Source organism: Cedecea sp. FDAARGOS_727, assembly GCF_012273235.1.
Lineage (GTDB): Bacteria > Pseudomonadota > Gammaproteobacteria > Enterobacterales > Enterobacteriaceae > Cedecea > Cedecea davisae.
Genome location: NZ_CP050966.1, coordinates 3,105,060 through 3,161,285, shown reverse-complemented (window position 1 = coordinate 3,161,285; position 56,226 = coordinate 3,105,060). Strand labels below are relative to the sequence as shown.

The window sequence follows — 56,226 nt, the reverse complement described above, 5'->3', positions numbered from 1 at the left end:
GAGCAATAGCGCATATACAACGTTTTACCGTCGGACGGCTGAGAAAACACGGCGGCATTAACCGGAGCAGCCTCTGCTTTTTGCGGTTTGAAGTTAGCGATATAGAGCGCAATAGCTTCCAGGTCAGCGTCGGTCAGATACTGTGTGCTCTGGGTAACAACTTCGCCCATCGGCCCGGCAATAGCATGGTGCTGGCTTCTGCCCTTGCCCAGCAGGTCTTTCACCTCCTGAGTGGACATATTCATGCCGCGCAGAGAAGGGGCATACCAGCCGTCGATCATCGCCCCGCTCAGGAATTCCGGGCTGGAATCATCGTAACCTTTTTCCTGCATGGCTAAGCCGCGCGGCGTGTGGCAGGCGCCGCAGTGGCCTGGCCCCTGTACCAGATAGGCTCCACGTTTGATTTTCTCCGCGTTATCGCCGCTTGCCTCAACGACTACTCCGCCGGACTTTACGTCATCCACAAAAAGGCCATTCCACACGCGCAGCGGCCAGCGGGCGGAAAGCAGCAGCGGAATGTCGTTCTGTTTATTGGCGGTCGCCGCCGGGGTGACTTCTTTCATAAAGTAGTCGTACAGCGCCTTTATATCCTCGTCGGTCATTTTTGCGTAGGAAGGATAAGGCATCGCCGGGTAGAGCGCGTGGCCGTCTTTGGCTATGCCCTGGCGAACCGCTTTTTCAAAATCTTTGTAGCTGTAGTTGCCGATACCGTTGGTTTTATCCGGCGTGATGTTAGTGGAATAAATATCCCCCACCGGCGTGGAGAACTTTTTGCCTCCGGCCATTGCCGTCCCGCCGTCTACCGTATGGCAGGCTACGCAGTCCGAAGCGCGCGCCACGTATTCACCGTGCGAGACAGCGGCAAAACCGCTGGCGGAAAAAATCAGTGAGATAGCCGCTAAAATCTGTTTCATGTCTGGTTACCCCATCGCCACAAGTTCATTAACCGCGCGCCACGCCTGGTCAATTGCCGCGTGGGCGTAAGCGCTCCAGTCCGAGTCGGAGTTCGCTATCGTGATTCGGCCAATCGGCTGGCGGGCGCGGCTGATAATCTCGGGCATTTTCTCCATATCATCGCTTAATGAGTTAGCGTAATAGGCGTAACCGTGCGCCCAGCGGTTCACCGTAATAGCCGCGATATCACGCTGACTATCAAACCCGGTATGGCCCAACATTTCCTGTAGCTGGGAACGAATCATCTCTTCGTGGGCTTCAAAAGTAGATCCTAACAGGAAGGCGCGGCCCCGGCGGAACTGCTCGCGCGGCGTCATATTGCTGCCCGGATAGGTCGGGACATACACCATATGAATGCACATCGGGTCGTCCGGCGTTTTCGGATGATGGTAGTCGCCCATGCTCACCGGGTAATCGAGTTTTACGCGGCTGTACGGAGCGGCCGGGGAATAGAATTCATGCACCCCGGTATTTTTAAACGCACGCCAGTTATTGACCACCACGTTGGTATAAACCAGCGGCGCTTTCACGTTAAGGCGCAGATCTTCTTTCTGCTGCTCCGGCATCTCCGGCACGAGGTACGGGATCATCATGTTGTAGCCCGCCATAACGGCGTTGCGGCTCTTCACCCGGTGCAGCTTCCCGCTTTGGTTATTGATGTAGCTCACCATCACGCCGCTATCGGTATTGGCCGCGTTGATAACGCTGCTGTTCAGGCGGATCCGGGTGTCGTTTTCCGGGGTATCCAGCAGCTCGTAGTGCAGCCTTGCGGTGACGGAGTCTTCCATCGTGCTACCCGGCAATGCTTGCGGAATAAGCTTTCTCACCATCAGGCGAGTCAGCCCGGCATTACCGTCCGGGAAGTGATATGTGTACGGCTCTTCGAGATCGGCCAACGCTTCGCCGTCCAGCGGCGGGAGGCCCATCGCCTCCATACCCGGCAGCGCGCAGGCGCGGGCATCGCTACAGCTCACGCCTTCAATCCCGATGGCGAAGAAGTCGTTGGTACGCTGCTGGAAGTACATCAGCGCCATTTTGCTTAAGCCGACTTTCTTCTCGAGGAATTCGTGGTAGCTGTGGGCGTCCAGCCACTCGGTTTTCTGCTCTACGCTCATCCCTGCGAGGTAATCAGATGGGTTAACGTGCAGGTCCAGCAACGCCTTGCGGTCTACCTGGCTGAGCGGGAAGTCATTGATAAAGGCTTCGATGCTGCGGCCATTTAGCCTGTCCGGCGGAATATCGTCGGAAACCGCGCGGCCAGGATCGCCGCTGACGATTTTGGTTTCGCCGAAGTTCTTTTTATCAAAAAACACGCCACGGCTCAGGTTGTTATCCGGGTAAAAGTTAGCATCAAAACTGCTTTTAATGCGCGTGATGCTGACGCCGAGGGAATCCATCAGGCCGTGAACCACCGGGCTGAAGTTACTGTTCGGCGACTGGAAAGACTCGCTGCCGCCGTAACCGAGCAGGGTTTTGCCGCCGACGTTGAATTCGTTACGTTTGGCATGCCCACCGAAGTCGTCGTGGTTATCGAGCACAAGAATTTTTGCATCCTTGCCCATTTTCTCGCGCCAGAAGCAGGCGGCCGCCAGGCCACTGATACCGCCGCCGACAATCACCAGGTCATACTCTTCTTCTGGCGGCAGTTTGCTGAAGTCGAATTTTTCGTGCTCGCGGCCAAGCGCGTGCGCCATTTCGAACGAGCCGGGGTGGTTGCCGCGTAGCCCGGTTAATAGCGGAGGATAGTAATCTGCATTAAGGGCGGCGCTGCCCGGCACTTTGCCGGTAGCCCTCACCAGTTCCAGAGGCGTTAAGCCAGAGACAATTGCAATTGCCATCCCGTTAAGAAAATCACGTCGGGTAATAGACATAGAGAGCCTTTTTTATCAGTCTTATAGATATATCTTTACGAAATGATAACAAATGATTTCCGCCGCTGCGATAGCACCCGCGGCCAATCCCCCGCCTGAACCAGGGGTTGGCGCTTTATTAAGCTCTTTAGCCCAGCGCTAACTTCCCCAAACCTTATTCGGTGATGTCGCACATGATGTGTTTGATGCGGGTGTATTCGTCGAGCGAGTAGGAAGAGAGATCTTTGCCGTAGCCGGATTTTTTAAATCCTCCGTGAGGCATTTCGGCGCACAGCGGAATATGGTTGTTGATCCACACCGTACCGAAGTCGAGACGGGTGCTGAACCGCTGCGCTCGGCTGTGGCTGCTGGTCCAGACGCTGGCAGCCAGGCCATATTCCACATCATTGGCCTGGCTAAGGGCTTCTTCCTCACCGGAAAACGACTGGATGGTCATCACCGGGCCAAAGACCTCATGCTGAATGGCCTCGTCATGCTGCTTAAGCCCGGAGATGATTGTTGGCTCAAAATAGAAGCCCGGCCCCGCGCCCTTTTTGCCGCCGGTTTCTATTTTTGCGTGCGCCGGCAGCCGCTCGATAAATCCCGTGACCTGCTTCAGCTGGTTGCTGCTGTTCAGCGCTCCGTACAGCGCATCGCGGTCGTTGGGCTGACCAAATGTTATCGTTTTGGTTTTCTCAATGAGCTTCTCAAGGAAGGCGTCATACGCTGACTCTTCAACGATTATGCGCGTAGCCGCCGTGCAGTCCTGCCCCGAGTTGGAGAATCCTGCGGCGGTAATAACCTCCACGGCTTTGCTCATGTCCGCATCGGCAAAAACCACCACCGGCGCTTTGCCGCCCAGCTCTAAGTGCGCTTTGGTCAGGTTAGCCGCCGCTGAGGCAGCAACCTGTAACCCGGCGCGCACCGAACCGGTTATAGACACCAGCGAGGCCTCGGGATTTGAAACGACCAGAGACCCGGTTCCGGCTTTGCCCAGCACCACGTTGAACGCGCCCTGCGGGAAAATCGGTGCGGCGATTTCGGCCAACATCAGGGTACTGATTGGCGTGGTGTCGCTGGGCTTGAGCACCACGGTATTACCGGCCGCAAGCGCCGGGGCGATTTTCCATACCGCCATCATAAACGGGTAGTTCCACGGCGTAACCTGGCCGACAATACCCAGCGGTTCACGGCGAAGGGTGGAGGTAAACCCGGCGGTATATTCCCCGGAAGCTTTGCCTTCAAGGCAGCGTGCCGCTCCGGCAAAGAAGCGGATGGCATCGCAGGAGGCGGCGATTTCATCCCTCTCGATAAAGTGTTTTAGCTGCCCCGTCTCCTGGCTTTGCACGTCCACCAGCCGCTCAACGTTGCGCTCAATCTCGTCTGCCAGTTTCAGCAAAGCGCGCTGCCTTTCAGACGGCAAAGAGTGTTTCCACACCGCGAAAGCTGCTTTCGCCGCCGCGTAGGCCTGGTCCACTTCCGCCGCCCCGCCGTCGGGCGACTGAGCATAAACCTCGCCGTTAACCGGGCTGACCAGGTCGAATAACGCATTCTGCTCGCCCGCCACGTAGCGCCCGTTGATGAAATGCTTCAGGATTTGCATCGCCTTCTCCTTAGATTAAACATAAACAATATTATGTAATATCTTTTGATGAGCAATCTTTCAATCCGCTTGTTTTAGCAACATGATTGGCATCTCAATTTAACAATATTTTCACACAAACATCCGCAGCTTCCGCCGTTCAAACCCGGCTTACCCGCGTATGAAAGCGTAAAGCTCCTGGTTCTGGCAGAGCGGCCAGCGCCTTTCTTAAAAGGCCGTCCTGTGCTATCAATAACCGTTGATTCAGGGACTTTAAATCAGAGATTAATATGATTACTCATGCAGTAATATTCGCACCTATAGGACAGGCAAGTCGCTCCGATCAGATTGTGCAGCGACTTTCAAATGCAATTATTACTGGTTTGCTTGAGGCCAATGAGCAGCTTCCGAATGAGGCCGATCTTGCCAAAATGATGGGCGTTTCACACATTACTATCCGTGAAGCCTTAAATACCCTGCGGGCAAATAATTTAATCCATACTATTCGTGGCCGTAACGGCGGCAGCTTTGTTTGCGAAAACAGCGGTGAATTTAATACCACCCTGCACCCTTTTAAGGCCATCAGCTCCGACTATATTTCCGACCTCGGTGAAATGCATTGCGCCATAATAAGCCATAGCGCCAAACTGGCTTCCCGCAGAATGACGCCCGCCGATATTAACCGGCTGCGTGACTTTATAGAGGAGCTAAAAACGGCCGCCACGCCGGAGATGAAGACCCAGGCCGATATGCGCTGCCTGCTGGCGCTTGCCGCCAGTTCCCAGTCCGCCAGGCTCGCCAACCAGGAGTTGCTGCTACAGGCCGAGTGGGCTTCGCTGGTCGCCATTCTTTACCATTCTGAGGCTATTCATCGCGAAGTTATCGATCTTTATACCGAGCTGATTAACGCTCTGGAAAACCATAATGAGCACGAAGCCGTGAGATTAGCCACGCAGCTAATCGACACCTTCACCCTTTATCTTATTGAAAACAAATTAAAATATAAATTCAGCTGACAACAACAAACGCGGGCATAAATATGATCTTACCCTCATCGCTGCTACCCTTTACCCGTAAAATTGACGACATCATTAACTCCACCATCGAAGCCACCGTTAGCCTTGCGCACGACATAGAGTCCGCCCTCGGCGAGTTTCGCGGCCACGACCTGAAGCTGCTGCTTGACCCGGCGGTTAAAAAGATGATTCAGGAGCACATCAAAGAGACGCTGAATAATACCGTTTACTGTTCCGGCTCCGGGTTTGCCAGCCATATTGAAGCCAGCCCGGATAATAAAGAATTCTGGCTTCTGGAGTGGTGGTATAAAAAAGCCGACGGGGTTAACAAGGTCAATCTCGACCTGGATCAGGCTACCCAGCAGCGGCTGGATTTCAGAACCTTTGAATGGTTTAAACGCGCGCCGGAGCACGGTAAAGCCTATATTCACGGCCCCTATGTTGATTACGTCTGTAATACCTCGTACACGCTAACTTCAGCGATGCCGGTTTATTTTAATCAGCGCTTTGTTGGCGTTGCTGCGATTGATCTTTTAGTTAGCCAGGTGGAAGAAGAATTACTCCCGCTATTCAATAACCATAAAGTTGTCCTGTCTAATATTGATAAGCGAATTATTTTCTCTTCCTGGCCGAAATACCGGGTGGGCGATCTGTTCAACACCGGCGATGTACAACCGGTGTATCAAAGCGATTATTGCACGCTGTACGAGGTGTAAAAAAAGGGCCATCAGGCCCTTTTCCTAATACTCCCGCGAAAGTTTTAGCTTATCCGCATATTCAATCGCATCATTTTCCGGGGCATCTGAATGACCGAACGGCCTGGCCAGCGCCATATACGCCAGCCCGGAGCCAACAATCAGCGCCAGCCCGACCAGTACCGTCCAGCGGTCGATAAAGTTTGTGCTGTCCGCAGGCTGAGCCAGCAGCCAGATACCGCCTATGCCGTAGGCCAGCGCCAGCACGTTCACCGGCATTCCCCACGAGCCCAGCGTCCATTCCCCGGCCGGTTTCCAGCCCTTCAGGCGCTGGCGCAGCGCGGCCAGAATCACCATCTGGAAGGAAATGTAGATCCCGATAACCGCGAAGGCGGTAATGCGGGAAAGATTATCCGGCTGGAAGTAGACCCAGACGCAAATCACCATCGGCAGCAGGCAGCTCACCAACATCGCATTATCCGGCACGCTATGCTTCGAGATCTTCGCCAGCCATTCGCTACCCGGCAGCATTTTGTCGCGAGAGAAGGAGAAGATCAGGCGGCTTAGCGCGGCCTGAAGCGACAAAATACAGGACAGCATCGCCACGACGGCAATCACGATGAAGAGAGTTGCGCCCTTCTCGCCCAGGGCGTCATTAAGAATCGCCGGGATCGGATCGGCTATTTTGCCGTTTACGATGTTCATCAAGTCCGGGGAAGACAGCAGATAGCCGAGGATCGATATCACCGCCGAAATAGCCCCGAACACGATGCTGAGGATCATCGCAACCGGGATTTTGCGCCCTGGGTTTTGCACCTCTTCAGCCACATTGCCGCAGGCCTCAAAGCCAAAAAACATAAACAGGCCCATCAGCGAAGCGGACATAAAAGCGGTGCCGTAGCTGCCGTCTTTCGCCAGCGCACCCATTGCGTCAAACACCACCGAAAACGGCTGGCTGCGGTGGAAAATAAGCAGGTAAATACCCAGCGCAATCACGCTGATGATTTCGCACCAGAAGCCGAAGCGGGCCACTCTTGCGAGGTTTTTAGTCCCGGACATATTCACGCCCATCATGATTGCCAGCAGCACGACCGAAGTAAGCAACATGGCAATGGGCGTATCGCCGTAGTGGAACAGCGAAGCCACGAAGGTGGAGGTGTATTCGACGATTGAGGTAATCGTCACCACCAGCGCCCAAAGGTAAATCCACGCCGCAATCCAGGCGTATTTCTTGCCCCAGAGCCTTCTGGCCCACGGATATAATCCGCCGGTTATCGGGTACTGCGAAGCGACTTCGCCGAACACCAGCGCCACCAGCAGCTGGCCGCAGGCGGCAATCAGTATCCACCAGATGGCGGGTGGCCCGGCGAGGGTGATCGCCAGCGCAAACAGGGAATAAACGGCGGTCAGCGGCGAGAGATAGGTAAACCCTAGCGCAAAGTTGGAGACCAGCCCGATGGAGCGGTTGAACTGCTGGCCCTTCTCCGGCGGCGGTACGGTACTTTTTGTAGCAGATGTCTGTTCCATATCTCTTTCTCTTTAGGGGGCATAGTTGCAGGCAATGGCTACATTTTATAAAACATAATAAGTTATATGTATATTGCACCTTGTCACAAAGTTGTTAGATATAATGTTATTTGATTGTTAACAGGAAAAAACAAAAGAAAATGGAATGGATAGCATGGAGGGAGAATAAGGGGCTATTTCAGCTGCCAGAATCCGCTGCGGGCCGCGCCAATCCGCGAAAGGCGGCCTTTGTACTGGAGCGTTTTTAAATTACGTTCGACGGTGCGGGTAGTTAACCCGGTAAGCACCGCCAGCCGGGCAATGGTTATAGCCGGTTGTTGCCCAATCAGCGCCAGAATGCGCTCCTCCGTGGGGCGGATCCTTTCGGCATAATAAGCCGCTGGCTCCTCTTCCAGCCGGCTATGCGCCACGCCTTCCCGCAGCGCCAGCACTATTTTATCCAGCATAAACTCGATAAAAGCCGTGCAGTCACCGCGGCTGTCGCATTCTCTCAACACGCGGTAATACGCATCTTGCTGGCCGTGGATCAGAGTTTCTACCGGGAGCCACGCCAGCTCGGGCCGCCATTCACTGAGAATAAGCGTTTGCCACAGCCGCCCCATACGCCCGTTGCCATCGGCAAAAGGATGAATAAATTCGAATTCATAATGAAAAACAGAGCTGGAAATCAGCGGATGAAGATCGGTATCTCTTAGCCATTCACAAAGCTGGCTCACCAGATGCCCGACCCGGCCAGCCGGTGGCGCCATATGAATAAGTCTACTTTCGCGGTAAATCCCGACATCGCCAGAGCGTAGTTTCCCCGACGCATCCACCAGCCCGAACATGAGTAGCCGATGGGCAGCGAGCAGGCTATCAACGCTATGGCTTTGCCAGCCGGGGAGCTTTTCGTAAGCCAGAATGGCGTTGCGCACTTCCTGGATATCTTTTGCCGGAGCAAGTACACGCTTCCCTTCCATAACGGCGGTAACCTGCTGTGCAGACAGGCTGTTATGTTCTATAGCAAGCGAAGCATGGATGGTGCGAATGCGATTTTCTTTGCGCAGCAGAGGGGAAGAACGTTGCGCCCCCGCAGACCAGCGCCCAAGCAGCTCCCCGGCCTCAACCGTCTTGTTCAGAAGCGCAGGAGTCAAAGAAAATGGCGGCTGGTAGCGGTTCATCGTTTACTCTCCGGGAAAGTTTCTCCGACATTTATACCGACATTTTCTCCGACATTCCACGGTCGTTATCAGGCGAAAGGCTGAATAGCTATGCCCCGGGACTCAAACACTCTGCGGATTTCGCCCGCCATAGCGATGGCTCCGGCGCTGTCTCCGTGGACGCAGATAGACTCGGCTTCAATGGGCGTAAATTGCCCTTCGATTGACTCGATGCCGCCTTCGGTAATCAGCCGGAGCATACGCGCTGCAACCTGCGCGGCATCGTGTAAAACGGCTCCCGGCTCGCGCCTTGAAACCAGTGAACCATTGGAGTGATAAGCCCTGTCGGCAAAGGCCTCGGCGATGGTTTTCACCCCTTTTTGCTGCGCCCATTCCAGCAGCGGCGAGCCTGCCAGCACCACCAGCGGAAGAGCCGGGTCAACAGCCAGCATGGCATCAAGCACCGCATCGGCCTGGCGTTTGTTGTCGGCAATAGTGTTATACAGCGCGCCGTGCGGCTTCACATAACGCACGCTTGTTCCCCCCGCACGCGCCAGCCCCTGCAACGCCCCAATTTGGTAAATAACATCTGCCGTCAGTTCATCACTGGCAATGTCCATATTGCGCCGCCCAAATCCAACGAGATCCGGATAAGCCACATGAGCACCCACGGTTACGCCCCGCTCTTTTGCCGCACGGAGCGTTTCCAGAATGCCCGCAGGCGACCCGGCATGAAACCCGCAGGCCACGTTCGCGCTGCTGACAATTTGTAAAATGGCGGCATCATCACCCATCGCCCACTGGCCGAAGCTTTCTCCTAAATCACTGTTTAAATCGATTCTTTTTTTCATCGTTATCCCTTACGCAGTGGTTCATTTTTCATAAATAGCGCCAGCACGAACCCCAGCACTATCACGCTCGCCGCAATAATAAACACCGAGTGAATAGCCGACCCGAAGGCCTGAAGATAATCGTTACGGATGGCCTCCGGCAAGTGGTGCACCGCTTCTGCTCCCAGCTGGCGAGGAAGCTGAGTACCTTCGGGGATCAGGGTTTCAAGATTGCTGCGCAGAACCGAGGTAAACACCGCGCCGAATGCAGCGACGCCGATAGAACCGCCGATAGAGCGGAACAGCGTCGCGCTTGAGGTCGCCACGCCGATAAGCTTCAGCTCCACGCTGTTTTGCACCGCCAGCACCAGCACCTGCATCACCATGCCGAGGCCAAGCCCCAGCAGCGCAACATACAGATAAAGCGTGTGCAGCGGCGTATCCAGTTTCAGCGTGCCCAGCAGCGCCATCGCGATAAAGCTCAATAGCGTGCCGAGTATCGGGAAAATACGGTAGCGGCCAATTTTGCTGATGATACGCCCGCTGATAATCGAAGTGAGGATCAGGCCGCCCATCAGCGGCAGCATCTGCATCCCGGCCTGAGAAGGCGTGGAAAATTTCACCACCTGCAAATAGAGCGGCAAAAAGGTCATCGAACCGAACAACGACATGCCGATGATAAAGCCCACCAGGCAGCTGATTAAAAAGGTGCGATTGCGAAACAGATGCAGCGGGATAATCGGCTCCACCGCCAGCCGTTCTTCATAGATAAAGCCGCCAAGCGTGACCGCAAAAAAGGCGAAAATACACCAAAGCTGCGGGTCCGACCAGGCCAGTACCGTTCCGCCTTCGCTGGTAAAGAGGATCAGGCTGGTCAGAGAAAGCGTGAGGTAGCCCGCGCCAAGGAAGTCTATCTGGTGACGAATGCGCGCGGTCTGGGACCTCAGCACCGTGCCGATGACCAGCAAGGCAAAAATCCCCAGCGGCAGGTTAATGTAAAAAATCCAGCGCCAGGAGAAATGCTCCACCAGAAAACCGCCGATCAGCGGGCCAATTACCGTTGCCAGGCCAAATACGCCGCCAAACAGCCCCTGATATTTACCGCGCTCCGAAGGCGGAATAACGTCGCCCACCGCCGCCATTGTGACCACCAGCAGCCCGCCGCCGCCCAGTCCCTGCAGAGCACGCATCAGAATAAGCTGCGTCATATTCTGGGCGAGGCCGCACAGCGCGGAGCCAAGAAGAAACAGCGCGATAGCCGTTTGCAGCACCACCTTGCGCCCCAGCAGATCGCCAAATTTTCCGTACAAAGGCACAACAATTGTTGAAGCCAGCAGGTAGGACGTGACGACCCAGGAAAGGCGGTCCAGCCCACCCAGCTCGCTGACGATCGTCGGCAGCGCCGTGGAAACAATAGTCTGGTCAAGCGCGGCTAAAAGCATCACCAGCATAAGCGTGCCAAAAAGCAGGCGAACAGAAGTGGTCTGCGGCGAGCCGGTTGATGCGGTTTCGGAGGTTGTCATTGCCTGCTCACTAAAAGGGGAAGCTGATTCACCCGGAATATTTTATGGAATAACTGAGCATACGCTCAGGCTTAGCGCCCGGACTGTATCAAAACTCTGAAACACCGCTTTAAACGTTGGCGACCTGCCCAAATGCCCGCCAGCATGTGTGTTCCTCTTATTCAGAAAAAATACCCGATTTTTCTTATCTTCGTGAAAAATTCACAAAATATATTGTCAGTAAAAATACTTATTTCACGTCAAAAATAATCATTAATTATTCAGATTAACACAATGATTTTTATCGCTTTTAAACCCTTTCATAGCCACACCACCAAAGTTCAAAAAATAGACAACTGTCACAATTTTGAGACACTTGTTTTCAATTTAGATTTGAGAGTACATTACCGCCGTCCGGGTAAGGTTTTACCCCCGAATGCCAGGCGGAGCGGCCATAAAAATCTGCGGCTTCACCTTATTATGTACCTGTTGAGATGCGCGTCAGCGCGGAGCTATGTGAAGTGAAATATTTTCTGATGGGTATTTCCGTGATTGTTGTGTTGTGGGCTGGCACCTTCTTCCTGATGGTTGAGTAACCGGCAGCGGGCAACAAGTCAAAAGAACAGGAGCCAGATGGCTCCTGTTTTCGTTTTATTATTCAGCACTCTCAGCGGCGTTTTTCGGCACCGGCGGCAGCAGGCCGTCGGCACGGAACATCGATTTAATGCCGCGCACGGCCTGGCGAATGCGATCCCGGTTTTCAATCAGCGCGAAGCGAACGTGAGTATCGCCGTAGTCACCGAAGCCAATCCCCGGCGAAACGCAGACTTTCGCTTCCTGAAGCAGTTTTTTAGCAAACTCCAGGGAGCCCATTGCCGCGTATTGTTCGGGAATTTTTGCCCACACGTACATTGATGCTTTCGGGCATTCAACCATCCAGCCCGCTTCATGCAGCCCTTTCACCAGCACGTCACGGCGGCGTTTGTACTGCTCGGCGATATCACGAACGCACTGCTGGTCCCCTTCCAGGGCAGCGATTGCCGCCACCTGTAGCGGCGTAAAGGTGCCGTAGTCGTGGTAGCTCTTGATTCGTGCCAGGGCGCTAACCAGCTCCTGGTTGCCGACCATAAAGCCAATACGCCAGCCCGCCATGTTATAGCTCTTGGAGAGCGTAAAGAATTCTACCGCCACGTCACGCGCGCCGGGAACTTCCATAATGGACGGTGCTTTCCAGCCATCATAAACAATGTCTGCGTAGGCCAGATCGTGGATAACCAGCACGTCGTACTGCTTCGCCAGGGCAACAACTTTTTCGAAAAACTCCAGCTCCACGCACTGCGCGGTTGGATTAGACGGGAAGCCGAGGATCATCATTTTCGGTTTCGGATAGCTTTCACGAATCGCACGCTCCAGCTCGGCAAAGAAGTCCACGCCTTCCACCAGCGGTACCGAGCGAACCTGCGCCCCGGCAATGACCGCCCCGTAAATATGAATGGGGTAGCTCGGGTTTGGCACCAGCACGGTATCGCCGTGATCCAACGTTGCCAGCATCAGGTGCGCCAGCCCCTCTTTGGAGCCGATGGTCACGATGGCTTCGCTTTCCGGGTCGATATCCACGTCGTAGCGGTCTTTGTACCAGCGCGAAATAGCACGACGCAGGCGGGGAATACCGCGTGAGGTTGAGTAGCCATGCGTATCTTCACGCTGCGCAACGGTGCAAAGTTTCTCGACAATGTGCGGCGGCGTGGCCCCGTCAGGGTTGCCCATGCTGAAGTCAATAATGTCTTCGCCGCGCCGACGCGCAGCCATCTTCAGTTCAGCGGTGATGTTAAAAACATACGGGGGAAGGCGATCGATACGCGAAAAACGACGTTTTGGACTGGAGTCAGCCATAAATTCCTCAGAGTCACGTTAGCGCCCGGACCGTCCGAGCGACGCTGCCACGTATGTGGCCTTTTTTGAAAATGGCCCGAATAAAAATCCCCTGTCGAGGGGGTAACGAAAAAATATTTCTTTTCCCCTAAAACGGGAAGCTTCATTCGAAAGTCATCTCTATTTCATTTAATAAATTAAGCTTAGATTAACCAGGTAGCAACAACCCAGCAACTTACTCTCTGATGAGATGGAGTCCCCTATGCACCTGGAAATTAACGATCTGCCAAAAGCTATCCGCGAGATAAAACAAAAGCTTCGCCAGGACTTGCCAAACTATCAGGCGGTATTCGCCGAACTTGAAGCCAACATTAGCCAGCAGATCGAAGAGATCCGCGGCGAGATGGCGCGCAGTGAGAATCCTGTTCCACAAATCAATGCCGATGACATTATTCATAATCGCGTCAGCGAGCAGCAAAAAGCGCTCATTCGCCAGCGCGGCTGCTGCACCATCAAAGGCGTATTCCCGCAGGCCACGGCTAATGGCTGGAACCAGGAGATAGGAAATTATCTTGAGCGTAATAATTTTGTAGAAAAGCTGAAAAACGCCGCAGAGGATAACTATTTCGGCACACTTGCCGACAGTAAGCCGCAAATTTACGGCATCTACTGGTCCAGGCCGCAGGTCGAGGCTCGCCAGCACGAACGTATGAAAGCGGTGCAGGTTTTCCTGAATAATCTCTGGGAAACGCAGAGCAACGGCAGGCAGCATTTTGATCCCGATCGCGTTGTCTCTTATGCCGACCGCACCCGCCGCCGCCCGCCACGCTCAAGTTCTCTTGGCCTTTCGCCGCATGTGGACGGCGGTTCGGTAGAGCGCTGGCTGGACGAAAACTTCCGTCACGTTTACCGTCACGTCTTCTCCGGCCAGTGGCGGGAGTACAGTCCGTTTGCCGCCGAAGGCAGGACGGAAGTGCGCGAATTCCCATCGCCCGCGGTGTGCTCAATGTTCCGCACCTTCCAGGGCTGGACGGCCCTGACGCCGCAGCGCAAGCACGGTGGCACGCTGAATCTGCTGCCGGTGGCCAATGCAATGGCCTATATTTTACTGCGAGCTTTGCAGGATGACGTACCGGAAGACTCTCTGTGCGAGGCGAAGCCTGGCAGAGCGTTATCCATTAACAAAGAGTGGCATCCCCTTTTATTGACTGGGATTTCCTCAATTCCAGATATGGAGCCGGGCGACACCGTATTCTGGCACTGCGACGTTATCCACTCGGTGGAGAACGAGCACCTCGGCGAGTTCGACAGCAACGTGATGTATATTGCCGCCGCGCCGTGGTGCGAGAAGAACGCCGAATACCTGCCGCGCCAGTGGGCTGCGTTTGTGGAGGGGAAATCTCCCCCTGACTTTGCCGCCGATGATTTCGAAGTTGATTTTGAAGGCCGGGCGACAGAGCAGGATTTAACGGCTGCCGGGCGTGAACAGCTGGGCGGGAAGTAACTGACCCTCACGCTGCCAGAGTTGTCACTTAGTCATAAACATCGACGATTATGCAGGCCTGGCTAAGGTTCCGTTCACTTCCAGTCCTGTTTTATATGCGGCCACCGCACCGGTGAACGTCTCGGGAGAATCACCGTCATTCCCCCGAGTCCCCGGACTCCCGGCCAAATAAATCGACCGCTGAAGCGGCAGACCTCCGTTTTATCTCCCAGTCCTGGGTCGGTTGAGATGCGTTCCCGACGCTCTCAACCTCCGGCCGTTCCCGACAGCCGGACCCTGGCCAGTCGGAGAGAAAACGTAGGCGATTTAAGCCGGGAGCCGCGAAAGAGAGCGATCGTCGGGAACGAATCGCGAACGACCCCGAATGTTTGGGTGATAACCGGTGGGTTTACCGCTTTAGCGGCGATGAGCTTGCCGGGCGCCGGGGCGGTCCGGGGGATGGCGTTATCCCCCGGACACGTTCACCGTATCTGAACGTACAGGGAAAATAGATTTACGGGTGAACGGAACCTCAGCCGCCCCTGCATAAGGGTGGATGTTACTGAACGGTATAGGCGACGGCTCAAGCTGAGGGGCAGCCCTTAACTGGAAACCCCCTGCAAATTTCCTTATCATTACCCCTTCCCCTCTGAGCGACGCGAGTATCCCGTGCACGAAATCCTTAATATGCTGCTGGCGGTGTTCGATCGCGCGGCGCTGATGCTTATTTGCCTGTTCTTCCTGATCCGCATCAGGCTGTTCCGCGAGCTGCTGCACAAAAACGCCCATACGCCAAAAGAGCTGCTGGCCGTTACCGCCATCTTTTCCATGTTCGCGCTGTTCAGCACCTGGTCCGGCGTGCCGGTAGAAGGCTCGCTGGTGAATGTGCGAATTATTGCCGTGATGTCGGGGGGGATTTTGTTCGGGCCGTGGGTCGGGATCATTACCGGGCTTATCGCCGGAACCCACCGCTACCTGATAGACATCGGCGGTATCACCGCCATTCCCTGTTTTATTACCAGCATTCTGGCCGGTATTATCGCCGGTTGGATCAACCGCAAAGTGCCCAAAGACCGGCACTGGCGCGTGGGGATAATCGGCGGCATGTTATGCGAAACCATGACCATGATTCTGGTCGTGGCCTGGGCACCTTCGACCGCGCTGGGCCTCGATATCGTGTCAAAAATCGGCGTGCCGATGATTCTCGGCTCGGTATCGATTGGATTTATTATTCTGCTGGTGCGCAGCGTGGAGGGCGAAAAAGAAGCCAGCGCCGCTCGCCAGGCCAAGCTGGCGCTGGATATTGCCAATAAAACGCTGCCGCTGTTCCGCAAGGTCAACAGCGAGTCGCTGCGCCAGGTCTGTAAGATTATCCGCGAAGATATTGATGCTGACGCGGTGGCGATAACCGATACCGAAAAGGTGCTGGCCTACGTCGGGCTGGGGGAAAGTAATTACCATGAGAACGACCAGGCATTCAGCCCGCGCACCCGTAAAGCGCTGAAAGAGGGCCGTATTATCATCCGCAACGATGACGAAGCCTGGCGCACGCCGGAGATTCACTCGCTGATTATTATTCCGCTGTGGGAAAAGGGCGTCGTAACCGGCACGCTGAAAATTTATTATCGCCATGCCCACCAGATAACCTCGACGCTACAGGAAATGGCCGTTGGCCTGTCGCAGATTATCTCCACTCAGTTGGAGGTTTCGCGGGCAGAGCAATTAAGAGAGATGGCGAACAAAGCCGAACTGCGGGCGCTGCAAAGTAAGATAAACCCGCACTTCCTGTTTAACGCGCTCAATGCTATCTCCTCCTCCATTCGCCTGAATCCGGACACCGCGCGGCAGCTTATCGTCAATCTGTCACGCTATCTGCGCTATAACATCGAGCTGAATGACGACGAGCTTATCGACATCCGCAAAGAGCTTTACCAGATAAAGGATTATATCGCCATTGAGCAGGCGCGCTTCGGCGACAAGCTGACGGTGATTTATAACATCGATGAAGAGGTAAATTGCCGCATTCCGAGCCTGCTTATCCAACCGCTGGTTGAAAACGCCATCGTGCACGGCATTCAGCCCTGCAAAGGTAAAGGCGTGGTGACGATAAGTATTGAAGAAAGCGGCAACCGGGTGCGCATTGCGGTTCGGGATACCGGCAACGGTATCGATCCGAAGGTGATTGAGCGCGTGGAGAATAACGAAATGCCGGGCAATAAAATCGGCCTGCTGAACGTGCATCACCGCGTTCAGCTGCTGTACGGCGAAGGGCTGATCATTCGTCGCCTGGAGCCGGGAACCGAGATTGCGTTTTATGTACCGCGCGCCGTCCCAGCCGCCGCCGTTCGCCCACAGGAAGGGAAAGAAGCATGAAGGTCATCATTGTAGAAGACGAATTCCTCGCCCAGCAGGAGCTTAGCTGGCTGATTAAAAATCACAGCGAGATGGAGATTGTCGCCTCTTTTGACGACGGGATGGACGTGCTCAAATATTTACAGCATCACGAAGTGGACGCCATCTTTCTCGACATCAATATTCCGTCGCTGGACGGCGTGCTGCTGGCTCAAAACATCAGCAAGTTCGCCCATAAGCCGTTTATCGTGTTTATTACCGCCTGGAAAGAGCACGCGGTTGAGGCTTTCGAGCTGGAGGCTTTTGACTACATTCTGAAGCCCTACCAGGAGTCGCGCATCATCGGCATGCTGCAAAAGCTGGAGGCCGCTTATCAGCAGGTGTCCCAGCCAGCGGCCAGCCATGAAAACCGCGAAGCCACCACGATAAATCTGATGAAGGACGAGCGGATTATCGTTACCGACATCAACGATATTTACTACGCCGAAGCCCACGAAAAAATGACCTTCGTGTATACACGCCGCGAGTCTTACGTGATGCCGATGAACATTACTGAATTTTGCAGCCGCCTGCCGGAGAGTCATTTCTTCCGCTGCCACCGTTCTTACGTGGTTAACCTGAGCAAAATTCGCGAGATAGAGCCGTGGTTCAATAACACCTACATATTGCGCCTGCGCGACCTGGATTTTCAGGTGCCGGTGAGCCGCAGCAAGGTGAAAGAGTTCAGGCAACTGATGCGCCTTTAGAGGGAGAGATGGCGGGCGCAGTAGCTACGCCCGCGCAATATTACAGAACCTGCCCCAGCGTCTGGCGAAGATGCGCCCCGGCGCCCACCAGCCCCGGCTGGTCGTGAACAATCAGGTAAACAGGGATGTCTTTCACGTACTCTTTAAAGCGGCCTTTGTCTTCAAAACCGCCGCGGAAGCCGGAAGCTTTAAAGAATTCGAGGAAACGAGGCACAATCCCGCCCGCAATATAAACCCCGCCAAAGGTGCTCATATTCAGCGCCAGGTTACCGCCAAAGCGCCCCAGAATAACGCAGAACAGAGACAATGCGCGGCGGCAGTCGGTGCAGCTGTCATCTACCGCACGCTCGGTAATATCCTTCGGCTGGTAGTTTTCCGGCTCGCGGCCGTCGGCTTTAACGATAGCGCGGTACAAATTCACCAGGCCCGGGCCTGAGAGTATACGCTCGTTAGAGACGTGGCCTATCTCCTGGCGCAGCTGGTGAAGAATAATCCCCTCTTCTTCGCTGTTCGGCGCAAAGTCCGAGTGGCCACCCTCGCCCGGCAGGCTTATCCAGCGCTTATCGACATGCACCAGATGCGACACGCCCAGCCCGGTTCCGGCCCCGTAAACCACGACCGGTTTACCCTCGACCGGCTTGTCTCCGCCAAACTGGATCAGGTGTTCCGGTTTCATCATCGGAATGGCCATTGAAACAGCGGTAAAGTCGTTAATAATTTCCAGATGGCTGAAGCCAAGATTTTTCTTCATTTCGGACGTGGAAAACGCCCATGTGTGGTTGGTCATTGCCACCCAGTCACCGGTTACCGGGCAGGCGATAGCCACGCAGCCGGACTGCACGCTGATGTCATGCTCTTTGAGATAATGCTGGATAACTGCTTCGAGGCTCGGAAAGTCCAGCCCGGAGTAAGTCTTCGCTTGTGAAATATCACCATTACTCAAATCGCATAGAGCCAGACGTGCATTGGTGCCGCCGACATCTCCCACCAAAGCATATTTTGTCATTCTCAAAGAGCTCCGCTAAAGTCAGAATAAGTTCTGGCAACACTGTAAAAGTAGCCAGCCGAAACAACAACGACCATCATCCTGCTGCGGCTTGATTGTTGAACCAGGTCACATTCTGGCTTTACCGTTTCAGCCCTGTTTGCAATGCGGCTTCTGGCTTTCGGGCTCGGAGCCGTTCGGCCCCCCTATTTTAAGGACTGACTATGCTCCATCCGCGAGCCAGAACCATGCTGGTTCTTTCCATTCCGGCTCTGATTATCGGCGTCTTTTCCAGCCTGGTGTTGATAGTCGTGATGAAGGTTGCCGCTGCGCTCCAGGGCTTTTTGTGGGTCACGCTGCCCGCCGGGCAGGGTTACAGTCCGCATTCGCCGTTCTGGATAATCACGATCCTGACATTAACCGGCATAGCCGTTGGGCTGGTGCTGCGTTTTTTGCCGGGGCACGGCGGCCCCGACCCGGCAACCGAGCCGCTGATTGGGGCTCCGGTTCCGGCGATGGCCGTCCCCGGGCTGATTCTGGCGCTGGTGATTGGGCTGGCCGGGGGCGTTAGCCTTGGCCCGGAGCACCCGATTATGGCGGTGAATATTGCGCTCGCGGTAGCCCTTGGCGCTCGTGTGCTGCCGAAGGTTAGCCCGCTGGACTGGACTATCCTTGCTGCGGCAGGCACCATCGGCGCGCTATTTGGAACCCCGGTTGCCGCCGCGCTTATCTTTTCTCAAACGCTCGGTGGCAATAACGAAGTCCCGCTGTGGGACAGGCTGTTTGCCCCGCTGATGGCCGCCTCCGCCGGAGCGCTAACTACCAGCATCTTTTACCACCCGCACTTCGCGCTGCCGGTTGCCAGCTACCCGGAAATGCATATTGAAGACATCTTTAGCGGCGCGGTGGTCACGGCCATCGCCGTTGCGATGGGCATGGTTGGCGTCTGGTGCCTGCCGCGCCTGCACCGCCTGATGCATCAGCTAAAACACCCGGTGCTTATCCTTGGCATTGGCGGCTTTATGCTTGGCCTGCTGGGAGTTATCGGCGGGGAGATTACGATGTTTAAAGGGCTGGATGAAATGCGCCAGCTGGCGATTTCCGACTTTTCAGTCTCTTCGCTGCTGCTGTTTGCGGTGGTGAAACTGGCGGCTCTGGTTATTGCCGCCGCCAGCGGGTTCAGGGGCGGGCGTATTTTCCCGGCGGTGTTTGTCGGCGTGGCGCTGGGCATGATGCTGCACCAGCACGTAGACGCTGTTCCGGCGGCCATTACGCTTTCCTGCGCGGTGCTGGGCCTGGTGCTGGTTGTCACGCGTGACGGCTGGCTCAGCCTGTTTATGGCGATGGCCGTCGTACCCGACGTCAAACTGCTGCCGCTGTTGTGCATCGTGATGTTACCCGCCTGGCTGCTGCTGGCGGGTAAACCCCTGATGATGGCCGGACGACCGAACCGCTAGTGTTCCATTTCCGAGTTGCGCTTGCCGAGCGAGCTGGTTACCGCCCGCAGCAGCTCTGGAATGTCCTGCTTCGGCAGCATAATCTCTATCAGCGCCAGCCTTTCCGGGCTGGCCAGTTTTTCCATCACCGCCGCAAGCTGCGCCGTTTCTGTCACTCGCCAGCACTCCGCTTGCCCGTCCACGCTCAGCGCCTGCGGCAGCCGCGTCCAGTCCCAGGCGGCTATATCGTTGTAGCGCTGTTCAGGGCCGTGAATGGCGCGTTCAACCGTATAACCGTCGTTGTTCAACAGCAGCACGACAGGTTTCTGCCCGTCCCGCAGCATGCTTCCCAGCTCCTGAATAGTGAGCTGCGCGGAGCCGTCGCCAATTAGCAGCAATACGCGCCTGTTCGGGTGAGCGGTTTGCGCCCCAAATGCGGCGGGCAGCGTATAGCCGATAGATCCCCAAAGCGGCTGAGCAATAAAAGTGACTCCAGCAGGAAGCGTCAGCGCCGCGGCACCGAAAGCAGCCGTCCCCTGGTCAGCCAGCACGATATCTCCTGGCTGAAGCGCATTTTGCAGAGTGTGCCAGAGCGCATGCTGGTCGAGCTTGTCGCCATTGCCGGGCTGTAGCTCCGATGGCCTTTGCGTCGCCGCTGGCCACGCGGAGGCCTGCCGTTTGCAGAGCTGATGCAGAACGTCTACCGCCTGCGCCATAGAGATGCCGCTAAACCAGCGCTCACCCACGCGAACCGCATTGGGCTGAACGTCTATCGTCTGCTGCTGGCTTAGCTTCTGGCTGAAGCCTGCGGTTATGGTGTCGGTAAATCTTACGCCCACGCAAATGACCACCCCGGCGCTTTCAATGCCTTGCCGTACCTGCGGCTCGCTGGCGGCCCCGCTGTAGGTGCCGAGAAAGCCCGGTTTACTCTCATCAAACAGGCCTTTGCCCATCAGCAATGAGGCGTGAGGCATTGGCGTGCCGTCCATCCATTGCTGGAGCACCTCCTGCAGCCCATAACGCAAGGCAAGGAAGTCCGCCAGCAGAGAAGCGCTGCGGCTTTCGGCAATTTTTGCCTGGGCGCAGTGGCGGAACGCTTCCAGCGTGGCGGGCTCAGCAGCGGCAGCGACAACATCCAGCCGTTTTGCCGGCCTGGTTGCAGGGGCTTCTGCCACGTCGCTCGGCAGCAGCAGGTAGCCGGGGCGCTGCTGTTTTAACGCTTCCAGGATAACGCGGTCTATTTCAGTACAGGCGTTGGCGGGGGTAAGCGTGGCCTGCGCGACAGAAACCTCTTCGGCAATACGCAGAAAATGCCGGAAGTCGCCGTCGCCCAGCGTGTGGTGCAGCAATTCGCCGCGCTGCTGGGCATGGCTATTTGGCGCGCCCACGATGTGAATAACCGGGAGGTGTTCGGCGTAGCTACCGGCCACGCCGTTAAGCGCGCTTAACTCACCCACGCCAAAAGTAGTTAACAACGCCGCCGCACCTTTGCAGCGGGCGTAACCATCGGCGGCGTAGGCCGCATTAAGCTCGTTGGCACAGCCCACCCAGGCGAGTTCAGGGTGGGCAATAACATGGTCGAGAAAAACCAGGTTGTAGTCCCCCGGCACGCCAAAAAGATGGCGGATCCCACATTCATTTAGCCGGTCGACCAGATAGTCTGCCACACAGTAGCGCATAGGGTTTTCCTTCTATGGGTGCTTGCTGTGAGTATTGGAGAATCGGGATCGGTGTCGAGAATATATCCTATTTAGCAGGTGGAAACCGACGTTTACAGAGGAATGAGCGTGATTCTGATAGCCACCGCCCTTGTGAAAACGTATACACTAAATCCTCTGTTCCCGATAAGGATAACGATAATGACCTGGCAGCCCAATCCCGACCGCTACGCTTCTATGGAGTACCGTCGCTGCGGCCGCAGCGGCCTGAAATTGCCCGCTATCTCACTTGGCCTCTGGCACAATTTTGGCGACGAAACGCTGCTGGAAACCAGCCGCCAGCTGCTGAGAAAGGCTTTTGATTCAGGGATCACCCATTTCGATCTCGCCAATAATTACGGGCCGCCGCCGGGGTCGGCTGAGGCCAATTTTGGCCGCATCCTGCGGGAAGATTTCCCCGCCCTGCGCGACGAGCTGATTATCTCTACCAAAGCGGGCTACACCATGTGGGACGGGCCTTACGGCGACTGGGGTTCGCGTAAATATCTACTCGCCAGTCTGGACCAAAGCCTGCGCCGGATGGACCTGGAATACGTGGATATTTTCTATCACCACCGCCCGGACCCGGAAACGCCGCTCGAGGAGACGATGCGCGCCCTCGACCATGTCGTACGCCAGGGCAAGGCGCTGTACGTCGGGCTCTCGAATTACCCGGCGGAGCTGGCGGAAAAGGCAATTGAGATCCTCAACCAGCTTGGCACACCGTGCCTAATCCATCAGCCGCGCTATTCAATGTTTGAACGCTGGGTTGAAGGCGGCCTGCTGGATCTACTCCAGGCTAAAGGCGTCGGCAGTATTGCGTTTTCACCCCTCGCGGGCGGCCAATTGACCGACCGTTATCTGGCAGGCATTCCGGCGGACTCGCGCGCTGCCAGCGGCAGCCGCTTCCTCAATCCGGAGCAAATCACTCCCGAAAAGCTCGATAAAGTACGCAGGCTTAACGACATTGCGCTCGGGCGCGGGCAGAAGCTTTCCCAGATGGCGCTGGCCTGGGTGCTGCGAGATGATAAAGTCACTTCGGTGTTAATTGGCGCCAGTAAAATCAGCCAGATTGAGGATGCCGTCAGCATGCTCGCCCGACGCCAGTTTAGCCAGCAGGAGCGTGAGGCCATCGAAGCCATTCTGGTGTAACCGCTTACCCTTCTGCCCAGAGAAGACAATTATCTTTAACAAAAAGTGCTGCCGCCGCTGATTTAGGAGTTGTGTAGTTCATCGTCCCGCTAGCCGGTTTGTAATATTGTGTTAACAGGCCGCCGGTGCGGCTACGGGAACCAAGGAGAGAAAGTATGTTCAGGTCACTGATGCTTGCCATTGCCTTACTGGTAGCGGCACCGCTGGTTGCCAATGCGGGGGAAATTACCTTGCTGCCATCGGTAAAATTGCAGATTGGCGATAGGGATTATCGCGGTAATTACTGGGACGGCGGCAAATGGCGCGACAGGGACTACTGGCACCGTAACTATGAATGGCGCGATCGCGGCTGGCACCACCACCGTGGCTGGGATCGCAACTGGAAACGGGGCCCAAGCAGCTACGAGCGCGGCTACCGCGAAGGCTGGAATGACCGCGATGACCATCGTGGGCGTGGCCGGGGTCACGGGCATCATCACTAAGAGAGATAAAGGGCCGGTTTAACCGGTCCTTTTTACTTTACCCGGCAAACTTAGTTGCCAAACAGCGTACCGAAAATAAGCCACAGGTTGAGCGTCACCACCAGGGCCACAATCGCCCAGCCCACCAGCTTCACCCAGCGGACGTTAACCAGGTCGCCCATCAGTTTTTTATCGCTGGTAAAGATAAGCAGCGGCACCAGCGCCAGCGCGATACCAAAGCTCAGCAACACCTGGCTCATCACCAGAATTCTGGTGGGATCTAATCCCATCAGAATCACGACAAAAGACGGCGCCATGGTAATAGCCCGGCGCACCCAAAGCGGAATGTAGAAGCGTACGAAGCCCTGCATCACCACCTGCCCGGCCAGCGTGCCGACAACCGTTGAAGAGAGGCCGGCCGCCACCAGGCTAAGACCAAAAATGGTCGCCGCGCCGTGGCTCAGCAGCGGTTCCAGCGTTTTGTACGCATCTTCCAGTTCGGCAATGCCGGTATGCCCGGTAAAGTGGAATGCCGCCGCCGCGGTCGCCATCATCGCCAGGTTCACAAAGCCCGCGATAGTCATCGCGATGCCCACGTCCCATTTTGTCGCGGAATAACGCTCCGCCCGGTTACCGGCATGCAGATGCTGGGTCAGCGAAGAGTGCAGGTAAATAACGTGCGGCATAATGGTTGCACCCAGTACGCCAGCGGCAAGGAATACCGCCTCCGAGGTTGGCAGACTCGGGATTAGCATCCCCTTCCCTAACTCGGCAAATTTTGGCTGAGAGAAGATAAGCTCGACAATATATGCCGCAGCAACGAACAGCAGCAGCCCGCCGATGACTTTTTCCAGCGGCTTTTGCCCCCGGCTTTGCAGCATCAGGATCAGGAAAGTGGCAATTCCGGTCAGCACCGCGCCCTGTAACAGCGAGACGCCGAGAATAAGCTTAAAGCCGATGGCCGCGCCGATAAACTCAGCCAGATCCGTCGCCATGGCAATAATCTCTGCCTGCACCCAGTAGATCCAAACCAGCGGGCGCGGGTAATGGTCACGAATTTGCTCGGCAAGGTTTTTGCCAGTGGCTATCCCAAGCTTGGCCGAAAGTACCTGAATCATGGCGGCCATCAAGTTAGCCCAAACCACCACCCACAGCAGCTGGTAGCCGTAGCTGGCCCCGGCCTGAATATTGGTCGCGAAATTACCGGGGTCGATGTAGCCGATAGCGGCGATAAACGCAGGCCCCATTAACGCCAGGCGTAGTTTGCGCGCGGTTCGCCCGGTGCTGCTGTCAATGCGACTGTTTGTCATCTTCTGCCTCTGAGATATAGCCTTTGCTATGTTTTATGCTATCAAAGTGAGAATGATTATCAAGTTCATTTAGTGCCGGGAAATTGATTTCTCTGATAGCTGAAAACGATGAGCAGGAGGCGTGAGATGGCGATTCTGGATGCCGGTTAACGGATTAACATTTGAACAACATGTAAACTGTTTACCGCAAGTCCTAACGTAACTTTTAGCTTCTTTACTTAACATAGCAGAAATGTATGGTGGATCACTATTTTTGCGTTCCGTCACAGCTCATCACTATAGTGTGGAATTGATCTCGTTTTCTTATTGCTTGTTACATAGAATGTGCAACGAAATTAAACCTGCCTCATATTTGGAGCAAATATGTCCCGCGTTTTGCACTTTGTTTTAGCGCTTGCTGTGGTCGCGCTGCTGGCTCTGCTGGTTAGCCCTAACCGCAAGCAAATTCGTATTCGCTTTGTCATTCAACTGTTGGTTATCGAAGTTTTACTGGCCTGGTTCTTCCTGACCTCTGATGTCGGCCTGGGCTTTGTAAGAGGCTTCTCCGAGATGTTCGAGAAGTTGCTTGGCTTCGCCAACGAAGGGACAAACTTTGTGTTCGGCAAAATGAACGACGAAGGTCTGGCATTCTTCTTCCTGAAAGTGCTGTGTCCTATCGTGTTTATTTCTGCGCTGATCGGTATTTTGCAGCACATTCGCATTCTGCCGATTGTTATCCGCGCTATCGGTACCGTGCTTTCTAAAGTCAACGGTATGGGTAAGCTGGAATCCTTTAACGCCGTAAGCTCGCTGATTCTGGGACAGTCAGAAAACTTTATTGCCTATAAGGATATTCTCGGCAAGATGTCGCGCAACCGCATGTACACCATGGCGGCAACCGCTATGTCTACCGTGTCGATGTCGATTGTGGGTGCCTACATGACCATGTTGCAGCCAAAATACGTGGTTGCCGCGCTGGTGCTGAACATGTTCAGTACCTTTATCGTGCTGTCGCTTATCAACCCGTACCGCGTGGACGAGAAAGAAGAAGACCTGCAGATGTCTAACCTGCACGAAGGACAAAGCTTCTTCGAAATGCTCGGCGAGTACATTCTGGCAGGTTTCAAAGTTGCGATTATCGTTGCCGCGATGCTGATTGGCTTCATCGCCCTGATCTCCGGCCTGAACGCGCTGTTCGCCGCCGTGCTGGGTATCTCCTTCCAGGGCATTCTGGGCTACATCTTCTACCCGGTTGCATGGGTGATGGGCGTACCGTCCGGCGAAGCATTACAGGTGGGCAGTATCATGGCGACCAAACTGGTTTCCAACGAATTCGTTGCCATGATGGACCTGCAGAAGATTGCCAGCAGCCTGTCTCCGCGTGCGGAAGGCATCCTGTCCGTGTTCCTGGTCTCCTTCGCTAACTTCTCTTCTATCGGGATTATCGCCGGCGCGATTAAAGGCCTGAACGAAGAACAGGGTAACGTGGTTTCCCGCTTCGGCCTGAAGCTGGTCTACGGCTCCACTCTGGTCAGTATCCTCTCCGCTTCCATCGCGGCGCTGGTTATCTGATTTAGCTTGATGAAGAAGCCGGGGCATCTCCCCGGCTTTTTTATGCCTGCAATTCGCCTTCTTCACGCCAGCATACCCGGTTTCTCCCCTGCTGCTTGGCGTAATATAGCCGGATGTCCGCCAGGCTCTGTATCTGCTCCAGCGTGCCCTCCGGCTCCTCTTCGTGGAAGCAACACCCAGTGAAGCGCTCACCAGCAGACTCTCGCCATCGGCAAGCTTCAGCGGCTATTGACCAGCATTTTGCGCACCCGCTGCGCCACGGCAACCGCCGCGTGCAGGTCGGTATTGGGCAGATAGATACAGAACTCCTCTCCGCCGATGCGCCCAACAATATCCTGGCTGCGGATCGCCTGCTGAATACAGCGCGAGGCGTGGCTTAGCACTTGGTCACCTACCTGATGACCAAAGCGGTCATTAACCCTCTTAAAGTAATCGAGATCCTACTGAATGAGCGAGTAGTCAACGTAGTGCGGGCTAATCCTGGCGGTCGTTTCAAAGAACCCGCGGCGGTTAAGCACCTCGGTTAAATGGTCGTGGAGCGCATGCCGGTGCATCTCTTGTTGCAAAGAGCCCATATTGCGAACCAGGCGGCAAATCATGCGGTGCGACCCCAGCAAGATGAACATGACAATCAGCCACATCACCACCAGCAGCACGCTAAAACGGCCAAAGTCTTCATGCAGGCCCTGGCCGATAGTCTGAATGCTGACGAGGATGGCTCCGGTGCCCATCACTTTCCCGAAGGTGACATAGGCGTGGCTAAAGCGCAGGGTTCCCCGCGAGGCATGAGACAAACTTTCGAGAATGGCCTGGCGCTGAGGTTCGCTGAGCCGGTAGCCATTTTGCGAGCCAACCGCCTGGGTCAGCGGGTTGAGCTGCTCGTCAAATAACAGATAGGCGCTTTGCGTGCCTTCCGGCAGCGAGCTGGAGAGAAACATTTGCAGCGTTTCGGCGGTTACCGCGATGCCGAATAACCCGATCCACTGGTTGTCAAAATCCACCGGCAGCGAGCCGTTAATCAGCGTTTGATTGGTGCCGGGGATGTTCTGCCTCGTCCAGAATGAGCCGCGCAAGGGATTTAGCAGCGGCGAAACCAGCACAAAAGACCCTACTGGTGCAGAGAGTTAGCGCTCTCGATAAGCAGCTGATTCACCTCCTGCGAGAGCGAAGCGATAAACGCCCCGGAGCGGGACATATAGTAGATATTGGAAGAAAGATGGTTCCCACCGCCCGCCAGGGGGAAGAGATCCTGAATCTCACGCAGCGCCTGGTACTCTCTGCGCGTCAGCAGTTCTTTTTGATCATTTTTTCCGGCTCAGCGACGCTGTCAGGAATAGGCAGGTTGCGGATCCAAAGATGCGCCATCCCTTTTTTGTCACCAGCCAGCATAGAAAGCCGGGACAGCGGCGTGAACAGAGGCTCGTCCAGGGTCTCAATAAACATGCGCCGTAGGTAGCGCAGGTTGTCGATTTGATACTGAGATTTGGTTTCCAGCCGGGCTATCACGCTTTCAAGGTGGCTAAGCTGGCTGGTGCGATAGCCGTGATTAAACAGCTCGCCCTGCTGCCAGAACAGGAAAGTAATCAGCAAGAAAAGCGACAGAAAGCAGACATGGGTAATGCGCAATGTCTTTTCCATCGGCTGGTGAATGTGGCTCATCAACGAGGTGCTCACGGTGATTCCTTTTTACGGCGCAAAGGATAGCGATCGACTTTCCAGCAGGTGCAGCGGTTCAGGCCGCCCCACCAGATAACCTTGCAGGAACTGGACACCAAGCTGCAGCAGAATTTCTCGCTGCTCTTCCGTTTCGACATACTCGGCCACCACGGTCAGCGGTTTGGCTGCCGCCAGCTCGCAGATGGATTTCACAATCAGCTTATCCATAACGTCGCTGGTGATATCGCGGACAAAGCAACCGTCTATTTTGATGATATCGGCCTGCAGGTTTTTAAGGCGCTCATAGTTAGCGTAGCCTGTTCCGAAATCATCGATAGCAATCCTGAAGCCATTCTCGCGCAGCAGGGCAATATTATGGTTTGACGTTTCGGAGTGGGAAAATGCCTGCTCTTCCGTAACCTCAATCACCACCGCGCTGGTCGGTACGTTGAATGAGCTAAACAGCGCCATAACCTGCCGGGCAATATCCTTCTGCATCAGCGTCAGGGGCATCAGATTGACCGAAAAACGCGGCTGCCGTGAGTCACCGGGATGCTTTACCAGCCACGCCAGCAGCTTTTTAAGAACCATCAGGTCAAAGCGGGTGCTGAGGTTAAATTCGGCAATAATCGGGATAAACTTATCCGGGCCGATGGTCTGGCCGTCCACTATCAGGCGGCTGAGGATTTCGTGATAGCCCTGCCCCTGATGGTTAACAATCGGCTGGGCGTAAAGCTCAAATGCTTCTTCATCCAGCGCGCGTTTTACCTTCTGCAACAGCAGCACGCGCTCGGTGGTCTGCCCCGAAACAGCCGCCTGCCTGGAGTCCAGCCCCAAAACGCGGTGTGCGCCGCTGGCCTTCTCTGCCAGATAACTCAGTTGCCCAAGCGTGCGTTGCAGCTCTGCTGGCGTATCGACAACGCCCCAGGCGGCACCATATTCAATTTCCAGCGCGGCGTTATGCCACTGGATTTTCTTATTATTTAGCTGCTCAACAAAATAGGTTAAACGCGCTTCAGATCCATCGCCTCGCAAAAAAATCAGCAGTTCGCTTCCCGGCAGCTGAAATATTTCCTCACCTTCCAGCAGCCACGGCTGTAATTCTCTGGCGATGGTTTTCTTGCAAGATATACGCATCATCATGCCGTAATGGCGGCTGAGAAATTCAAAATTGGCCATTCTCAGGCAGCATAATGCCCCTAAAGGATAACGCCTGATATGCTGTTCGAGTGCTCGCAGGTTAGGCAATTGTGTTAAAGGGTCAGTCAGCGCCTGCTGGTGATAAATACGCTTCATCAGCTCGTTTTTATGATACGAAATAGCCATATAGAGCAGACAAACGGTAAAGGAGATAAATACCGAAAGGATAAACGACAGAGCATATTGCGTATTTACGCCCTGTAAAAAACTGGTGTTGTAGGTCAGCAACACCCAGGCAGAAATCCCCCACAGCAGGGAAACCAGCCTCGAGCCAAGGCGGCGGATGCCGAGCGTGAATAACACAAAGACCAGCGGCACCAGGTAACCGGAAATCAGTTCGCTGTGCCACGGAGAACACATCATCAGCAGGTAAATCACCCATGCCGCCAGCCAGCATGGCGTAAAGAGGCGGTGCTTATCCTGCCGATAGTGCCGGACGCAGCGCCGCCAGAACCCCACCGCAAAACGCGGGTTAAGCAGCATGCGCAGCGGGAAATAGAACAGCGGAGTGAAGATAAGCGACGCCACCACCAGGTTGAGCACGTCGACAATCATATAGATTGCCGAACCACTGCCGAAGAAAGGCGCAAGTTCAGGCGGGTACGCTATCACCCTCCCCATCATGTACATCAGCAGTTTAATGGTAAAAGGTGCGATAAACCCCAGCCAAAAAAAGCGCGCACCGGTGTTCTTATTGGGCAAACCAAAGCGCCAGCGCGAGCCGATATAACGCCAGCTAATCAGGCTGGTTAACAACAGCGGGAATAACAGACAAAAAACAAAGGCGGCCAGCGGGACAAAGGGTAAATCAAGCAGCAATGAATAAATTATCAACGTTCCAACGGCTAAAGGGAAAATCACCGCCCGGCCATAAATAATAATCATTGCGGTGATGAAACTTAACGGGAGATAGGCCAGATAGGTTTTATGTCCGTCCACCAGGGTAGTGGGAGAAATATAGCGCGAGAAAGGAATAAACAGGAAACACAGAGCCAGAGCAATCGCTATTTTTCTTATCATCTTGTGAATAACCATAGGCCGCAGTGTTAAGTTTATGTAATCGCTGAATTATTAATTTTGGGCGGAAAGAATACGTTTATTTATTAAGCGAATCAAGTTCACAAAATGCCATAAGCGAAATCTAATAGTCCCGCATAAATAATAGAACAATCGGGTGTAAAGGGAGGAGTTTTTACCCGGAGCGGGTCTGGCGGGGCGAAAAACAGATTGAACCGAAGCTTAAATGCAAAAACCCCCGCCGAAGCGAGGGTTTTAAAATTTTGGTGGAGCTAAGCGGGATCGAACCGCTGACCTCTTGCATGCCATGCAAGCGCTCTCCCAGCTGAGCTATAGCCCCACGGACAGGCTTTGTTTTTACGGTACAAATCTTGCTGGAGGAAGATTTGGTGGAGCTAAGCGGGATCGAACCGCTGACCTCTTGCATGCCATGCAAGCGCTCTCCCAGCTGAGCTATAGCCCCGAACCGTAAAGACCTTGTCGTGTTGACGGGCGGCATAATATGAAACCCAACATAAGGTGTCAACGCCAAATTGTTCTTCTGCGATCAATCGCCTAAAAAGCCAGCGCCTCAGGCAAATCCCGGTTGCATATCATCCCGTTGTAGTTAATTCTGTCACAGTTTCCGGTAAGTTAGTTCAATAAAATGAACCTCGAATGACTTGCTACCCGCACGGCCACAATGAAAAGGAATCACTGTGCTCAAGGAAAGAATGACACCCGAAGAATTAGCCGATATGACCGGCTACAGCCGCCAGACCATCAATAAATGGGTTCGCAAAGAAAAGTGGACCACCTCGCCAAAACCTGGCGTTCAGGGCGGTAAAGCCCGGCTTATCCACATCAACGAGCAGGTTCGGGAGTTTATCAACAGCGCACGCAGGGTCACGGACACCAATGTTCGCTACAGCGTGAACGATACCTCTCTGGAAAATCTGCTGCTTAACTCGGTGCAGCAAATGTCGGAAAGCGAGCAGCACAAAATGTCCGCAATGCTGCTGCGCGACGGGATTGCTGGCCTGCTTAAGCGTCTTGGTATCCGGGATAACGAGTAATCTCCCAACCGTTTCCCGCTGGAGTCAGGGAAAATAAAGGATTGCACATGTTTAAGGATAAAATGACCCCCAATGAGCTGGCGGAGATGACGGGCTACAGCCGTCAGACCGTCAACAAATGGGTCAGGGAAAAAAACTGGGAAACCTGCAAAAAAGAGGGCGTCCAGGGCGGCAGGGCACGATTTATTTATATGTCCGAACCGATACTCACGTTTATCTACAACACCCGCCGCATGAACGACAAAGTGGCTCTCTATAAAGCCAACCAGTCTCCGCTGGAACAGCTTATGCTAAATGCCCTGCGCGATTTGTCAGAAACAGAACAGCGACAAATGTCCTCCTTGCTGGAGCGCGAAGGCCTCGACGGCATACTAAGACGCCTCGGTATCCGAAATTAAGCATAAAAAAAGCCGGTGACTCAGCACCGGCTTTTTATATTCTACGAAGCTTACTGCTGCGCTTCGCGCTCGCTGATGAAGTCCAGCGCTTTATTGATGCGCGCAACGGAACGCTGCTTGCCGATAGCGTGTACGGTCACATCCAGGCCAGGAGACTGGCCTGCACCGGTTACCGCAACGCGCAGCGGCATCCCGACTTTACCCATGCCCACTTCCAGCTCATCGGCGGTTGCCTGAATCGCATGATGTACGTTTTCAGCCGTCCAGTCGCTCAAGGCGGCCAGCTTGTCGCGAACCACTTCCAGCGGCTGGCGGGCAACCGGGCGCAGGTGTTTTTTAGCCGCGTCGGCGTCAAACTCGCTGAAGTCTTCATAGAAGTAGCGGCAGGTTTGCGCCATCTCTTTCAGGGTTTTGCAGCGCTCGCCCAGCAGTTTCACCAGCTCGGAGAGCTGCGGGCCGTTGCGGGTATCAATATTTTCCTGCTCGATGTGCCATTGCAGGTGAGTCGCAACGTACTCCGGCTCCAGACTATTGATGTAGTGATGGTTCAGCCACTGCAATTTCTCGGTGTTGAAGGCGCTGGCCGATTTGCTCACCGCGTTAAGGGTGAACATTTCGATCATTTCGTCACGAGTAAAGATCTCCTGATCGCCGTGGGACCAGCCCAGACGCACCAGATAGTTCAGCAGCGCTTCCGGCAGGTAGCCGTCGTCGCGGTACTGCATCACGCTTACCGCACCGTGGCGTTTGGACAGTTTTTTACCGTCGTCACCGTTGATCATAGAAACGTGAGCATACAGCGGAACCGGAGCATTCAGCGCTTTCAGAATGTTAATCTGGCGCGGAGTGTTGTTGATATGGTCTTCACCGCGGATAACGTGCGTGATTTCCATATCCCAGTCATCTACCACTACGCAGAAGTTGTAGGTCGGTGAACCGTCGGTACGACGGATAATCAAGTCATCCAGCTCCTGGTTGCTGAACTCGATCGGGCCACGGATCTGGTCTTCAAAGATAACAGAACCTTCCTGCGGGTTAGCAAAGCGAACTACGCAAGGCTCGTCATCCGCGTGATGTTCATGCCCATGGCGACAGCGGCCGTCATAACGAGGTTTCTCATTATTCGCCATCTGCTGTTCGCGCAGTGCTTCAAGGCGCTCTTTAGAGCAGTAGCACTTATAGGCCGTACCCGCAGCCAGCATCTCGTCGATAGCCTGGTTGTAACGATCAAAACGCTTAGTCTGATAGTACGGGCCCTCATCCCACTGCAGGCTCAGCCAGTTCATCCCGTCCATAATCGCTTCGATAGCTTCCGGGGTTGAACGTTCGAGGTCGGTGTCTTCTATACGCAGCACGAACTCGCCCTTGTTATGGTGAGCGAAAAGCCAGGAATAGAGAGCAGTACGAGCACCGCCAACGTGCAGATAGCCTGTTGGGCTTGGCGCAAAGCGAGTTTTGATTTTCATTAAACGGCCTTAATTACGCAGAAATGCCGACATTGCGGCAATTGCCAGGGAAAAATTAACAGGCGTCATTCTATCACTGTGCGCTAATTCCTCAATGATGATGCCTGTAGATAGCAGGAAAGCTGATAATCTGATGATAAATCAAACGCCAATGCACGTTTCTTGATCGCATCGTTTAATTTTAAGACGAACGAATAAAAACTTTAGAAAAGGCGTTGACTCATTTTCAACTGTCCCTATAATGCGACTCCACAAACCGGGGGTGATTAGCTCAGTTGGTAGAGCATCTCCTTTACACGGAGGGGGTCGGCGGTTCGAGCCCGTCATCACCCACCATCCTTAAGGATGACCCGGAATGTAGTAAGAGATTTAGAGATGGGTGATTAGCTCAGTTGGTAGAGCATCTCCTTTACACGGAGGGGGTCGGCGGTTCGAGCCCGTCATCACCCACCATCTCCTCTTGCAAGAATTAGCAGTACCGAAGTTTGGGTGATTAGCTCAGTTGGTAGAGCACCTCCTTTACACGGAGGGGGTCGGCGGTTCGAGCCCGTCATCACCCACCATTCGGGTCGTTAGCTCAGTTGGTAGAGCAGTTGACTTTTAATCAATTGGTCGCAGGTTCGAATCCTGCACGACCCACCAATGTAGAAAGGCGCCCTAAAGGCGCCTTTTTGCTATTTGTAATTCGTGTTGGGTTCAAACCTGCCGCAGGTTCGACAAAATTGTCGGGAACAATTTTGCATCACCGCTTGCGGTGACCCGAAGGGCGAGTCTCAGGATGAGACGAATGCATCCTGCACAATCCTCCCACCAATGTAGAAAGGCGCCTTTTTGCTATCTGAGATTCGCCAACCTTCCCCCCAACAAAAAAGCATCAACTTCCCCACCGCCCGGCCGATAACTCCCTTACCATTCCATCAAAGGAGTTATGATGACTACAATATCCAGCAGTGCTTTGCAGGGCGGTCAATTGACGACCAGCACCGCAACCGGATCTTCCTCTGCATCCGGCGGTTCGGATAACAGTACGGCAGCGCAGATTGCCCAGATCACTAAAAAAATTAGTGAGGTAACCCAGAAGCTAAAAGAAGTTTCGAGCACGCCAGACCGCCCTGCCGCAGAGAAGAAAAAACAAGTCGAGATCCTTCAGGCCGAGATCAAAATGCTGCAGGCCCAGCTGGCCCAACTCCAGCGCAAACAGGCTGAAGAAGCCCAGCAGAAACAAGAACAGCAGCAAATAAAAGCGACCGGAGTGAATAAACCTTCCGACGACCACCAGATTGATATTTATATCTAGTCGTCAATAAACAGAGGATCGCCTTTACGGGCCAGGGTTAACAGCCTGGCCTGCTCGCGTACTACCTGCCAGATTGCCTCTGCCGCCCTGGAAAGCGAACGATTCTTTCGCCTCACCAGCATCAGCTGTCGGTTTACCACCGGCGTTAAGCGCTTCACTACCAGCGGCCTGCCCTGCGGCAGCGGTAAAGCCAGCGCCGGAATAACGCTCAAACCAATTCCCTCTTCAACCATCGGGTAGAGCGTTGTCGGGTGGCCAATTTGCTGCGCGACCTCAACCTCAATTCCCTGCCTCTGAAACGCTTCATCAATCAGCGGGCGGCTGCCGGAAGCGTAGTCCTGTAAAACCAGCTTCTGCCCCTGCAAGGACTGCCAGGCAACCTGTTCCTGACCTGCAAAAAAATGGTCGCTGCGGCACAACAGCAGAAAAGGTTCCGCCAGCACCGTTTCGCACTCCAGGTCACCCGCCTGAACCGGATCGATAACTACGCCGAAATCCACTTCACCCTGGCGAATGCTTTGTAAAACCCACTGCTGCGAGGCGTCATGCAGCACAAAACGAATGTTCGGATAAGCTTGCGTAGCGGCGGCAATCGACTGTGGCATTAAGTGTGCGGAAAGGGTCTGGCTGGCGGCGACGCGCACCGTGCCGCTAAGCCGGTCGCCGACAACGCGCGCATCCAGCAGCGTAGTGGTTAGCTCCTCCAGCAGGCGTTCCAGGCGCGGAGCAAGCTGCTCTCCTGCCGGAGTTAACACAACTTCGCGAGTGGTGCGATCGAGTAATTTCACCCCCAGCTCAACCTCAAGCTCCTTCAGACTATGGCTGACGGCCGACTGGCTCAGGCCAATGCTCTCCCCTGCCCGACTGAAGCTCCCGGCATGGGCGACGGCGACAAAAACGCGAAGCTGGCGCAGCGAGTAATTCATCTATTTTCTTCATCAATGCATGTAATAAATCAATTTTATTTCTGAAACCAGCACAAACACAATAGCGCTATTCACCTTTAAGGAATGGCTATGAAATTGCTACGAATTCTCGACCCTTTCACCCTGACGCTGGTTTGCACCGTGCTGCTGGCCTCCTTTTTCCCGGCCGAGGGCAGCTTTGTCGGCTTCTTTGAAGGGCTTACGACCGCCGCTATCGCGCTGCTGTTTTTTATGCACGGGGCAAAACTTTCGCGTGAGGCGGTCATTTCCGGCAGCAGCCACTGGCGGCTGCATTTGTGGGTGATGTGCAGCACTTTCGTGTTATTTCCTGTGCTGGGGGTGCTGTTTAGCTGGTGGAAGCCGGTTAACGTCAGCCCCGAGTTATACAGCGGCTTTCTTTACCTCTGCATTCTTCCGGCTACGGTTCAGTCCGCCATCGCTTTCACTTCTATCGCCGGGGGCAATGTGGCAGCGGCTATTTGCTCGGCCTCCGCTTCCAGCCTGCTGGGGATTTTCCTCTCGCCTCTGCTGGTTGGCCTGGTGATGCACGTCCAGGGCGCAAGCGGCAGCCTGCATCAGGTCGGCAGCATCATGTTGCAGCTGCTGGTGCCGTTTGTGGCCGGGCATTTAATGCGGCCGTGGATTGGCGCCTGGGTAGCAAGGAATAAAAAGTGGATAGGAAAAACCGACCAGACCTCAATTTTGCTGGTGGTTTACTCGGCCTTTAGCGAGGCGGTTACGCACGGCATCTGGCATAAAGTTGGCGCGGGTTCGCTGCTGTTTATCGTCGTCTCAAGCATCGTACTACTGGCGATTGTGATAACGGTAAATATTGTGGTCGCCCGGCGCTTTGGCTTCAGCAAAGCCGACGAAATCACGATTGTTTTCTGCGGGTCGAAAAAGAGTCTCGCCAACGGCATTCCGATGGCGAATATTCTGTTCCCGGTGGCGGCTGTAGGTATGATGGTGCTGCCGCTGATGATTTTCCACCAGATCCAGCTAATGGTGTGTGCAGGAATGGCCCGGCGCTACCAGAGAAAAGCCGCAGAGGCCGGTGAAAAGCCAGCCGCAGCGGCCAAGGCTTAGTGGCGTTTTAAGGGGCGAACCAGGTTATCCAGCCCCTCAACCTTAATCAGCAGCGTCAGGGCCATCAGCTCGCCGAGATGGCCCTGCGGAAACTCTCCCTTTCTGGAGAACCACAGCAAATACTCTTCCGGTAAATCAATCAGCATCCGGCCTTTGTATTTACCAAACGGCATCGCCGTATTGGCTATCTCGATAAGCTGCTCTTTGTCCATTTAGTTACCCAGCAAGCGGATCATTTCCGCCTCGTCGATAACCTCGATGCCCAGCTCCTGCGCTTTAGCAAGCTTGGAACCGGCGGCCTCACCGGCAATCACCAGGTCAGTTTTCTTCGACACGCTTCCGGCCACTTTTGCCCCCAGCTCCACCAGGCGAGCCTTAGCATCGTCCCGGGACATAATGCTGAGTGAGCCGGTGAGCACCACGGTTTTCCCGGCAAACGGGCTGTCGATTTCTTCAGCCTTGATAACCACCGGAGCCGGCCAGTTAACGCCCGCCTCTTCCGTTAGCTGGCGAATCACTTCCCGGTTGCTCTCTTCGGCAAAAAAGTTGAAGGTATGCGTCGCCACGACGATGCCAACGTCCGGCACTTTTTGCAGATCTTCTATACTGGCCGCAATCAGCGCCTCCAGCGAGCCAAAGTGAGCCGCCAGGCCCGCCGCCGTCGCTTCGCCTACTTCACGAATACCCAGCGCGTACAGGAAGCGTGCAAAGGTAGTTTCTTTCGCTTTTTCCAGAGCATCGACAACGTTCTGCGCCGACTTAGGCCCCATGCGATCCAGCCCGGTGAGCTTACCCGCGGTCAGCTTAAACAAATCTGCCGGGGTGTGGACGTACTCTTTTTCTACCAGTTGATCGATTATCTTGTCGCCCATGCCGTCTACATCCAGCGCGCGGCGGGAAACAAAGTGCTTCAGCGCCTCTTTGCGCTGCGCGCCGCAGATAAGACCGCCTGTACAGCGGGCAACCGCCTCGCCTTCTACTCGCTCAACGTCCGAACCGCACACAGGGCAATGGGTCGGGAAGATAATTTCACGAGTCTCTTCCGGGCGTTCAGATTCAACCACGCCGACAACCTGAGGAATAACGTCCCCGGCACGACGGATCACGACCCGGTCGCCGATACGCAGGCCAAGACGTTCAATTTCATCGGCATTGTGCAGCGTAGCGTTGCTCACCAGCACACCGGCAACCTGAACAGGCTCCAGACGAGCAACGGGAGTGATAGCGCCGGTACGCCCGACCTGGAATTCCACGTCGCGAACGGTGGTCATCTGCTCCTGCGCCGGGAATTTAAAAGCCACGGCCCAGCGCGGCGCACGGGCTACAAAGCCCAGCGTTTCCTGGAGCGCGAGAGAGTCAACCTTGATAACCACGCCGTCTATGTCGAAGCCCAGCGTCGGGCGGTCGGCCTCAACCTGATGATAAAATGCCAGCACTTCCTCAGGCGTATTGCACAGGCGGATGCGGTCGCTGACCGGCAGTCCCCAGGCCTTGAACTGCTGGAGACGCTCCATATGGCTGGCCGGCAGTTCACCGCCTTCCAGCAGGCCAACGCCGTAACAGAAGAAGGTCAGCGGGCGCTTAGCGGTAACGCGAGGATCGAGCTGGCGGAGCGAACCTGCCGCCGCATTACGCGGGTTAGCAAAGACTTTTCCACCGGTGCGTCGGGCGTCTTCGTTGATCTTCTCGAAGCCAGCCTGCGGAAGGAAGACTTCTCCGCGAACCTCAACGCGGCGCGGTATATTTTCGCCGGTCAATTTCAGAGGGATCGCACGGATCGTACGCACGTTAGCGGTAATGTTTTCGCCGGTTGTCCCGTCGCCGCGTGTTGCCGCCCGAACCAGAACGCCGTCTTCATACAGCAGGCTTACGGCCAGGCCATCCAGTTTCAGTTCACAGCAGAAAGTCAGCGCATCGGTACTTTTTAGCCTGTCCTGCACGCGCTTATTAAAAGCCAGGTAGCTCGCCTCATCGAAGACGTTGTCGAGCGACAGCATCGGCACTTCATGGCGCACCTGGGTGAATTCGCTAAGCGGTGCAGCGCCAACGCGCTGGGTCGGCGAATCCTGAGTAATCAGCTCCGGGTGAGCCTCTTCCAGCTCCCGCAGCTCACGCATCAGGCGGTCGTATTCCGCGTCGGGAATTTCAGGATTGTCGAGCACGTGATAAAGGTGTTCATGATGGCGAAGCGTGGTTCGCAGCTGAGTGAGTTGTTGTTCGATTGAGTCCATATCGCACCATCAATGATGAAAAACCCCCGACAGGCGGGGGTTCAGGGGAAACGTTCAGGCCAGGATTCAGGCGTTAGCTTCAACAACCTCGCGAATTCTGTCCTGGTACTCGCGCAGCTTCTGCGGAGTCATCATGCGACGCTGATCGTCGAGCACCACGCCGCCAACTTCGTCGGCAATGTGCTGGGCAGACTGCAACATCAGCTTAAAGTTTTGTGCCGGATCGCCGTAAGACGGCACCTGCATAAAGATGGTAATGCCAGGGGTAGCAAAATCATCCATGCTTTCCGGGTCAAAGGAGCCTGGCTTCACCATATTAGCGAGGCTGAACAGCACAGGGCCGCTGCCGTCCGGGCTAAGATGGCGATGGAAAATATTCATTTCACCGAATTTGAAACCGGCCTGCTCGATGCTGCTTAACAGCAATTCTCCGTTTAGCATGCTGCCCGCATGGGCGGCCACGTTCATCACGATAACCGTCTCTTTTCTCTGCGCAACAGGCTGCGGTGCAGGCTCTGCGGCAACAGGTTCTGGTTCAGGCTGTGGAGCAGGCTCTGCGCTGAAGGGCTGAGACACTGGCTGTACCGGCGCGGCTGGCTGAGCCGGAGCGACATGTACCGGAGGCTGAGGCGCAGCAGGGTGCACGGGTTCAGCGTGCTGCTGAACAGGCTCGGCGTGGCGAGGAGGCTGAGCAACAGGTTCCGGCTGACGAGGCTGCGCGGCAGGGCGAGGCTCTGCGGACGCATACGGCGGCTCGTAGTTGTGCTGAGGTACCTGCGGCTGACGTGGAGCACCTGTATCGCGGGAGGCTGGCTCCTGCGCAGGAGTCGCCCGACGGACGCGCACTTCACCGACACCTTCCTCTTCTTCCTCGTCCTCTTCTTCGTATTCGTCACGTTTCGACTTCATACGTTTCAGCGGGCGATCGCGGAACACGGAAGAACGTTCCTTACGGCTGGTCCACAGGCCGTGTACCAGTAAGGCTATTATGGCGATCGCGCCAACAATGATTAATATCAGACGCAAATCCTGCATCATTATATTCTCTGTTGTTCTAACACCTTGCCACCGAGGCAAACATTTACTCACTAAGAGTATTTGCCCATCTGCTCAAGTGCAAGTGCGAGCACGGTTTTCTCATCATAAAGATAGCTTAAGGGCACCTTTTCGCTGTTTTTTCGACCAAATCCTGGCGGGTTTTTCTCAATACAGTCGGTTATGATAGCCCCGCAGCTTACAGCATTGACCTAAAAGGAGTCTGTTCAGATATGGTTTCATCTTCCGGAGCCGCGCCTCGTAGTGGCGTTTACTATTTTTCTCAGGGCTGGAAACTGGTACGCGAGCCGGGCATTAAACGCTTTGTCGTGCTGCCGCTGCTGGTGAATATTTTATTACTCGGTGGAGCCTTCTGGTGGCTGTTTACCCGCCTTGATATCTGGATACCGGCGATGATGAGCCACGTTCCGGACTGGCTACAGTGGCTTAACTATCTCCTCTGGCCGCTGGTGACCGTTTCCGTGCTGCTGGTGTTCGGCTATTTCTTCTCGACCATAGCCAACCTGATCGCCGCCCCGTTTAGCGGGCTGCTGGCCGAGCAGCTGGAAGCGAGGTTGACCGGAGCTACCCCGCCGGATACCGGCGTTGTCGGTATCATGAAAGACCTGCCGCGCATTATGAAACGTGAATGGCAGAAACTCGCCTGGTACCTGCCGCGCGCCGTGGTTCTGCTGCTGCTGTACTTCATCCCCGGTATCGGCCAGACGGTCGCGCCGGTACTGTGGTTCCTGTTCAGCGCGTGGATGCTGGCCATCCAGTATTGCGACTACCCGTTCGATAACCACAAGGTACCGTTTAAGCAAATGCGTATTGCGCTGCGGGAGAAAAAGGTCGTCAACATGCAGTTTGGCGCGCTGGTGAGCCTGTTTACTCTGATCCCCGTGCTCAATCTTTTCATCCTGCCGGTCGCCGTTTGCGGCGCAACCGCGATGTGGGTGGACTGTTACCGCGGCAAACATGCTCTGTGGAAGTAACGCCCCGGAAGGGAGAAAGCTTATGCCATTGCTTATTCCAGGTTGCATTGGCTTATTTCCCTTCCACATATAGATATGCTATTTCCTTACTTCCGCATATTTCCTGAGCGGGTATGCTGAACCGGTATCCCAAAATTCAGACAGTTAAGGACGAGCCATGAGTAAAATTTATGAAGACAACTCCCTGACAATCGGCCATACGCCGCTGGTTCGCCTGAACCGTATCGGTAATGGACGCATTCTGGCGAAGGTGGAGTCCCGCAACCCAAGCTTTAGCGTCAAATGCCGCATTGGTGCCAACATGATTTGGGATGCCGAAAAACGCGGCGTGCTCAAGCCTGGCGTTGAGCTGGTTGAACCGACCAGCGGTAATACGGGGATTGCTCTGGCTTACGTGGCGGCGGCTCGCGGCTACAAGCTGACGCTGACCATGCCGGAAACCATGAGCATCGAGCGCCGCAAGCTGCTGAAAGCGCTGGGCGCGAACCTGGTGCTGACCGAAGGCGCTAAAGGCATGAAGGGCGCGATTCAGAAGGCAGAAGAAATTGTTGCCAGTGACCCGGCTAAATACCTGCTGTTGCAGCAGTTCAGCAACCCGGCTAACCCGGAAATCCACGAAAAAACCACCGGCCCGGAAATCTGGGAAGATACCGACGGTGAAGTAGACGTCTTTATTGCGGGCGTGGGTACCGGCGGCACGCTGACCGGCGTCAGCCGCTATATCAAGAACACCAAAGGTAAAACCTCGCTGATTAGCGTGGCGGTTGAGCCAACCGACTCTCCGGTTATTCAGCAGGCGCTGGCAGGCGAAGAGCTCAAGCCTGGTCCGCACAAAATTCAGGGCATCGGTGCCGGTTTTATTCCGGGCAACCTGGATCTTAAGCTTATCGATAAAGTGGTGACTATCACCAACGAAGAAGCGATTTCTACCGCCCGTCGCCTGATGGACGAAGAAGGTATTCTGGCCGGGATATCCTCTGGCGCGGCCGTTGCGGCTGCGTTGAAGCTTCAGGAAGACGAAGCCTTTACCAACAAGAATATTGTGGTTATCCTTCCGTCCTCCGGGGAGCGCTATTTGAGTACTGCACTGTTTGCCGATCTGTTCACTGAGAAAGAACTGCAACAGTAATGCCAGTATTTGATATATGCTTAAAAAAGCACCCGAGAGGGTGCTTTTTTGTGGCGCACATCAAAGTTTCACCCTCATCGGCATTGCTTTCACCCCCGCAGGTCTGGTATTTAACCAGCAATTATTTTGATGCGCGAAATTAATCAAGCTGTGAGATGGGCCTGCTGAATCGATTTAACGATTTGGTGGATATTCGCTTTTCACGGCATAATGGATACGGATCGGCGAAACGCTTCTGGCGTCTTTTTCGCGGTTCCCAGGCATCCGGTGCCTCGTTCCATCAACGTTGGCGCTAACGATACAGGCTAAAGTTTGGCCGCCAGGCTAGACTTTAGTTCCACAACACTAAACCTATAAGTTGGGGAAATACAATGTTCCAGCAAGAAGTAACTATTACCGCTCCGAACGGTCTGCATACCCGCCCTGCTGCTCAGTTTGTTAAAGAAGCGAAAGGCTTCACTTCAGAAATCACCGTGACGTCTAACGGCAAAAGCGCCAGCGCTAAGAGCCTGTTCAAACTGCAAACTCTGGGCCTGACTCAGGGTACCGTAGTGACTCTCTCCGCTGAAGGCGAAGATGAGCAGAAAGCCGTTGAGCATTTAGTAAAACTGATGGCTGAACTCGAGTAAGTTCTGGGTTCTTCGTAAATATCAGTCACAAGTAAGGTAGGGTTATGATTTCAGGCATTTTAGCATCCCCGGGTATCGCTTTCGGCAAAGCACTTTTGCTGAAGGAAGATGAAATTGTCATCGACCGGAAGAAAATTTCTGCCGACAAAGTTGAGCAGGAAGTTGAACGTTTTCTCAGCGGGCGCGCCAAAGCATCCGAGCAGTTAGAAGCGATCAAAATTAAAGCTGGCGAGACCTTCGGTGAAGAAAAGGAAGCTATCTTCGAAGGCCACATTATGTTGCTGGAAGACGAAGAGCTCGAGCAGGAAATCATAGCCCTCATCAAAGATAAGCTGGTCACCGCGGACGCTGCGGCGTACGAAGTGATTGAAGGCCAGGCGACGGCTCTTGAAGAGCTGGACGACGAATACCTGAAAGAGCGTGCTGCTGACGTGCGCGACATCGGTAAGCGCCTGCTGCAGAACATTCTCGGCCTGAACATTATCGATTTAAGCGCAATCAAGGATGAAGTTATCCTGGTTGCTAAAGATTTGACCCCGTCAGAAACCGCACAGCTGAACCTGAAAAAGGTGCTGGGTTTCATCACCGATATCGGCGGCCGTACCTCCCATACCTCCATCATGGCGCGTTCTCTGGAACTGCCTGCGATTGTGGGCACCGGTAGCGTCACCTCTGATGTGAAAAACGACGACTATCTGATCCTCGATGCGGTTAACAACAAAGTTTACGTTAACCCGACCAACGAGCAGATCGAAGAGCTGCGTGCGGTTCAGCAACAGGTTGCTTCTGAGAAAGCCGAACTGGCTAAGTTGAAAGACCTGCCTGCTATCACCCTCGACGGCCATCAGGTCGAAGTTTGCGCCAACATCGGTACCGTTCGTGATATCGACGGTGCAGAGCGCAACGGTGCGGAAGGTGTGGGTCTGTATCGTACCGAATTCCTGTTCATGGACCGCGACTCGCTGCCAACTGAAGAAGAGCAGTTTGCCGCGTATAAAGCCGTTGCTGAAGCTTGCGGCTCTCAGGCGGTCATCGTTCGTACCATGGACATCGGCGGCGACAAAGAGCTGCCGTACATGAACTTCCCGAAAGAAGAGAACCCGTTCCTTGGCTGGCGTGCAATTCGTATCGCCATGGATCGCAAAGAGATCCTTCACGCTCAGGTTCGCGCCATTCTGCGTGCTTCCGCCTTCGGTAAGCTGCGCATTATGTTCCCGATGATCATCTCCGTTGAAGAAGTGCGTGCGCTTAAAGCAGAGATTGAGCTTCTGAAAGCGCAGCTGCGCGAAGAAGGGAAAGCGTTCGATGAAACCATCGAAATCGGCGTAATGGTTGAAACCCCTGCGGCAGCGACGATTGCTCGTCATCTGGCCAAAGAAGTCGACTTCTTCAGCATCGGCACCAACGATTTAACTCAGTACACCCTGGCAGTTGACCGCGGTAATGATATGATTTCACATCTTTACCAGCCAATGTCACCGTCCGTACTGACTCTGATTAAGCAAGTTATTGATGCTTCTCATGCAGAAGGTAAATGGACCGGTATGTGTGGTGAGCTTGCGGGCGACGAACGTGCTACACTTCTGTTGCTTGGGATGGGCCTGGACGAATTCAGTATGAGCGCCATTTCTATCCCTCGTATCAAGAAGATCATCCGTAACACGAACTTCGAAGATGCGAAAGTGTTAGCAGAGCAGGCTCTTGCTCAACCGACAACGGACGAGTTAATGACGCTGGTTAACAAGTTCATTGAAGAAAAAACAATCTGCTAATTCACGAGATGCGGCCCAAATTACTGCTTAGGAGAGAAGGCTAATGGGGTTATTTAGTAAACTGTTCGGTGACAAAAGCAATAGCGACACCGGGACCATTGAGATCGTTGCTCCACTGTCTGGCGAAATTGTTAATATTGAAGATGTGCCGGATGTAGTGTTTGCTGAAAAAATCGTTGGTGACGGTATTGCTATCAAACCAACCGGCAACAAAATGGTTGCTCCGGTTGACGGTACTATCGGTAAAATCTTCGAAACTAACCACGCTTTCTCTATCGAGTCCGATAGCGGGATCGAGCTGTTCGTTCACTTCGGTATCGACACCGTTGAACTGAAAGGTGAAGGTTTCAAACGCATCGCCGAAGAAGGCCAGCGCGTCAAGAAAGGCGACGTGGTCATTGAGTTCGATCTGGCACTGCTGGAAGAGAAAGCCAAGTCTACCCTGACTCCGGTTGTTATCTCCAACATGGACGAAATCAAAGAGCTGATCAAACTGACTGGTAGCGTGACCGTAGGCGAAACGCCGGTTATCCGCATCAAGAAGTAAATTTGATTGCATCGAAAAAGGCACCTTCAGGGTGCCTTTTTTATTGGGCTGCGTTTAGCGCGGTAGCACCAACTCATCAAGCTGATTTTGCTCAGTCCAGGCCATGGCCTCAAACACCCGATGCGCCGCCTCTCCTGCCGCCTCTGCAACCTTTTTCCCTTCCAGCAGCCGGCTCACCAGCTCGGCGCAGAACAGGTCGCCAGTGCCTTTAAGGTCGGTCACCACGCGCTCGTGGCTCATAACCTCTACCGCCTCAGCCGTTACGGTTACCACGGAAATAGCCTGCGGATCTTTCGCCGGAGCGCTGGTAATCACCACCCAACGAAGCGTTTCTGAAAGCAGACTTTTTGCCGCCTCCACCGCCTGCTCAAGCGTGCCGCAGGGCATACCGGTCAGTATTTGCAGCTCAAACAGATTCGGCGTTAAGCCCTGAGCCAGCGGCAAAAGCTCGCTGCGGTAAGCCTCGGGGATCCCCGCCTTCACGTAGATGCCGCTGTCGGTATCCCCCATCACCGGATCGACAAGAACAAGCAGTTCAGGGTGGCTCATACGTCGTTCACGCAGCCATCCGGCAAGCAGATGGATTTGCTCCGCACTGCCCATATAACCGGTCGTAACCGCCTTAAGATTACGCAGGGCATCCCGCTCTTCAAGCGCCCGCAGGTAGCCGCTAAACCATTCAGCCGGGATAACGCCGCCGTAGAAGGTGTCGTAATGCGGCGTGTTGCTAAACAGCACCGTCGGCACCGCCATTGCTCGCCAGCCGTGCTGCGCGATAGCCGGTATTGCTATGCTGTTGCCCACGCTGCCATACACCACCTGAGACTGCACCGCGACAATATCCGCCTGCAGCGACCGGCCCGCGTTATGAAACAGTACCGACTGTATATCGTTATCCTGAGCCATCTTCCCTCTCCTTTACGGGTTAGATACCCGCGCCCTGAACGTAGCTCTCTTCGCCAAATACGCCTGTTGAAAGGTAACGGTCGCCCCTGTCGCAAATAATTGCCACCACAACCGCTCCCGGGTTTGCCTTCGCCACCCGCAATGCTCCGGCCACCGCGCCACCGGAACTTACGCCGCAGAAGATCCCTTCTTCCATCGCCATACGGCGCATGGTTTGCTCGGCTTCTATCTGCGACATATCAATCACTTCATCCACAAGCGACGGGGTATAAATCTTCGGCAACCACTCTTCTGGCCAGCGGCGGATCCCCGGAATGCTGCTCCCCTCTTCGGGCTGTAGCCCAACAATCTTCACGGGCTTATTTTGCTCACGCATAAAACGCCCCACGCCGGTAATGGTTCCGGTGGTGCCCATGCTGGAAACAAAGTGGGTGATGCGCCCTTCGGTCTGACGCCAGATCTCCGGCCCGGTGGAGGTATAGTGCGCCAGCGGATTGTCCAGGTTATTAAACTGGTCGAGAACTTTGCCCTCGCCGCCATCGGCCATTTGCTGCGCCAGCTCGCGTGCGCCTTCCATTCCCTGCGCTTTGCTCACCAGAATCAGGTCTGCGCCGTAGGCCTGCATCGCCGCTTTGCGCTCCATACTCATGTTGTCCGGCATCAGCAGCTTCATGCGGTAGCCTTTCAGAGCGGCTATCATCGCCAGCGCGATTCCGGTGTTGCCGCTGGTCGCCTCGATTAACGTGTCGCCGGGTTTAATGTCGCCGCGTTTTTCCGCCTGAACAATCATCGACAGCGCCGCGCGATCTTTAACCGATCCCGCAGGGTTGTTGCCTTCCAGCTTGACCCAAATTTCGCTGCCGTTATCAAGCCCGCTGCGCTGCAGCCGAACCAGTGGAGTATTGCCGATGGTGCTTTCTAAAGTGATCACTTGCCTGCCCGAAATAGAATAAAAAAAGCGGCCACATGGGGCCGCTTATGCGTGTCCTGTTGGGGTAAATTATCAGGCGGATTGCGCCAGGTCTACACCCTGAATACGGTTGCCGCCGTCGTACAGGCGCGCATTTTGCAGCCCAACAAACAGGCGTTCGCCGCGCTGTGGGATTTGCTGCTCTTTCAGCACCACGGTTAACGGCTCGTCGTACCAACCTAACGGCTGCACAACCAGCTGCATATAATGGCCGCGCGGACTGACTTCCAGCACCTGCACCGGCAACGGCGAGTCAAGATTGGTGCGTCGACTCACGTCCACTTCCCACGGGCGCAGGAACAAGTCGACTTCCCCCTGATAAGCCGGGGTAAAACCGAGTGGCCAGCGGTGCGCACCAACGTGGAACTGGCTGCCGCGCACGACGCCTTTCAGGCGGTTAACTTCGCCGAGGAACTCCAGCACGAAGCGCGTTGCCGGTTCACGCCATACCGACTCAGGCGTGTCCACCTGCTCGATATTCCCCTGGCTCATAACCACCACGCGGTCGGCGACTTCCATCGCTTCCTCCTGGTCGTGAGTCACAAAGACGCTGGTAAATTTCAGCTCTTCATGCAATTCACGCAGCCAGCGGCGCAGCTCTTTACGCACCTGGGCATCCAGGGCGCCAAAAGGCTCATCCAGCAGCAAAATCTGAGGCTCTACCGCCAGAGCGCGGGCCAGCGCCACGCGCTGCTTTTGCCCACCGGAAAGCTGGGCCGGGTAGCGGTCCGCCAGATGGGAAAGCTGCACCATTTCCAGTAGCTTTGTCACCTTGCGCTTAATTTCCGCAGAGGAAGGACGTTCGCGGCGCGGCAGCACGGTCAGGCCGAAGGCGATATTGTCGAACACCGACATATGGCGGAACAGAGCATAGTGTTGAAACACAAAGCCCACTTTGCGGTCGCGGGCGTGCATACGGCTGACGTCGGTGCCATTGAAGCTAATGCGCCCGCTGTTTTGATGTTCCAGCCCGGCGATAATCCGCAGCAGCGTGGTTTTACCGGAGCCTGAAGGCCCGAGCAGCGCCACCATCTGACCAGAAGGGATATCCAGCGAGATATCGTTCAGCACCTGGGTGCGACCAAAAGACTTCTTAATATTGGCAATATCAATGCTCATGATTTTCCTCCTGCTTGAGGCGTTTTTCCTGATTATTCAGGCGCCACTGCACTGCGCTCTTTAAGAACAAGGTTAAAACCGCCATCAGGGTTAACAGCGCCGCGGCGGTAAACGAGCCGACGGTGTTGTAGTCCTGTTGCAGCAATTCAATTTGTAGCGGCAGCGAGAACGTCTCGCCGCGAATCGAGCCGGAAACCACCGACACCGCGCCAAATTCGCCGATGGCGCGGGCATTGGTCAGCACTACGCCATAGAGCAGCGCCCAGCGAATATTCGGCAAGGTAACGCGGCGGAACATCTGCCAACCGGAGGCACCAAGCAAAATAGCGGCCTCGTCCTCCTGGCTGCCCTGGCTGAGCATCACCGGCACCAGCTCGCGCACCACAAACGGGCAGGTCACGAAGATGGTCACCAGCACCATACCCGGCCAGGCAAACATTATTTGCAGGTTATGGGCATCAAGGAAACCGGCCAGCGGGCCGTTGGAGCCGTAAAACAGCAGGTAAACCAGGCCCGCCACCACCGGCGAAACGGCGAACGGGATATCCAGCAGCGTAAGCAGCATCTGGCGCCCAGGGAAGTTAAAGCGCGTCACCAGCCAGGCCAGCAGCGTGCCGAACACCAGGTTAACCGGCACGGTTATCAGGGCAATCATCACCGTCAGCCAGATGGCATGCAGCATGTCCGGGTTGGCGATATTTTGCAGGGCAGGCATCAGCCCTTTGGAGAAGGCTTCAACAAAAATTGAGGCAACCGGCACCACCAGAATCAAAAAAGAGACCAGCACGCCGATGGCAATAAGCGTCCATTTCCCCCAGTTAATGCGGGGGCGATTATAGGTTTTCAAAGCGGTTACATCCGTCATCAGTGGCCCACCACGCGCCGACCAAAGCGGCTCTGCAACGTGTTAATGCTGAACAGCAGCAGTAAAGAAGCCGCCAGGATTACCGAGGCAATAGCGCTTGCCGCCGGGTAGTCAAACTCCTGCAGACGAACAAAAATCATCAGCGAGGTGACTTCCGTTTTCCACGCGATATTACCGGCGATGAAGATAACCGCGCCAAACTCACCGAGGCTGCGGGTGAACGACAGCGCAACGCCCGCCATCAGCGCCGGGGAAAGCTCCGGCAGCACCACGCGGCGGAAGCTCTGCCAGCGCGTTGCGCCCAGCGTTTCCGCGGCTTCTTCGTATTCGGGGCCAAGCTCCTCAAGCACCGGCTGTACGGTACGCACCACGAAAGGAATGCTGGTAAACGCCATCGCCACCGCTATACCGAGCCAGGTGTAGGTCACTTTGATACCAAACTGCGCCAGCCACTCGCCGTACCAGCCGTTAACCGAAAACAACCCGGCCAGCGTTAAGCCCGCTACGGCGGTCGGCAATGCAAAAGGCAAATCCATCAACGCGTCAAGCAGGCTGCGGCCCGGAAACTGATAGCGGGTAAGAATCCACGCCATCAGCAGGCCAAACACGCCGTTAAATATCGAAGCCAGCCCGGCGGAAAGCAGCGTGACTTTATACGCCGCCACCACCTGCGGGTTGGTGATAACTTCCCAATACTGAGACAAAGACATTTGTGCGAGCTGCATCACCAGCGCGCTCAGGGGCAGCAGCAGGATCAGGCAAACAAACAGCAGGCTGGTGCCGAGGCTAAGGGTAAACCCCGGCAGTACGCGTTTTGAGCGACTGACAAACATCAACTACGCCCCGCAGCCAACAGTTTGTCCAGCTCCCCGCCGGTGGCGAAATGAGTTTTCATCACTTCCGGCCAGCCGCCAAATGCATCTTCAACGCGGAACAGCTCGGTCTGCGGGAATTTATCCTTCAACTTGTCCATTACCTGCGGGTTATTCACGCGGTAGTAGTAGTCGGTGATGATGGTCTGAGCCTGCGGGCTGTAGAGATAGGTAAGATAGTCCTTAGCCGCCTTCTCGGTGCCGTTAGCCTTCACGTTTTTATCCACCCAGGCGACCGGGAATTCGGCAAGAATATTCACCTTAGGCACCACAACCTCGTAGCCGTCTTTGGCGTACTGCTGGCTGATATTGTTCACTTCAGATTCAAAAGAGATAAGCACGTCGCCCAGCCCACGCTCCACGAACGAGGTGGTTGCGCCGCGGCCGCCGGTATCAAACACTTCGACGTTTTTCAGGAACTGCGTCATAAACTTTTCGGTTTTAGCTTTATCGCCGCCGTCGGCTTTATCCGCCGCGCCCCAGGCTGCCAGATAAGTGTAACGTGCATTGCCGGAGGTTTTTGGATTCGGGAAAATCAACTTCACGTCCGGGCGTACCAGGTCGCTCCAGTCGTGGATATTTTTCGGGTTGCCCTTGCGCACCAGGAAAGCCATGGTGGAATAAAACGGCGAGCTATTATTCCCGAGACGGCTCTGCCAGTCGGCCGGGATCAGGTTGCCTTTATCGTGCAGGATCTGCACATCTGACACCTGGTTATAAGTTACAACGTCAGCTTTTAAGCCCTGGAGAATAGCCAGCGCCTGTTTTGATGACCCGGCATGAGATTGTTTAATCGTCAGCTTGTCGCCGTTATTCTCCTGCGCCCACTGTTTTTCAAACGGTGGATTCAGCGCGGCAAACAACTCGCGTGACACATCATAAGAGCTATTCAGCAGCTCTGTTGCGTGGGCAGTGCCTGCCAGCAGCAAAGAGACAGCGAGCGCGTTCCATACTTTTTTAACTGAACCGATTGCCATGTTTCGCCCTTATAGATGTCATGAAAGTCATAATTAGCCGACTGTCAGTGTATTTATAACGAGCGATAAAGCTGTAACGCTTTTATATACCGTTTGGCGATTTTCAATAAGAAAGGGATATAAGAAAGTGGCGTAGCAAACGCTACGCCGGAAGGGATTACAGGCTCAGTAACTTATCCAGAGACGGGGCAAAATAGTAGCCGCCGGTGACCGGTTTAGTGAAGCGCAGCATGCCGTCGCGCTTGCCGTCGGTGTCGCCGAACATGCTCAGCAGCTGCTGCTCGATGTTATGCAGGCGCGCGCAATAGGCGATAAAGTAAAGGCCGTGAACGCCGCTGGCTGTGCCATAAGGCAGGCTCTGGCGCACAATCTTCAGCCCTTTGCCGTCTTCTTTAAGATCAACCCGGCTCAGGTGAGAAGTCGCAGGGCGTGCGTCTCCGTCGATTTCTTCGTTTTCCTGTTTGGTGCGCCCGAAGATCATCTCCTGGTCGTGCACGCTCAGGCGGTTAAGCTGCTTGAGATTATGTTCCCAGCGCTGAACCAGCACGTAACTGCCGCCTGCATCAACGCCTTCGTTGATGACCGCAACCTGGCGGCGATTTTCTTCGCCCTTAGGGTTCTCGGTGCCGTCAACAAAGCCGCTCAAATCACGCTCTTCCACCCAGCGGAAGCCATGGATCTCTTCTTCAATCTTCAGCGTATCGCCGAATGCCGCCAGGGCGGCCTGGGCAACGGAGAAATTCACGTCGTGGCGCAGGGAAAGAATGTGGATCATCACATCGTGCTGCGTCGCCGGTGCGAGACCTTTACCCAGCGGGGTAAAGTTTTTCAGCTCGGCGGCACCTTCGCCTTTGCTCAGATCGCGCCACAGGTCATGCCCGAAACCAATAGTTGCCCCCAGCATGGCATCCGGGAATTTTTCCTGGAAGGTGCTCAGCGCGTCAATAAAGGCTTTGCACCCCGCGCTCAGCGCGCTGAAGTCGCCCTGCAATGAAGCTTCCAGCCAAATAGCAGCACGACAATGTTCCGGCAGAATGCCGCTTTGAACCCGAGACATGAATCCTCCTGAAAAAAAATGCCACCGAAGGTGACAAATAATGATGCCACCAACCGGTGGCATTTATCGGGCTATTTTAACCTGATTCATTAACGCCGACTTGCGGCGGCGCAAACCTGGCGCAGATTTTATCGACGCCAGATAATTTTGTTAAGCGTCCATTTCTTCAGCGCGTCGTCGGACGGCATTAACCCTTCCGGCCCGTGCCACACGCCTTTAAACAGGTAGCTAATATGCTGGCTACCTGGAGCCTTGCACATCACGCCGTCGGCATCGTCGCCGCTGCCTTTTTCACAGGCGCCAAAGGCCTTGTCATACAGGTCGCTAAACGGAGTGCCGATTTTAACGCCGCCGGCGGTTTTAATGTCCTCATCCATGACGACAATAGTGCTCACGCTGCCGCTTTCGCCGTTAATCACCAACTTAACGTCTTTATCTTTCAGGGCTTCGAAATAACGCACAATTGCGCCGTTCTCGGTTTTCATTCCGCTGCGCAGGCGATAGTTGTCGTTCAGGCCTTCGCTAACGGCCTTCTCGTCCATTAATGTTGCGGAGGTCAACTTGCCCACGCCCTGCTCGCTTACCTCAACGGATGAGCCAAACCAGTTCCACGGATACGCCGAAGACCAGTTGACCGAGGAAAGCGTGGAGCAGCCGCTCAAGACCAGCGGCAGCCCTAACATCATCAGGCGCAGAGATTTCATTTGTGATTCCTTTTCAGAAAAGAGTAACGGCCTTTGGAGTGCAACAAAGCTAAAAAGTGCCGTGTTATTCGCTTTGCACCGCAAAGTAGTCCCGCAGGCGGCGGTTTACAACCAACCACCAGAGCGCAAAGAGGTCGGCAACCAGCAGCACAATTGTGGTAGCGGTCAATTCCTCGCCTCCGGCCAGCAAAGCAAGCTGCCAAACCAGCAGCGCCGCCTGAGCAGCTACCAGCAGCCAGCGAAATGCACGCCAAAAGCGCGGCCAAAGATGGCGACGCCCGCTTAACAGAAATGCGAAAGCGGCCGGTACGCCGGGAATAAGCCCCAGCCAGAAGGTATCCCGGTCGGGATAAAACAGCCCCAGCAGCGCATCGCCCTGCTGCCGGGAGGCTCCGGCCAATACCAGCAGCACCCAGGTGCGGGCCTGTAATAACAACACCGCCCAGAACAGCAGCGGTGCCTTCAGGTTGCCCTGCGAGTCATAATCAGCGGGCGGGTACATAAGATAAACACATGTGAAAATTAGTATTCCTGGTCTTCAATCAGCCGCTTGCCGAGCAAAATTGTGTCCTGATGTTCGTAATCGAGCTTTTCATAAAGGCCGATAACCATGTCATTCTCTTCGCGCACCATAATATGGATTTTTGGGCAGCCCCGGGCGATAAGCTTTTTCTCCAGCCGGTTCAGCAGCGCGTTGGCAATGCCGCGCCCGCGAAACTCAGGATGCACGCCCAGGTAATAGGCGGAGCCGCGGTGGCCGTCATAGCCGCCCATTAGCGAGCCGACAATTTCGCCGCCGACTTCGGCCACCAGAAACAGGTCCGCATCATGATGCAGCTTACGTTCAATATCCATTTCCGGGTCATTCCACGGGCGCAGTAAGTCGCAGCGCTCCCAAAGGGTGATGACCTCTTCGAAATCTTCCTGGCGAAAAACGCGAATTTCCATGGTTTTAGCCACCTTAAGCCGTAAAAGGTTGATTATGGCGGTAACCGCCCGTTAAGCCAATAACTGCCGCAAAAGCGTGAAAAAAATGGCATAATCCCCACTCAGTCATGAAATGAAATGAATGGAAAAACATTTCTGACCTCAGAGTGTCGTTTGCCAGGTGCCGATACGTTATAACTCCCTATCCGGACTCCATAAGATAAATAATTCATCCGCATGAGCAAAATTAAATCGCTAACGCAACTTACGACGCGCCGCCAGGTCCTGCTCACGGGTTTAGCGGCGTTAACGCTAACCGGTATGAACAAAGCGCTGGCAAAGGAAGAGGCCAAAACGCTTAAAACCACCAATTCGCACAGCAAACCGGCCAAAAAGTCCGGCTCTCGCCGCATTGTGATGCTCGACCCGGGCCACGGCGGCATCGATACCGGGGCCATAGGCCATAACGGTTCGAAAGAGAAGCATGTGGTGCTGGCGATAGCCAAAAACGTGCGCAGCATTCTGCGTAATAACGGCATCGACGCAAGGCTGACCCGCACCAGCGACGAATTCATCCCGCTTTATGACCGCGTAGAAATAGCCCACAAGCACGGCGCAGACCTGTTTATGTCTATTCACGCGGACGGTTTTACCAGCCCAACGGCGGCGGGTGCTTCGGTGTTTGCCCTCTCCAACCGCGGCGCAAGTAGCGCCATGGCAAAATACCTTTCAGACCGTGAGAACGCCGCGGATGACGTGGCGGGCAGCAAAGTAAAAGATAAAGATCACTACCTGCAACAGGTGCTGTTCGACCTGGTGCAGACCGACACAATCAAAAACAGCCTGACCCTCGGCTCGCATATCCTCAAGCAGATAAAGCCGGTGCATAAGCTGCACAGCCGCAACACCGAGCAGGCCGCATTTGTGGTGTTGAAGTCGCCGTCCATCCCTTCGGTGCTGGTCGAAACCTCCTTTATTACTAATCCAGGCGAAGAGAAGCTGCTGGGCACCACGGCGTTTCGCCAGAAAATTGCCACCGCTATCGCCTCCGGCGTAATGAGCTATTTCAACTGGTTTGATAACCACAAAGTCCACGGTAAGAAGCGTTAATTTTTATGACTGAGCCCGATATCCACGCCGTAAAACAGTTCCTGCTTAAATTACAGGACACCATCTGCCAGCAGCTTTCCGCCATCGACGGCACGGCTTTTCAGGAAGATAACTGGCAGCGCGAAGGCGGCGGCGGCGGGCGTAGCCGTGTGCTCAGAGGCGGCTCGGTGTTTGAGCAGGCCGGGGTAAACTTTTCGCACGTCCACGGCGACGCCATGCCTGCCTCGGCAACCGCGCATCGCCCGGAACTTGCGGGCAGGAGTTTTCAGGCCATGGGCGTCTCGCTGGTGGTTCACCCCAACAGTCCGTATGTACCGACCAGTCACGCGAATGTGCGCTTTTTCATCGCAGAAAAACCCGGTGCCGACCCGGTATGGTGGTTTGGCGGCGGGTTCGACTTAACCCCGTATTATGGGTTTGAAGAAGATGCCGTTCACTGGCACCGCACCGCTCGCGACCTGTGCCAGCCGTTTGGCGAAGGCGTTTACCCTCGCTATAAAAAATGGTGCGACGACTATTTCTTTATTAAGCACCGTAACGAGCAGCGCGGCATTGGCGGCCTGTTCTTCGATGATTTGAATCAGCCCGACTTCGATTACGGTTTCCGCTTTATTCAGGCCGTAGGCCAGGGCTATCTGGACGCTTACCTGCCGATTGTTGAGCGTCGCAGGCAGCTGCCGTTCGGCGAGCGCGAGCGCAACTTCCAGCTTTACCGCCGCGGTCGCTATGTGGAATTTAACCTGGTGTGGGACAGAGGCACGCTGTTTGGTCTGCAAACCGGAGGACGAACCGAGTCGATTTTAATGTCGATGCCGCCGCTGGTGCGCTGGGAGTATGACTACCAGCCGGAAGAAGGCAGCCCTGAGGCTGCCCTGTATCGAGATTTCCTGCCTGTGAAGGAGTGGGTGTAGCTTTTTTACCCTCTCCCTGAAGGGAGAGGGGATCTTTAGTGCTCACTTTACTCAGTTTTCTCCCTCGCCCTGTGGGGTGAGGGGAAGTCCAGTCAAAGCGGGGCGGTTTGCGCCTCCACCACGGCCAGCGCCACCATATTCACAATGCGTCGCACCGAAGCAATCGGCGTTAATACGTGAACCGGCTTCGCCACGCCCATCAGTACCGGCCCAACGGTCACCCCTTCAGAACTGGAGACACGCAGCAGGTTGTAGCTAATGCGAGCGGCCTCTACGTTCGGCATAATCAGGATATTAGCTGAACCTTTGAGCGGGCTGTCCGGCATGCGTTCGTGGCGAATGCTTTCAACCAGCGCCGCGTCACCGTGCATCTCACCGTCAATTTCCAGCTCCGGCGCACGTTCGCGAACCAGCTCCAGCGTTTTACGCATTTTGCAGGCGGCTTTCGAGTCAGAAGAACCGTAGTTGGAGTGAGACAGCAGCGCGACCTTAGGCTCAATACCAAAGCGACGTACCGTTTCCGCGGCCAGCAGCGTGATTTCAGTAAGCTCTTCCGGCGTCGGGTCATCATTCACGTAAGTATCGGCGATAAAGGTGTTACCGCTCGGCAGCAGCAGGGCGTTCATTGCCCCGGCGGCTTTAACGCCATCACGGTAGCCAAACAGTTTTTCCACCACGTCAAAATGCTCGTGATATTCGCCGATGGTGCCGCAAATCAGCGCATCCGCTTCGCCACGGTGGACCATTATCGCCCCGATAACCGTGGTATTGCTAATCACCGCACGCTGCGCCTGTTCCTGAGTAATGCCGCGGCGCTTCATGATGTTGTAATACTCGCTCCAGTATTCCTTAAAGCGCGGATCTGACTCGTTGTTAACAATCTCAAAATCTTTGCCCGGCTGAATTTGCAGGCCAAGTTTTTTGATACGCATTTCGATAACGCTCGGGCGGCCAATCAGGATAGGCTTCGCCAGCCCTAACGTAATCAATTCCTGAGTCGCATGCAGAACGCGGGCTTCCTCCCCTTCGCTCAGCACCACGCGCTTCGGCTCTTTGCGAGCCTGAGAGAAGATAGGCTTCATAAACAGATTGGTTTTGTAGACAAACTCGGCCAGCTTTTCGACATAAGCATCAAAGTCTTTAATTGGCCGCGTTGCCACGCCGGAGTCCATCGCCGCCTTCGCTACGGCCGGGGCGATTTTAACTATCAGGCGCGGGTCGAACGGTTT

52 protein-coding genes and 6 tRNA genes (2 of these 58 running past the window's edge) are annotated in these 56,226 nt (G+C 54.9%); 25 read left to right on the top strand and 33 right to left on the bottom strand.

Translation table 11 applies throughout. The annotated features are described in order from the left end of the window. From FOC35_RS14990 to FOC35_RS14980, 3 genes are all read right to left on the bottom strand, one after another. Positions 1-914, bottom strand: the 5' portion of a protein-coding gene (locus FOC35_RS14990) for a cytochrome c (RefSeq protein ID WP_172569335.1). The gene continues 295 nt to the left of window position 1, outside the view; only the first 914 of its 1,209 coding nucleotides appear in the window; the start codon lies at positions 912-914; its stop codon lies beyond the left edge, outside the window. Between the two features lie 6 nt (positions 915-920). After that, on the bottom strand, positions 921-2,825 hold the full coding sequence (locus FOC35_RS14985; RefSeq protein ID WP_172569334.1) for an FAD/NAD(P)-binding protein: 1,905 nt from the start codon (positions 2,823-2,825) through the stop codon (positions 921-923). A 154-nt stretch (positions 2,826-2,979) separates the two neighbouring features. After that, a complete protein-coding gene (locus tag FOC35_RS14980) occupies positions 2,980-4,407 on the bottom strand; it encodes a gamma-aminobutyraldehyde dehydrogenase (RefSeq protein ID WP_172569333.1) in 1,428 nt (475 codons plus the stop codon). A gap of 269 nt (positions 4,408-4,676) precedes the next feature. Here FOC35_RS14980 and FOC35_RS14975 point away from each other — a divergent pair, with 269 nt between their 5' ends. After that, entirely contained in the window at positions 4,677-5,402 is a 726-nt protein-coding gene (locus FOC35_RS14975) for a FadR/GntR family transcriptional regulator (protein ID WP_172569332.1), read from the top strand. 23 nt (positions 5,403-5,425) lie between these two features. Continuing rightward, positions 5,426-6,118, top strand: a complete 693-nt coding sequence (locus FOC35_RS14970; protein WP_172569331.1) for a cache domain-containing protein — start codon at positions 5,426-5,428, stop codon at positions 6,116-6,118. Positions 6,119-6,142: 24 nt separating this feature from the next. Here the strand turns inward: FOC35_RS14970 and FOC35_RS14965 are convergent, their stop codons facing one another. The 4 genes from FOC35_RS14965 to FOC35_RS14950 all read right to left on the bottom strand — a co-directional run bounded on the left by FOC35_RS14965 (position 6,143) and on the right by FOC35_RS14950 (position 11,116). After that, positions 6,143-7,624 carry an APC family permease gene (locus tag FOC35_RS14965; protein WP_016537531.1) on the bottom strand — a complete coding sequence of 494 codons (1,482 nt, stop codon included), beginning with the start codon at positions 7,622-7,624 and terminating at the stop codon, positions 6,143-6,145. Between the two features lie 173 nt (positions 7,625-7,797). Beyond that, positions 7,798-8,784, bottom strand: coding sequence for a Fic family protein (locus tag FOC35_RS14960; RefSeq protein WP_172569330.1), 987 nt, complete (start codon positions 8,782-8,784; stop codon positions 7,798-7,800). Between the two features lie 68 nt (positions 8,785-8,852). Next, positions 8,853-9,614, bottom strand: coding sequence for a LamB/YcsF family protein (locus FOC35_RS14955; protein ID WP_172569329.1), 762 nt, complete (start codon positions 9,612-9,614; stop codon positions 8,853-8,855). A 2-nt stretch (positions 9,615-9,616) separates the two neighbouring features. Next, positions 9,617-11,116, bottom strand: a complete 1,500-nt coding sequence (locus FOC35_RS14950) for an MDR family MFS transporter (protein ID WP_172569328.1) — start codon at positions 11,114-11,116, stop codon at positions 9,617-9,619. Between the two features lie 473 nt (positions 11,117-11,589). Here FOC35_RS14950 and ypdK point away from each other — a divergent pair, with 473 nt between their 5' ends. Beyond that, positions 11,590-11,691, top strand: coding sequence for a membrane protein YpdK (gene ypdK, locus FOC35_RS22950; protein WP_209420414.1), 102 nt, complete (start codon positions 11,590-11,592; stop codon positions 11,689-11,691). 58 nt (positions 11,692-11,749) lie between these two features. Here ypdK and alaC read toward each other — a convergent pair whose 3' ends face one another. Further along, the gene (gene alaC, locus FOC35_RS14940; protein ID WP_016537538.1) at positions 11,750-12,988 is read right to left on the bottom strand and encodes an alanine transaminase; all 1,239 of its coding nucleotides are present in this window, start codon (positions 12,986-12,988) and stop codon (positions 11,750-11,752) included. Between the two features lie 241 nt (positions 12,989-13,229). On the opposite strand from alaC, the gene FOC35_RS14935 reads away from it, so the two are divergent. The 3 genes from FOC35_RS14935 (at position 13,230) to FOC35_RS14925 (ending at position 17,548) form a co-directional block, all read left to right on the top strand. Then, on the top strand, positions 13,230-14,471 hold the full coding sequence (locus FOC35_RS14935) for a DUF1479 domain-containing protein (RefSeq protein WP_172569327.1): 1,242 nt from the start codon (positions 13,230-13,232) through the stop codon (positions 14,469-14,471). Between the two features lie 648 nt (positions 14,472-15,119). Then, positions 15,120-16,823 (top strand): sensor histidine kinase, encoded by a 1,704-nt coding sequence (locus FOC35_RS14930; RefSeq protein WP_172569326.1) that lies wholly within the window; start codon positions 15,120-15,122, stop codon positions 16,821-16,823. Then, the gene (locus FOC35_RS14925) at positions 16,820-17,548 is read left to right on the top strand and encodes a LytTR family DNA-binding domain-containing protein (protein ID WP_016537542.1); all 729 of its coding nucleotides are present in this window, start codon (positions 16,820-16,822) and stop codon (positions 17,546-17,548) included. The genes FOC35_RS14930 and FOC35_RS14925 overlap by 4 nt, the downstream gene beginning before the upstream one ends. A 40-nt stretch (positions 17,549-17,588) precedes the next feature. Here the strand turns inward: FOC35_RS14925 and glk are convergent, their stop codons facing one another. Next, complete coding sequence (gene glk / locus FOC35_RS14920) at positions 17,589-18,554, bottom strand: glucokinase (RefSeq protein WP_016537543.1); 966 nt, start codon at positions 18,552-18,554, stop codon at positions 17,589-17,591. Positions 18,555-18,757: 203 nt separating this feature from the next. On the opposite strand from glk, the gene FOC35_RS14915 reads away from it, so the two are divergent. Beyond that, positions 18,758-19,990, top strand: coding sequence for an ion channel protein (locus FOC35_RS14915; protein WP_172569325.1), 1,233 nt, complete (start codon positions 18,758-18,760; stop codon positions 19,988-19,990). On the opposite strand, the gene FOC35_RS14910 is transcribed toward FOC35_RS14915, so the two are convergent. Continuing rightward, complete coding sequence (locus FOC35_RS14910) at positions 19,987-21,648, bottom strand: alpha-keto acid decarboxylase family protein (protein ID WP_172569324.1); 1,662 nt, start codon at positions 21,646-21,648, stop codon at positions 19,987-19,989. The genes FOC35_RS14915 and FOC35_RS14910 overlap by 4 nt on opposite strands. Positions 21,649-21,828: 180 nt before the next feature. Between FOC35_RS14910 and mgrA the strand changes: the two genes are divergently transcribed. After that, positions 21,829-22,818, top strand: coding sequence for an L-glyceraldehyde 3-phosphate reductase (gene mgrA, locus FOC35_RS14905; protein ID WP_172569323.1), 990 nt, complete (start codon positions 21,829-21,831; stop codon positions 22,816-22,818). A gap of 155 nt (positions 22,819-22,973) precedes the next feature. Continuing rightward, positions 22,974-23,300 carry a DUF2502 domain-containing protein gene (locus FOC35_RS14900; RefSeq protein ID WP_016537547.1) on the top strand — a complete coding sequence of 109 codons (327 nt, stop codon included), beginning with the start codon at positions 22,974-22,976 and terminating at the stop codon, positions 23,298-23,300. A gap of 50 nt (positions 23,301-23,350) precedes the next feature. Here FOC35_RS14900 and FOC35_RS14895 read toward each other — a convergent pair whose 3' ends face one another. Then, positions 23,351-24,607, bottom strand: a complete 1,257-nt coding sequence (locus FOC35_RS14895; RefSeq protein WP_255315103.1) for an Nramp family divalent metal transporter — start codon at positions 24,605-24,607, stop codon at positions 23,351-23,353. A 345-nt stretch (positions 24,608-24,952) separates the two neighbouring features. Here FOC35_RS14895 and FOC35_RS14890 point away from each other — a divergent pair, with 345 nt between their 5' ends. Then, positions 24,953-26,140 (top strand): NupC/NupG family nucleoside CNT transporter, encoded by a 1,188-nt coding sequence (locus tag FOC35_RS14890; protein WP_016537550.1) that lies wholly within the window; start codon positions 24,953-24,955, stop codon positions 26,138-26,140. Between the two features lie 218 nt (positions 26,141-26,358). Here the strand turns inward: FOC35_RS14890 and FOC35_RS22775 are convergent, their stop codons facing one another. From FOC35_RS22775 to FOC35_RS14870, 6 genes are all read right to left on the bottom strand, one after another. Then, entirely contained in the window at positions 26,359-26,523 is a 165-nt protein-coding gene (locus FOC35_RS22775; protein ID WP_254065292.1) for a diguanylate cyclase, read from the bottom strand. 57 nt (positions 26,524-26,580) lie between these two features. After that, positions 26,581-27,240: a hypothetical protein gene (locus FOC35_RS22770; RefSeq protein WP_254065291.1), complete on the bottom strand. Its 660-nt coding sequence runs from the start codon at positions 27,238-27,240 to the stop codon at positions 26,581-26,583. A 184-nt stretch (positions 27,241-27,424) separates the two neighbouring features. Next, complete coding sequence (locus FOC35_RS22765) at positions 27,425-27,814, bottom strand: hypothetical protein (protein ID WP_254065290.1); 390 nt, start codon at positions 27,812-27,814, stop codon at positions 27,425-27,427. Between the two features lie 12 nt (positions 27,815-27,826). Next, complete coding sequence (locus FOC35_RS14880) at positions 27,827-30,031, bottom strand: EAL domain-containing protein (protein ID WP_172569322.1); 2,205 nt, start codon at positions 30,029-30,031, stop codon at positions 27,827-27,829. Between the two features lie 246 nt (positions 30,032-30,277). Further along, positions 30,278-30,353: transfer RNA gene (locus FOC35_RS14875), tRNA-Ala, on the bottom strand. Between the two features lie 47 nt (positions 30,354-30,400). After that, positions 30,401-30,476: transfer RNA gene (locus FOC35_RS14870), tRNA-Ala, on the bottom strand. 235 nt (positions 30,477-30,711) lie between these two features. Here FOC35_RS14870 and FOC35_RS14865 point away from each other — a divergent pair. Together FOC35_RS14865 and FOC35_RS14860 are read left to right on the top strand one after the other, a co-directional pair. Continuing rightward, a complete protein-coding gene (locus tag FOC35_RS14865) occupies positions 30,712-31,068 on the top strand; it encodes a YfeC-like transcriptional regulator (protein ID WP_172569321.1) in 357 nt (118 codons plus the stop codon). Between the two features lie 47 nt (positions 31,069-31,115). Then, positions 31,116-31,466 carry a YfeC-like transcriptional regulator gene (locus FOC35_RS14860; RefSeq protein ID WP_016537554.1) on the top strand — a complete coding sequence of 117 codons (351 nt, stop codon included), beginning with the start codon at positions 31,116-31,118 and terminating at the stop codon, positions 31,464-31,466. A 50-nt stretch (positions 31,467-31,516) separates the two neighbouring features. Here the strand turns inward: FOC35_RS14860 and gltX are convergent, their stop codons facing one another. After that, positions 31,517-32,932 carry a glutamate--tRNA ligase gene (gene gltX, locus FOC35_RS14855; protein WP_172569320.1) on the bottom strand — a complete coding sequence of 472 codons (1,416 nt, stop codon included), beginning with the start codon at positions 32,930-32,932 and terminating at the stop codon, positions 31,517-31,519. Positions 32,933-33,192: 260 nt separating this feature from the next. Here gltX and FOC35_RS14850 point away from each other — a divergent pair. The 5 genes from FOC35_RS14850 (at position 33,193) to FOC35_RS14830 (ending at position 34,229) form a co-directional block, all read left to right on the top strand. Next, positions 33,193-33,268, top strand: a tRNA-Val gene (locus tag FOC35_RS14850). Between the two features lie 41 nt (positions 33,269-33,309). Then, positions 33,310-33,385, top strand: a tRNA-Val gene (locus FOC35_RS14845). 34 nt (positions 33,386-33,419) lie between these two features. Then, positions 33,420-33,495, top strand: a tRNA-Val gene (locus tag FOC35_RS14840). Between the two features lie 3 nt (positions 33,496-33,498). Beyond that, positions 33,499-33,574, top strand: a tRNA-Lys gene (locus tag FOC35_RS14835). A 289-nt stretch (positions 33,575-33,863) separates the two neighbouring features. Beyond that, positions 33,864-34,229, top strand: a complete 366-nt coding sequence (locus tag FOC35_RS14830; RefSeq protein WP_039898535.1) for a FlxA-like family protein — start codon at positions 33,864-33,866, stop codon at positions 34,227-34,229. On the opposite strand, the gene FOC35_RS14825 is transcribed toward FOC35_RS14830, so the two are convergent. Next, complete coding sequence (locus FOC35_RS14825; protein ID WP_172569319.1) at positions 34,226-35,155, bottom strand: LysR family transcriptional regulator; 930 nt, start codon at positions 35,153-35,155, stop codon at positions 34,226-34,228. The two genes, FOC35_RS14830 and FOC35_RS14825, sit on opposite strands and share 4 nt — an antisense overlap. Before the next feature lie 90 nt (positions 35,156-35,245). Here FOC35_RS14825 and FOC35_RS14820 point away from each other — a divergent pair, with 90 nt between their 5' ends. After that, positions 35,246-36,241: a bile acid:sodium symporter family protein gene (locus FOC35_RS14820; RefSeq protein ID WP_172569318.1), complete on the top strand. Its 996-nt coding sequence runs from the start codon at positions 35,246-35,248 to the stop codon at positions 36,239-36,241. On the opposite strand, the gene FOC35_RS14815 is transcribed toward FOC35_RS14820, so the two are convergent. The 3 genes from FOC35_RS14815 to zipA form a co-directional block, all read right to left on the bottom strand. Then, positions 36,238-36,453 carry a DUF3820 family protein gene (locus FOC35_RS14815; protein WP_016537559.1) on the bottom strand — a complete coding sequence of 72 codons (216 nt, stop codon included), beginning with the start codon at positions 36,451-36,453 and terminating at the stop codon, positions 36,238-36,240. The genes FOC35_RS14820 and FOC35_RS14815 overlap by 4 nt on opposite strands. Next, positions 36,454-38,472, bottom strand: coding sequence for an NAD-dependent DNA ligase LigA (ligA, locus tag FOC35_RS14810; RefSeq protein WP_172569317.1), 2,019 nt, complete (start codon positions 38,470-38,472; stop codon positions 36,454-36,456). It abuts the gene before it with no gap. A gap of 66 nt (positions 38,473-38,538) precedes the next feature. Beyond that, a complete protein-coding gene (gene zipA, locus FOC35_RS14805; protein WP_216845765.1) occupies positions 38,539-39,510 on the bottom strand; it encodes a cell division protein ZipA in 972 nt (323 codons plus the stop codon). Between the two features lie 230 nt (positions 39,511-39,740). On the opposite strand from zipA, the gene cysZ reads away from it, so the two are divergent. The 5 genes from cysZ (at position 39,741) to crr (ending at position 44,579) form a co-directional block, all read left to right on the top strand. Beyond that, on the top strand, positions 39,741-40,502 hold the full coding sequence (cysZ, locus tag FOC35_RS14800; RefSeq protein ID WP_172569315.1) for a sulfate transporter CysZ: 762 nt from the start codon (positions 39,741-39,743) through the stop codon (positions 40,500-40,502). Positions 40,503-40,659: 157 nt separating this feature from the next. After that, positions 40,660-41,631 carry a cysteine synthase A gene (gene cysK, locus FOC35_RS14795; protein WP_172569314.1) on the top strand — a complete coding sequence of 324 codons (972 nt, stop codon included), beginning with the start codon at positions 40,660-40,662 and terminating at the stop codon, positions 41,629-41,631. Positions 41,632-42,002: 371 nt separating this feature from the next. Next, positions 42,003-42,260: a phosphocarrier protein Hpr gene (gene ptsH, locus FOC35_RS14790; RefSeq protein WP_002913505.1), complete on the top strand. Its 258-nt coding sequence runs from the start codon at positions 42,003-42,005 to the stop codon at positions 42,258-42,260. A gap of 44 nt (positions 42,261-42,304) precedes the next feature. Continuing rightward, entirely contained in the window at positions 42,305-44,032 is a 1,728-nt protein-coding gene (ptsI, locus tag FOC35_RS14785) for a phosphoenolpyruvate-protein phosphotransferase PtsI (protein WP_016537565.1), read from the top strand. 43 nt (positions 44,033-44,075) lie between these two features. Further along, positions 44,076-44,579, top strand: coding sequence for a PTS glucose transporter subunit IIA (gene crr, locus FOC35_RS14780; protein WP_172569313.1), 504 nt, complete (start codon positions 44,076-44,078; stop codon positions 44,577-44,579). Between the two features lie 54 nt (positions 44,580-44,633). On the opposite strand, the gene pdxK is transcribed toward crr, so the two are convergent. The 10 genes from pdxK to FOC35_RS14730 form a co-directional block, all read right to left on the bottom strand. Next, on the bottom strand, positions 44,634-45,485 hold the full coding sequence (pdxK, locus tag FOC35_RS14775) for a pyridoxine/pyridoxal/pyridoxamine kinase (RefSeq protein ID WP_172569312.1): 852 nt from the start codon (positions 45,483-45,485) through the stop codon (positions 44,634-44,636). Positions 45,486-45,504: 19 nt separating this feature from the next. Continuing rightward, positions 45,505-46,416 (bottom strand): cysteine synthase CysM, encoded by a 912-nt coding sequence (gene cysM, locus FOC35_RS14770; RefSeq protein ID WP_172569311.1) that lies wholly within the window; start codon positions 46,414-46,416, stop codon positions 45,505-45,507. 72 nt (positions 46,417-46,488) lie between these two features. Next, on the bottom strand, positions 46,489-47,574 hold the full coding sequence (gene cysA / locus FOC35_RS14765; RefSeq protein ID WP_016537569.1) for a sulfate/thiosulfate ABC transporter ATP-binding protein CysA: 1,086 nt from the start codon (positions 47,572-47,574) through the stop codon (positions 46,489-46,491). Further along, positions 47,564-48,439 carry a sulfate/thiosulfate ABC transporter permease CysW gene (cysW, locus tag FOC35_RS14760; RefSeq protein WP_172569310.1) on the bottom strand — a complete coding sequence of 292 codons (876 nt, stop codon included), beginning with the start codon at positions 48,437-48,439 and terminating at the stop codon, positions 47,564-47,566. The genes cysA and cysW overlap by 11 nt, the downstream gene beginning before the upstream one ends. Beyond that, positions 48,439-49,272 carry a sulfate/thiosulfate ABC transporter permease CysT gene (cysT, locus tag FOC35_RS14755; protein WP_016537571.1) on the bottom strand — a complete coding sequence of 278 codons (834 nt, stop codon included), beginning with the start codon at positions 49,270-49,272 and terminating at the stop codon, positions 48,439-48,441. The genes cysW and cysT overlap by 1 nt, the downstream gene beginning before the upstream one ends. Continuing rightward, positions 49,272-50,288 (bottom strand): sulfate ABC transporter substrate-binding protein, encoded by a 1,017-nt coding sequence (locus FOC35_RS14750; RefSeq protein ID WP_172569309.1) that lies wholly within the window; start codon positions 50,286-50,288, stop codon positions 49,272-49,274. The genes cysT and FOC35_RS14750 overlap by 1 nt, the downstream gene beginning before the upstream one ends. A 157-nt stretch (positions 50,289-50,445) precedes the next feature. Further along, positions 50,446-51,345, bottom strand: a complete 900-nt coding sequence (locus FOC35_RS14745) for a Dyp-type peroxidase (RefSeq protein WP_016537573.1) — start codon at positions 51,343-51,345, stop codon at positions 50,446-50,448. A 128-nt stretch (positions 51,346-51,473) separates the two neighbouring features. Next, complete coding sequence (locus tag FOC35_RS14740; RefSeq protein WP_172569308.1) at positions 51,474-52,049, bottom strand: RpoE-regulated lipoprotein; 576 nt, start codon at positions 52,047-52,049, stop codon at positions 51,474-51,476. Between the two features lie 64 nt (positions 52,050-52,113). After that, a complete protein-coding gene (locus tag FOC35_RS14735; RefSeq protein ID WP_016537575.1) occupies positions 52,114-52,551 on the bottom strand; it encodes a DUF2919 domain-containing protein in 438 nt (145 codons plus the stop codon). A 20-nt stretch (positions 52,552-52,571) separates the two neighbouring features. Continuing rightward, the gene (locus FOC35_RS14730; RefSeq protein ID WP_016537576.1) at positions 52,572-52,997 is read right to left on the bottom strand and encodes a GNAT family acetyltransferase; all 426 of its coding nucleotides are present in this window, start codon (positions 52,995-52,997) and stop codon (positions 52,572-52,574) included. Between the two features lie 216 nt (positions 52,998-53,213). Here FOC35_RS14730 and amiA point away from each other — a divergent pair, with 216 nt between their 5' ends. Both amiA and hemF read left to right on the top strand, forming a co-directional pair. Beyond that, positions 53,214-54,086 carry an N-acetylmuramoyl-L-alanine amidase AmiA gene (amiA, locus tag FOC35_RS14725; protein ID WP_016537577.1) on the top strand — a complete coding sequence of 291 codons (873 nt, stop codon included), beginning with the start codon at positions 53,214-53,216 and terminating at the stop codon, positions 54,084-54,086. Between the two features lie 5 nt (positions 54,087-54,091). Beyond that, the gene (hemF, locus tag FOC35_RS14720) at positions 54,092-54,997 is read left to right on the top strand and encodes an oxygen-dependent coproporphyrinogen oxidase (RefSeq protein WP_172569307.1); all 906 of its coding nucleotides are present in this window, start codon (positions 54,092-54,094) and stop codon (positions 54,995-54,997) included. A 92-nt stretch (positions 54,998-55,089) separates the two neighbouring features. Here the strand turns inward: hemF and maeB are convergent, their stop codons facing one another. After that, a protein-coding gene (maeB, locus tag FOC35_RS14715; protein ID WP_016537579.1) for an NADP-dependent oxaloacetate-decarboxylating malate dehydrogenase crosses the window boundary here: on the bottom strand, positions 55,090-56,226 show its final stretch. The gene runs 1,143 nt beyond the window's last position; the window shows 1,137 of its 2,280 coding nt (coding positions 1,144-2,280); its start codon lies off the right edge, out of view; the stop codon is at positions 55,090-55,092.

Coding starts and splice junctions, on each gene's coding strand:
- FOC35_RS14970 (WP_172569331.1), top strand. CDS start 5,426: ATGATCTTACCCTCATCGCTGCTACCCTTTACCCGTAAAATTGACGAC.
- FOC35_RS14860 (WP_016537554.1), top strand. CDS start 31,116: ATGTTTAAGGATAAAATGACCCCCAATGAGCTGGCGGAGATGACGGGC.
- cysK (WP_172569314.1), top strand. CDS start 40,660: ATGAGTAAAATTTATGAAGACAACTCCCTGACAATCGGCCATACGCCG.
- ptsI (WP_016537565.1), top strand. CDS start 42,305: ATGATTTCAGGCATTTTAGCATCCCCGGGTATCGCTTTCGGCAAAGCA.
- cysW (WP_172569310.1), bottom strand. CDS start 48,439: ATGACGGATGTAACCGCTTTGAAAACCTATAATCGCCCCCGCATTAAC.
- FOC35_RS14950 (WP_172569328.1), bottom strand. CDS start 11,116: ATGACAACCTCCGAAACCGCATCAACCGGCTCGCCGCAGACCACTTCT.
- FOC35_RS14935 (WP_172569327.1), top strand. CDS start 13,230: ATGCACCTGGAAATTAACGATCTGCCAAAAGCTATCCGCGAGATAAAA.
- gltX (WP_172569320.1), bottom strand. CDS start 32,932: ATGAAAATCAAAACTCGCTTTGCGCCAAGCCCAACAGGCTATCTGCAC.
- FOC35_RS14910 (WP_172569324.1), bottom strand. CDS start 21,648: ATGCGCTACTGTGTGGCAGACTATCTGGTCGACCGGCTAAATGAATGT.
- FOC35_RS14975 (WP_172569332.1), top strand. CDS start 4,677: ATGATTACTCATGCAGTAATATTCGCACCTATAGGACAGGCAAGTCGC.
- hemF (WP_172569307.1), top strand. CDS start 54,092: ATGACTGAGCCCGATATCCACGCCGTAAAACAGTTCCTGCTTAAATTA.
- FOC35_RS14880 (WP_172569322.1), bottom strand. CDS start 30,031: ATGGTTATTCACAAGATGATAAGAAAAATAGCGATTGCTCTGGCTCTG.
- cysT (WP_016537571.1), bottom strand. CDS start 49,272: ATGTTTGTCAGTCGCTCAAAACGCGTACTGCCGGGGTTTACCCTTAGC.
- glk (WP_016537543.1), bottom strand. CDS start 18,554: ATGACAAAATATGCTTTGGTGGGAGATGTCGGCGGCACCAATGCACGT.
- FOC35_RS14735 (WP_016537575.1), bottom strand. CDS start 52,551: ATGTACCCGCCCGCTGATTATGACTCGCAGGGCAACCTGAAGGCACCG.
- mgrA (WP_172569323.1), top strand. CDS start 21,829: ATGACCTGGCAGCCCAATCCCGACCGCTACGCTTCTATGGAGTACCGT.
- FOC35_RS14890 (WP_016537550.1), top strand. CDS start 24,953: ATGTCCCGCGTTTTGCACTTTGTTTTAGCGCTTGCTGTGGTCGCGCTG.
- crr (WP_172569313.1), top strand. CDS start 44,076: ATGGGGTTATTTAGTAAACTGTTCGGTGACAAAAGCAATAGCGACACC.
- FOC35_RS14925 (WP_016537542.1), top strand. CDS start 16,820: ATGAAGGTCATCATTGTAGAAGACGAATTCCTCGCCCAGCAGGAGCTT.
- FOC35_RS14825 (WP_172569319.1), bottom strand. CDS start 35,155: ATGAATTACTCGCTGCGCCAGCTTCGCGTTTTTGTCGCCGTCGCCCAT.
- FOC35_RS14750 (WP_172569309.1), bottom strand. CDS start 50,288: ATGGCAATCGGTTCAGTTAAAAAAGTATGGAACGCGCTCGCTGTCTCT.
- FOC35_RS14815 (WP_016537559.1), bottom strand. CDS start 36,453: ATGGACAAAGAGCAGCTTATCGAGATAGCCAATACGGCGATGCCGTTT.
- FOC35_RS14915 (WP_172569325.1), top strand. CDS start 18,758: ATGCTCCATCCGCGAGCCAGAACCATGCTGGTTCTTTCCATTCCGGCT.
- FOC35_RS14900 (WP_016537547.1), top strand. CDS start 22,974: ATGTTCAGGTCACTGATGCTTGCCATTGCCTTACTGGTAGCGGCACCG.
- FOC35_RS14820 (WP_172569318.1), top strand. CDS start 35,246: ATGAAATTGCTACGAATTCTCGACCCTTTCACCCTGACGCTGGTTTGC.
- FOC35_RS14730 (WP_016537576.1), bottom strand. CDS start 52,997: ATGGAAATTCGCGTTTTTCGCCAGGAAGATTTCGAAGAGGTCATCACC.
- cysA (WP_016537569.1), bottom strand. CDS start 47,574: ATGAGCATTGATATTGCCAATATTAAGAAGTCTTTTGGTCGCACCCAG.
- ligA (WP_172569317.1), bottom strand. CDS start 38,472: ATGGACTCAATCGAACAACAACTCACTCAGCTGCGAACCACGCTTCGC.
- FOC35_RS14955 (WP_172569329.1), bottom strand. CDS start 9,614: ATGAAAAAAAGAATCGATTTAAACAGTGATTTAGGAGAAAGCTTCGGC.
- amiA (WP_016537577.1), top strand. CDS start 53,214: ATGAGCAAAATTAAATCGCTAACGCAACTTACGACGCGCCGCCAGGTC.
- alaC (WP_016537538.1), bottom strand. CDS start 12,988: ATGGCTGACTCCAGTCCAAAACGTCGTTTTTCGCGTATCGATCGCCTT.
- FOC35_RS14740 (WP_172569308.1), bottom strand. CDS start 52,049: ATGAAATCTCTGCGCCTGATGATGTTAGGGCTGCCGCTGGTCTTGAGC.
- pdxK (WP_172569312.1), bottom strand. CDS start 45,485: ATGGCTCAGGATAACGATATACAGTCGGTACTGTTTCATAACGCGGGC.
- zipA (WP_216845765.1), bottom strand. CDS start 39,510: ATGATGCAGGATTTGCGTCTGATATTAATCATTGTTGGCGCGATCGCC.
- FOC35_RS14980 (WP_172569333.1), bottom strand. CDS start 4,407: ATGCAAATCCTGAAGCATTTCATCAACGGGCGCTACGTGGCGGGCGAG.
- FOC35_RS14965 (WP_016537531.1), bottom strand. CDS start 7,624: ATGGAACAGACATCTGCTACAAAAAGTACCGTACCGCCGCCGGAGAAG.
- ypdK (WP_209420414.1), top strand. CDS start 11,590: ATGCGCGTCAGCGCGGAGCTATGTGAAGTGAAATATTTTCTGATGGGT.
- cysZ (WP_172569315.1), top strand. CDS start 39,741: ATGGTTTCATCTTCCGGAGCCGCGCCTCGTAGTGGCGTTTACTATTTT.
- FOC35_RS14985 (WP_172569334.1), bottom strand. CDS start 2,825: ATGTCTATTACCCGACGTGATTTTCTTAACGGGATGGCAATTGCAATT.
- FOC35_RS14745 (WP_016537573.1), bottom strand. CDS start 51,345: ATGTCTCGGGTTCAAAGCGGCATTCTGCCGGAACATTGTCGTGCTGCT.
- FOC35_RS14830 (WP_039898535.1), top strand. CDS start 33,864: ATGACTACAATATCCAGCAGTGCTTTGCAGGGCGGTCAATTGACGACC.
- ptsH (WP_002913505.1), top strand. CDS start 42,003: ATGTTCCAGCAAGAAGTAACTATTACCGCTCCGAACGGTCTGCATACC.
- FOC35_RS14960 (WP_172569330.1), bottom strand. CDS start 8,784: ATGAACCGCTACCAGCCGCCATTTTCTTTGACTCCTGCGCTTCTGAAC.